General features: G+C 66.1%; 50 protein-coding genes and 1 pseudogene. 13 read left to right on the top strand and 38 right to left on the bottom strand.

Annotation, left to right across the window (positions count from 1 at the left end):
- Together VGG53_RS02390 and VGG53_RS02385 are read left to right on the top strand one after the other, a co-directional pair.
- On the top strand, positions 1 to 1,138 hold a 1,138-nt coding region (locus VGG53_RS02390), incomplete at its 5' end, for an HNH endonuclease signature motif containing protein (RefSeq protein ID WP_331516390.1).
- 169 nt (positions 1,139 to 1,307) lie between these two features.
- The gene (locus VGG53_RS02385) at positions 1,308 to 1,721 is read left to right on the top strand and encodes a hypothetical protein (RefSeq protein WP_331516389.1); all 414 of its coding nucleotides are present in this window, start codon (positions 1,308 to 1,310) and stop codon (positions 1,719 to 1,721) included.
- Between the two features lie 181 nt (positions 1,722 to 1,902).
- Here VGG53_RS02385 and VGG53_RS02380 read toward each other — a convergent pair whose 3' ends face one another.
- Genes VGG53_RS02380 through VGG53_RS02365 form a run of 4 tightly spaced genes read right to left on the bottom strand, consistent with a single transcriptional unit; the run spans position 1,903 to position 6,250 of the window.
- Complete coding sequence (locus tag VGG53_RS02380; protein ID WP_331516388.1) at positions 1,903 to 2,979, bottom strand: PDR/VanB family oxidoreductase; 1,077 nt, start codon at positions 2,977 to 2,979, stop codon at positions 1,903 to 1,905.
- 7 nt (positions 2,980 to 2,986) lie between these two features.
- Positions 2,987 to 4,768, bottom strand: coding sequence for an SDR family oxidoreductase (locus VGG53_RS02375; protein WP_414688859.1), 1,782 nt, complete (start codon positions 4,766 to 4,768; stop codon positions 2,987 to 2,989).
- 14 nt (positions 4,769 to 4,782) lie between these two features.
- Positions 4,783 to 5,688: a metal-dependent hydrolase gene (locus tag VGG53_RS02370; protein ID WP_331516387.1), complete on the bottom strand. Its 906-nt coding sequence runs from the start codon at positions 5,686 to 5,688 to the stop codon at positions 4,783 to 4,785.
- 46 nt (positions 5,689 to 5,734) lie between these two features.
- Positions 5,735 to 6,250 (bottom strand): Lrp/AsnC family transcriptional regulator, encoded by a 516-nt coding sequence (locus tag VGG53_RS02365; RefSeq protein ID WP_331516386.1) that lies wholly within the window; start codon positions 6,248 to 6,250, stop codon positions 5,735 to 5,737.
- Positions 6,251 to 6,318: 68 nt separating this feature from the next.
- On the opposite strand from VGG53_RS02365, the gene ald reads away from it, so the two are divergent.
- Positions 6,319 to 7,434 (top strand): alanine dehydrogenase, encoded by a 1,116-nt coding sequence (gene ald, locus VGG53_RS02360; protein WP_331516385.1) that lies wholly within the window; start codon positions 6,319 to 6,321, stop codon positions 7,432 to 7,434.
- 27 nt (positions 7,435 to 7,461) lie between these two features.
- Complete coding sequence (locus tag VGG53_RS02355) at positions 7,462 to 8,904, top strand: amidase (protein ID WP_331516384.1); 1,443 nt, start codon at positions 7,462 to 7,464, stop codon at positions 8,902 to 8,904.
- A gap of 1 nt (position 8,905) precedes the next feature.
- Here the strand turns inward: VGG53_RS02355 and VGG53_RS02350 are convergent, their stop codons facing one another.
- The 5 genes from VGG53_RS02350 to VGG53_RS02330 all read right to left on the bottom strand — a co-directional run bounded on the left by VGG53_RS02350 (position 8,906) and on the right by VGG53_RS02330 (position 15,279).
- Complete coding sequence (locus VGG53_RS02350; RefSeq protein WP_331516383.1) at positions 8,906 to 9,928, bottom strand: nitronate monooxygenase; 1,023 nt, start codon at positions 9,926 to 9,928, stop codon at positions 8,906 to 8,908.
- 4 nt (positions 9,929 to 9,932) lie between these two features.
- On the bottom strand, positions 9,933 to 11,285 hold the full coding sequence (locus VGG53_RS02345) for a pitrilysin family protein (RefSeq protein WP_331516382.1): 1,353 nt from the start codon (positions 11,283 to 11,285) through the stop codon (positions 9,933 to 9,935).
- Positions 11,263 to 13,605: a polyribonucleotide nucleotidyltransferase gene (locus VGG53_RS02340; protein WP_331516381.1), complete on the bottom strand. Its 2,343-nt coding sequence runs from the start codon at positions 13,603 to 13,605 to the stop codon at positions 11,263 to 11,265. Before VGG53_RS02340 ends, VGG53_RS02345 begins: the two co-directional genes overlap by 23 nt.
- Before the next feature lie 308 nt (positions 13,606 to 13,913).
- Complete coding sequence (rpsO, locus tag VGG53_RS02335) at positions 13,914 to 14,183, bottom strand: 30S ribosomal protein S15 (RefSeq protein WP_331516380.1); 270 nt, start codon at positions 14,181 to 14,183, stop codon at positions 13,914 to 13,916.
- A gap of 121 nt (positions 14,184 to 14,304) precedes the next feature.
- Entirely contained in the window at positions 14,305 to 15,279 is a 975-nt protein-coding gene (locus VGG53_RS02330; RefSeq protein ID WP_331516379.1) for a bifunctional riboflavin kinase/FAD synthetase, read from the bottom strand.
- 91 nt (positions 15,280 to 15,370) lie between these two features.
- On the opposite strand from VGG53_RS02330, the gene mntR reads away from it, so the two are divergent.
- A complete protein-coding gene (gene mntR / locus VGG53_RS02325) occupies positions 15,371 to 16,063 on the top strand; it encodes a manganese-binding transcriptional regulator MntR (RefSeq protein ID WP_331516392.1) in 693 nt (230 codons plus the stop codon).
- Here the strand turns inward: mntR and VGG53_RS02320 are convergent.
- The 13 genes from VGG53_RS02320 to VGG53_RS02260 form a co-directional block, all read right to left on the bottom strand.
- Positions 16,060 to 17,112, bottom strand: a complete 1,053-nt coding sequence (locus tag VGG53_RS02320) for an AraC family transcriptional regulator (RefSeq protein WP_331516378.1) — start codon at positions 17,110 to 17,112, stop codon at positions 16,060 to 16,062. The two genes, mntR and VGG53_RS02320, sit on opposite strands and share 4 nt — an antisense overlap.
- A gap of 312 nt (positions 17,113 to 17,424) precedes the next feature.
- Positions 17,425 to 18,297, bottom strand: coding sequence for an SDR family NAD(P)-dependent oxidoreductase (locus VGG53_RS02315; protein WP_331516377.1), 873 nt, complete (start codon positions 18,295 to 18,297; stop codon positions 17,425 to 17,427).
- A gap of 2 nt (positions 18,298 to 18,299) precedes the next feature.
- The gene (locus VGG53_RS02310; protein WP_331516376.1) at positions 18,300 to 19,784 is read right to left on the bottom strand and encodes an NAD(P)/FAD-dependent oxidoreductase; all 1,485 of its coding nucleotides are present in this window, start codon (positions 19,782 to 19,784) and stop codon (positions 18,300 to 18,302) included.
- The gene (locus tag VGG53_RS02305; RefSeq protein WP_331516375.1) at positions 19,784 to 20,608 is read right to left on the bottom strand and encodes a short-chain dehydrogenase/reductase; all 825 of its coding nucleotides are present in this window, start codon (positions 20,606 to 20,608) and stop codon (positions 19,784 to 19,786) included. The genes VGG53_RS02310 and VGG53_RS02305 overlap by 1 nt, the downstream gene beginning before the upstream one ends.
- Before the next feature lie 87 nt (positions 20,609 to 20,695).
- Positions 20,696 to 22,306 (bottom strand): acyl-CoA synthetase, encoded by a 1,611-nt coding sequence (locus VGG53_RS02300; protein ID WP_331516374.1) that lies wholly within the window; start codon positions 22,304 to 22,306, stop codon positions 20,696 to 20,698.
- A complete protein-coding gene (locus VGG53_RS02295; protein ID WP_331516373.1) occupies positions 22,303 to 23,226 on the bottom strand; it encodes an alpha/beta hydrolase in 924 nt (307 codons plus the stop codon). Before VGG53_RS02295 ends, VGG53_RS02300 begins: the two co-directional genes overlap by 4 nt.
- Before the next feature lie 35 nt (positions 23,227 to 23,261).
- Positions 23,262 to 24,500, bottom strand: a complete 1,239-nt coding sequence (locus tag VGG53_RS02290; RefSeq protein WP_331516372.1) for an acyl-CoA dehydrogenase family protein — start codon at positions 24,498 to 24,500, stop codon at positions 23,262 to 23,264.
- Between the two features lie 14 nt (positions 24,501 to 24,514).
- A complete protein-coding gene (locus VGG53_RS02285; RefSeq protein ID WP_331516371.1) occupies positions 24,515 to 25,384 on the bottom strand; it encodes an SDR family oxidoreductase in 870 nt (289 codons plus the stop codon).
- A 9-nt stretch (positions 25,385 to 25,393) separates the two neighbouring features.
- Positions 25,394 to 26,257 carry a MaoC/PaaZ C-terminal domain-containing protein gene (locus tag VGG53_RS02280; protein WP_331516370.1) on the bottom strand — a complete coding sequence of 288 codons (864 nt, stop codon included), beginning with the start codon at positions 26,255 to 26,257 and terminating at the stop codon, positions 25,394 to 25,396.
- A 10-nt stretch (positions 26,258 to 26,267) separates the two neighbouring features.
- Positions 26,268 to 26,708: a type II toxin-antitoxin system Rv0910 family toxin gene (locus tag VGG53_RS02275; RefSeq protein ID WP_331516369.1), complete on the bottom strand. Its 441-nt coding sequence runs from the start codon at positions 26,706 to 26,708 to the stop codon at positions 26,268 to 26,270.
- 26 nt (positions 26,709 to 26,734) lie between these two features.
- The gene (locus VGG53_RS02270; protein ID WP_331516368.1) at positions 26,735 to 27,925 is read right to left on the bottom strand and encodes a lipid-transfer protein; all 1,191 of its coding nucleotides are present in this window, start codon (positions 27,923 to 27,925) and stop codon (positions 26,735 to 26,737) included.
- Between the two features lie 122 nt (positions 27,926 to 28,047).
- Entirely contained in the window at positions 28,048 to 28,689 is a 642-nt protein-coding gene (locus VGG53_RS02265) for a TetR/AcrR family transcriptional regulator (protein ID WP_331516367.1), read from the bottom strand.
- A 146-nt stretch (positions 28,690 to 28,835) separates the two neighbouring features.
- Positions 28,836 to 30,146 carry a cytochrome P450 gene (locus VGG53_RS02260; RefSeq protein WP_331516365.1) on the bottom strand — a complete coding sequence of 437 codons (1,311 nt, stop codon included), beginning with the start codon at positions 30,144 to 30,146 and terminating at the stop codon, positions 28,836 to 28,838.
- A 96-nt stretch (positions 30,147 to 30,242) separates the two neighbouring features.
- On the opposite strand from VGG53_RS02260, the gene VGG53_RS02255 reads away from it, so the two are divergent.
- On the top strand, positions 30,243 to 30,980 hold the full coding sequence (locus tag VGG53_RS02255; RefSeq protein ID WP_331516363.1) for a MerR family transcriptional regulator: 738 nt from the start codon (positions 30,243 to 30,245) through the stop codon (positions 30,978 to 30,980).
- A gap of 25 nt (positions 30,981 to 31,005) precedes the next feature.
- On the opposite strand, the gene truB is transcribed toward VGG53_RS02255, so the two are convergent.
- Positions 31,006 to 31,908 (bottom strand): tRNA pseudouridine(55) synthase TruB, encoded by a 903-nt coding sequence (truB, locus tag VGG53_RS02250; RefSeq protein ID WP_331516362.1) that lies wholly within the window; start codon positions 31,906 to 31,908, stop codon positions 31,006 to 31,008.
- 49 nt (positions 31,909 to 31,957) lie between these two features.
- Positions 31,958 to 32,914, bottom strand: coding sequence for a dipeptidase (locus tag VGG53_RS02245; protein ID WP_331516391.1), 957 nt, complete (start codon positions 32,912 to 32,914; stop codon positions 31,958 to 31,960).
- A gap of 272 nt (positions 32,915 to 33,186) precedes the next feature.
- Between VGG53_RS02245 and VGG53_RS23955 the strand changes: the two genes are divergently transcribed.
- Positions 33,187 to 33,507, top strand: coding sequence for a GNAT family N-acetyltransferase (locus VGG53_RS23955; protein ID WP_414688862.1), 321 nt, complete (start codon positions 33,187 to 33,189; stop codon positions 33,505 to 33,507).
- A gap of 88 nt (positions 33,508 to 33,595) precedes the next feature.
- Here the strand turns inward: VGG53_RS23955 and VGG53_RS02235 are convergent, their stop codons facing one another.
- Complete coding sequence (locus VGG53_RS02235; RefSeq protein WP_331516360.1) at positions 33,596 to 34,270, bottom strand: 4'-phosphopantetheinyl transferase; 675 nt, start codon at positions 34,268 to 34,270, stop codon at positions 33,596 to 33,598.
- A 5-nt stretch (positions 34,271 to 34,275) separates the two neighbouring features.
- A complete protein-coding gene (locus VGG53_RS02230; RefSeq protein ID WP_331516359.1) occupies positions 34,276 to 35,244 on the bottom strand; it encodes a metallophosphoesterase in 969 nt (322 codons plus the stop codon).
- A gap of 142 nt (positions 35,245 to 35,386) precedes the next feature.
- Here VGG53_RS02230 and VGG53_RS02225 point away from each other — a divergent pair, with 142 nt between their 5' ends.
- Genes VGG53_RS02225 through VGG53_RS02215 form a run of 3 tightly spaced genes read left to right on the top strand, consistent with a single transcriptional unit; the run spans position 35,387 to position 38,639 of the window.
- Positions 35,387 to 35,968 (top strand): DUF3558 domain-containing protein, encoded by a 582-nt coding sequence (locus VGG53_RS02225; protein ID WP_331516358.1) that lies wholly within the window; start codon positions 35,387 to 35,389, stop codon positions 35,966 to 35,968.
- Between the two features lie 35 nt (positions 35,969 to 36,003).
- Positions 36,004 to 37,653 carry a CocE/NonD family hydrolase gene (locus VGG53_RS02220; protein ID WP_331516357.1) on the top strand — a complete coding sequence of 550 codons (1,650 nt, stop codon included), beginning with the start codon at positions 36,004 to 36,006 and terminating at the stop codon, positions 37,651 to 37,653.
- The gene (locus tag VGG53_RS02215; protein WP_331516355.1) at positions 37,653 to 38,639 is read left to right on the top strand and encodes an alpha/beta fold hydrolase; all 987 of its coding nucleotides are present in this window, start codon (positions 37,653 to 37,655) and stop codon (positions 38,637 to 38,639) included. Before VGG53_RS02220 ends, VGG53_RS02215 begins: the two co-directional genes overlap by 1 nt.
- A gap of 44 nt (positions 38,640 to 38,683) precedes the next feature.
- Here the strand turns inward: VGG53_RS02215 and VGG53_RS02210 are convergent, their stop codons facing one another.
- Positions 38,684 to 38,932, bottom strand: a complete 249-nt coding sequence (locus tag VGG53_RS02210) for a DUF2277 domain-containing protein (RefSeq protein ID WP_331516354.1) — start codon at positions 38,930 to 38,932, stop codon at positions 38,684 to 38,686.
- A gap of 56 nt (positions 38,933 to 38,988) precedes the next feature.
- Here VGG53_RS02210 and VGG53_RS02205 point away from each other — a divergent pair, with 56 nt between their 5' ends.
- Positions 38,989 to 39,738, top strand: a complete 750-nt coding sequence (locus VGG53_RS02205) for an enoyl-CoA hydratase (RefSeq protein WP_331516353.1) — start codon at positions 38,989 to 38,991, stop codon at positions 39,736 to 39,738.
- 60 nt (positions 39,739 to 39,798) lie between these two features.
- On the opposite strand, the gene VGG53_RS02200 is transcribed toward VGG53_RS02205, so the two are convergent.
- The 10 genes from VGG53_RS02200 to rimP form a co-directional block, all read right to left on the bottom strand.
- A complete protein-coding gene (locus VGG53_RS02200) occupies positions 39,799 to 40,005 on the bottom strand; it encodes a hypothetical protein (protein ID WP_331516352.1) in 207 nt (68 codons plus the stop codon).
- Between the two features lie 161 nt (positions 40,006 to 40,166).
- Positions 40,167 to 41,300, bottom strand: coding sequence for a BTAD domain-containing putative transcriptional regulator (locus tag VGG53_RS02195; RefSeq protein ID WP_331516351.1), 1,134 nt, complete (start codon positions 41,298 to 41,300; stop codon positions 40,167 to 40,169).
- A gap of 83 nt (positions 41,301 to 41,383) precedes the next feature.
- Positions 41,384 to 41,938 (bottom strand): sugar O-acetyltransferase, encoded by a 555-nt coding sequence (locus tag VGG53_RS02190; protein WP_414688861.1) that lies wholly within the window; start codon positions 41,936 to 41,938, stop codon positions 41,384 to 41,386.
- A 30-nt stretch (positions 41,939 to 41,968) separates the two neighbouring features.
- Positions 41,969 to 43,288: an MATE family efflux transporter gene (locus VGG53_RS02185; RefSeq protein WP_331516348.1), complete on the bottom strand. Its 1,320-nt coding sequence runs from the start codon at positions 43,286 to 43,288 to the stop codon at positions 41,969 to 41,971.
- Complete coding sequence (locus VGG53_RS02180; protein WP_331516346.1) at positions 43,285 to 44,286, bottom strand: bifunctional oligoribonuclease/PAP phosphatase NrnA; 1,002 nt, start codon at positions 44,284 to 44,286, stop codon at positions 43,285 to 43,287. Before VGG53_RS02180 ends, VGG53_RS02185 begins: the two co-directional genes overlap by 4 nt.
- A complete protein-coding gene (gene rbfA / locus VGG53_RS02175) occupies positions 44,261 to 44,884 on the bottom strand; it encodes a 30S ribosome-binding factor RbfA (protein ID WP_414688858.1) in 624 nt (207 codons plus the stop codon). Before rbfA ends, VGG53_RS02180 begins: the two co-directional genes overlap by 26 nt.
- 30 nt (positions 44,885 to 44,914) lie before the next feature.
- The gene (gene infB / locus VGG53_RS02170; RefSeq protein WP_331516345.1) at positions 44,915 to 47,593 is read right to left on the bottom strand and encodes a translation initiation factor IF-2; all 2,679 of its coding nucleotides are present in this window, start codon (positions 47,591 to 47,593) and stop codon (positions 44,915 to 44,917) included.
- 66 nt (positions 47,594 to 47,659) lie between these two features.
- Entirely contained in the window at positions 47,660 to 47,917 is a 258-nt protein-coding gene (locus VGG53_RS02165; protein WP_414688860.1) for a DUF448 domain-containing protein, read from the bottom strand.
- Positions 47,918 to 48,161: 244 nt separating this feature from the next.
- Positions 48,162 to 49,205, bottom strand: a complete 1,044-nt coding sequence (gene nusA, locus VGG53_RS02160; RefSeq protein ID WP_331516343.1) for a transcription termination factor NusA — start codon at positions 49,203 to 49,205, stop codon at positions 48,162 to 48,164.
- A gap of 46 nt (positions 49,206 to 49,251) precedes the next feature.
- Positions 49,252 to 49,791 (bottom strand): ribosome maturation factor RimP, encoded by a 540-nt coding sequence (gene rimP, locus VGG53_RS02155; RefSeq protein ID WP_331516342.1) that lies wholly within the window; start codon positions 49,789 to 49,791, stop codon positions 49,252 to 49,254.
- 182 nt (positions 49,792 to 49,973) lie between these two features.
- Between rimP and VGG53_RS02150 the strand changes: the two genes are divergently transcribed.
- Both VGG53_RS02150 and VGG53_RS02145 read left to right on the top strand, forming a co-directional pair.
- Positions 49,974 to 50,498, top strand: a complete 525-nt coding sequence (locus VGG53_RS02150; RefSeq protein WP_331516340.1) for a hypothetical protein — start codon at positions 49,974 to 49,976, stop codon at positions 50,496 to 50,498.
- Positions 50,495 to 50,953, top strand: a complete 459-nt coding sequence (locus VGG53_RS02145) for a ferritin-like domain-containing protein (protein ID WP_331516338.1) — start codon at positions 50,495 to 50,497, stop codon at positions 50,951 to 50,953. The genes VGG53_RS02150 and VGG53_RS02145 overlap by 4 nt, the downstream gene beginning before the upstream one ends.
- 65 nt (positions 50,954 to 51,018) lie before the next feature.
- Here VGG53_RS02145 and VGG53_RS02140 read toward each other — a convergent pair.
- Positions 51,019 to 51,294: pseudogene (locus VGG53_RS02140) on the bottom strand (IS30 family transposase); the annotation flags it as partial.

Genomic DNA, 51,294 nt, shown 5'->3' with positions numbered 1-51,294 from the left:
CGTCGAGCACCCGTTGATCAACCAGCTCGGCGAACAGGCCAGTGAGACCGAGCTGGGCGGGAAATTGGCCGCAGCGCTGGCCAATCGGCTGCGGATCAGCCGCGCCGACGCGTCGCGGCGCATTCACGAAGCCGCCGATCTCGGGCCGCGGCACGCCCTGAACGGCGAACCGCTGCCGCCGCGGCTGGAGGCTACCGCCGCCGCGCAGGCCAACCCCGCACCAACACCTACCACCACCCCGAAAAACTCCTACAAGACAACGACGACGACGAACTCCCTTAGCGGGCTGAGACTCGATCGCCTTCGGGTGCCGTCGAAGAATTCCGCCAGCCCCGCCCGCGACTGCGCAAGCCTGGCGGGACGCCAGCGTGGCTTCAGGTGGTCGCCGCAACGAGCCGATGGGATGAGCATCGGCAAGCTGGTCGCTTCGCCAGAGCTGCGTGCCAACCTCGATGCCTGGCTGGCCCGGTTCGCCGCACCGGGTGTGTGTAACCCGGATGATGAAATACCCTGCATCACAGGCGCACCCGACGTCGGTTTTGGCTGGCAAAGATACTCGCACTCATGCTCAGCGACAGCACGACGCGCTCAACGCGCTGGTGCGTGGCCAACTCGGCGATCCGAAACTTGGAGTGCACAACGGACTACCGGTCACGGTCATCGTCTCGACCACGCTGCAGGAGCTCAGCGCAGCCGCCGGGCAGGCGGTAACCGGTGGCGGACATTGCTTCCCATGCGTGACCTCATCCGGATGGCAAGCCACGCCCACCACTACCTGGCGGTGTTCGACGAGCATGAAAGTCGCCCATTGTATTTGGGCCGTACGCGTCGAATAGCTTCAGCAGACCAACGCGTGGTTCTCTACGCGAAGGACCGCGGATGCACCGCCCCGGGCGGTGACGTTCCGGGCTACGGGACCGAAGTCCATCACACCGACGACTGGGCCCACGGTGGCTTGACCGACATCGACAAGCTTGCGCTCGCGTGCAAACCCGACCATAAAATGATCGACAAGGGCTGGCGGACAATAAAACTCGACAACGGGAACGTCGAGTGGATTCCACCGCCGCATCTCGACCACGGCCAGCGGCGGACCAACGATTATCACCACCCGGAAAAATTCTTCGGCGACGATTGATGCCTGGGACAACCGCTTGAGGTGGAGCAACCGTCACGCGATAAACTCACCCGTTCGTCATCGTGCGTTCACCCAGCAGAATCGTCAAACACGCGCGAACTGAGAAGCTCCTGTGATACCCACCAACAGTGCCCGACGCACTGACCAGCTTGACGAAAGGAACCGGAGCATGACGATCACACACGGCTTAGCCGCCGGCGCGATGTTCGCCGGTCTCGCCCTGGTAATGACGGCTCCCGTTTCCGCGGCGGACCCGCTGAACGGCCACTACATCGAAACCGAGACCTATCCGGACGGTCATCAGGTGCACAGCGATTGGTTCATCACCCCCTGCGGTGATGGCTGCGCCTCGATCAAAGACCTGGGTCAGGCGAATCTGGTCAACGGGCAGTGGACGCTGGATGGCAAAGGCGGCGTTTCCTGCGAGGAGGGCGGCGACGTTCACGACGCGATCAACTTCCACTATTCGTGGGATCCGAACACCCTGGCCGGCACGGTGCTGATCACCAACAACGTGCAAGCCTGCGGCAACCCGCAGGGCTACCACGAGACGAACAACTTACAGCTGACGCCGGCGCCTTAGTGTCCTGAGTCATTAATTCGATAAACAGCTCGTCCATTGCGACGAAGCGCCATCGAGATTCACGTTGCCGCGCCGAGATCGGCGTCAGCGCGCAAATGACCAGCACGCTAGCGTCGATCTCGTTCACCGAACCCTCGCATTCACCGCCAACAAGCACGCCAGCACAGCTGGCGCCGGCGCCCTAGGCGTCGATCACGACGCGGCCACCAGCGGCGCGGGAGACGCACACCAGCATCTCGTCGGGAGCTTCGGCGGTGCGACCGCGACGGTCGACGTCGCCGCTGAGCACCTTGACCTTGCAGGTCCCGCAGAAACCTTGGCGGCAGGAGTGCGCCGTCGTCGAATCGCTGTCGAGCATGACGTCGAGCGCCGACCGGTTGGCGGGAACATCGAGCACGCGCTGCGAACGAGCGAGCTCGACTTCGAACGGGAAGCCGTCGACGACCGGCGGCGGGCTGAACCGCTCGTAGTGCAGTGGGGCGTTCGCGTGCTGGTCGCGGGCGGTGCGCACCGATTCCAGCATCCCGGTCGGACCGCACACGTAGACCGCCGTGGTAGCTGTTGCGCCGTCCAGCAGGTCGTCGGCGGTGGCAAACCGGCCACGTTCGTCGTCGGCCCACACGGTGACCCGGTCCGGAGCCAGCGAGGTCACCTCGTCGAGCAGCGGCATGTAATCCCGACTACGGCCGGCATAGATTGCGCGCCAATCCATTCCGCGTTGCTGTGCTGCCCGCATCATCGACAGGATCGGCGTTACTCCGATGCCGCCGATTACGAACAGCACGTCGCGCTCGTCGCCGCCCAGATAGAACGCGTTGCGCGGACCTTCGAACACCAGCGGGTCGCCCACATCGAAGGCGTCGTGCATCTCGATCGAACCGCCGCCGCCGTCGGCAATGCGGCGCACGGCGATGCGGTAGTCGGTGCGTCGCCCGGGCGGCCCACACAGCGAGTACTGACGACGACGGCCGGAGGGCAGTTGAACATCGACGTGGCTGCCGGGCGTCCACGACGGGAGCAGGCCGCCGTCGGGGTCGGCGAATGTCAGCGCGACCACGTCCGGGGTGAGCAGCTCGCGTTTGGTGACGACCGCGGTGTGCGTGCGCGCCACCGGCACCACCCGCGCGGGCTTCCACCGTGTCGCTGAGGAGAGCCCACCGAGCAGCACGCCCAGTCCCCACACCGCTGTGTAGAGCCGGTCCCGCTTACGGCGACCATAGATGTCGGCAGGCCGGCTGGCCCAAATGCTCTGCGACACAGGCGCCTTAGGGCCGGAGATCGTAGCGGGCCAACAGCCGGAGCAACGACGGGCTGATGCGGCGCATCGCGTAGCCTACCCGTGATTCGGCCGCGATCGGCAGCACCGGCGGACCACTCTTGACAGCTTTGACGATCGCCTCCGCGGTGGCTTCGGGCGTGTAGTTGCGACGCCGGTAGGCGACATCGGCCTTGTGTCGGGCACTTTCCTGTTCATCCGGCGACATGCCCGCGTAGACCGTGCTTTTGGCGATGTTCGTGTTGACGAATCCCGGGCAGACCGCAGTGACGCTGATGCCGTCGTCCGCCAGATCGGCGCGCAACGATTCACTGAACGCCAGCACGGCGGCCTTGGTCGTGCCGTAGGCGATCATCGACTTCGACGGGAGGAACGCCGCGGCCGACGACACGTTGATGATGGTACCGCCCTGGCCGCGGTCGACCATTTGCGTTGCGAATGCCCGACTTCCGTTCAGCACGCCGCGGAGGTTGACCGCCAGAATGTTGTCCCAGTGCGCCGGCGTCGTCTCCAGAAACCGTCCCGCCATCCCGATACCGGCGTTGTTCACCAGAATGTCGACCACGCCATGCTCGTCGTTGACTTGTGCGGCAAGCGCATCGATCGCTTGCTCGTCGCTGACATCGGCCTGATAGGCCGCCGCCCCGGCCCCGGCATTGCGCACCGCCGCGGCGGTGTCCTCTGCGGCGGCGAGATCACGGTCCACGATCACGACTGTGCCGGCGCCTTGACGGGCGAGTTCGACGGCAGTCGCGCGGCCGATCCCGGCACCGGCACCGGTAACCAACGCGAGCTTGCCCCGCACGTCGCGCGGACCGGTGCGCACAGCGCTCGGGTTGTTCGAAGCTGCGCCGCCGACGACCCGGTCGATCCATTCACCGGCCAGCCGGGCGATGACGTCGGGGCGCGCGGTCACCACCCAGTGCCCGCCTTCGATCGGAACAACTCTGCTGCCCAGCGGAATTGACCCGGTGAACCGCTGCAGCGCGGGCGTGACGAATATGTCCATCCGCGGCACCAGCACCTGAATTGGAACCGTGGTGTCGGGCAGCTTGGCACCGGGCGCTAAGAATGGCCCGGGCATGTTGGCGCGGTACAGGTTGAGGCCGTTGACGTAGTCGCCGGTGGATCGCACTGCTTCGATCGGTCGGGTACGGGTGCTGGAATTTCCGATACGACCAAAGGCGTCAATGACTTTCACGCCGACGCCGGACCGGATCAGCAACTCCGGCAGGCCGGGGGTCAAGAAGAACCAGATGTATCCCGACGCGAAGAACTGCCGGAGCACGTCGAGCAGACCGCGTGGACTGCGCGCCGACCGTAAGAACCTGCCCGCGTAGCTCAGGTGCGGCCCGGATATCGAGGTGAACGAGGCTACTTTGTCCATCACCGTCTCGTCGGTGACGGCCGCCCAGCCCTGAATCGAGCCCCAGTCGTGGGCCAGCAGATGCACCCGACCGGCCCTCAGGCTGTCGATCACTGCGCCGACATCGGAAATCAATTGGGGGAAGCGGTAATTCGACCGGCCCGCTGGGCGTCCCGACTCGCCGGCGCCGCGTACGTCGTAGGCGACAAAGTTGAAACGACCACCTAGGTGCTCGGCCACCCCGTCCCAGAGGTGGTGATTGTCCGGGTAACCGTGGATGGCCAACACGGTCGGCCGTTGCGGGTCGATCTCGGTATAGGCGTGCACGGCCAGTGGGACGCCGTCCGAGGCGGTCACGGTGGTGCGGGTCGGCAGGTCGGAGCTATCAGCCGAAGCGGCGGTCATCGGATCCTCTCGGCTCAGTGCGAGGCGCGCGCGGCGGGTGAGATCGCCAGGTAGTCGACTGCCTTCTCAACGCCGCCCAGCTGCGACGGGTGAAAACGTGGCAGGTAGTACGCGCCGATAACGCGGACGAATCGCAGCGGCCCGGGCACTAAACCCCGTCGCGCCGCCTGGAAGTAGTACCGCCAGCGCGGCTTGGCCCCCGGCGGCTGGTGGCGGTCAACGGAGTACATGAAGCGGACCCCGCGCACCCACATCAGCAGCATCATCGGTGTCACGACCAACTGGGTGCGCACCTGCCGCGAGTAGCCGGCTCGCAGGTGCTTCATCAGATCGAAGGCCACGGCTTTGTGCTCGACTTCTTCGGCGCCGTGCCAGCGCAGCATGTCCAGCATCACCGGGTGGGTGCCGATCGCGTCGTGCTGCGGGGTGTCGAGAATCCATTCGCCCAGGATCGCCGTGTAATGCTCGATTGCCGAGACGATCGCCACCCGCTCGAGTAGCCAGCTGTGCTGCCGCCGGGGACTCCAGCGCGGCCGGTCGCCGAGTAGCTTGCCGAACAGCCAGCTCGTCTGGTCGGTGAACGGTGTCAGGTCGACGTCATTGGCGGCGAAGTACTCCTGCACACCGGTGTGCGCGTGGGAATGCATCGCCTCCTGTCCGATGAATCCCTGCACGTCCAGCCGCAGCTGGTCGTCCTTGATCAGCGGCAACGCCTGCTTGAACAGGTCGACGAAGTACTCTTCGCCGGCGGGCAGCAGCAGGTGCAGCACGTTCAGCACGTGCGTGGTGAACGGCTCGCCGGGCACGTAGTGGAACGGCAGCTTCGCCCAGCCGAACGTGACGTCGCGCGCCTCGAGCACCAACCGCTCGTGATCAGGCCGTTCGGGGGGACCGACAGCCTCGTCGTTGACCGTGAACATTGCCAGCAGCATACCCGGTACCCGCGGTATCGGGAATCCCCCAGGCTCAGACGGGCGCGGCGCCGCGAAGGTGCTCGAAGATCAGCGACGTCTGGGTGCCCGCGACATCGGCGTCGGCGTTTAGGTTCTCCACCACGAACGAGCGCAGGTCCTCGGTGTCACGCGCTGCGACGTGCAACAGGAAATCATCGGCGCCGGCAAGGAAGTACACATCCATCACCTGGGGTTTGCGCCGGATCTGCTGGATGAATTCGCGGATCTTGCCGCGGGCACCGGACTGCAGGCTGACCGAGATCATTGCCTGCAGCGGCAATCCCACCGCGGCGGGGCGGATATCGGCATAAAAACCGCGGATCACACCGGCGTCCAGCATTCGCCGGACCCGGCCGTGACACGTCGACGCGGCGATGTCGAGTTCGGCGGCCAGCGCGCTATTGGTCATCCGGGCGTCGGCATGCAGCAGGCTCAGGATTTTCCGGTCCGCGCGGTCCAGTTCCACCGGCCGAAGATCCTTCGACGACGAGCGGTCGCCACCCGGGTAGTCCGCTATTTCTTCAGCCATATTCCCACTGTAACCCTGTGTCTTCGCCATCTTTGCGCCTGAACTGAACTTTCTTCACAATTGTGGGCATGCACGTCGGCATCCCCAGCGAGACCAAAAACAACGAATTCCGGGTGGCGATCACCCCGTCCGGCGTAGCCGAATTGATCCGCCGCGGCCACGAGGTCCTGATTCAGGCGGGCGCGGGTGAGGGCTCGGCGATCGCCGACTCCGAGTTCAAGGCCGCCGGCGCTCAGATGATCGCCGGCGCAGAGGGCGTGTGGGCCGACGCCGACCTGGTGCTCAAGGTCAAAGAACCCACCCCGGTCGAGTATTCGCGCATGCGAAACAACCAGACGCTGTTCACCTACCTGCATCTGGCCGCCTCGCGCTCATGCACCGAGGCACTGCTGGCTTCGGGCACCACATCGATCGCCTACGAAACCGTGCAGACGCTCGATGGCGCGTTGCCCCTGTTGGCCCCGATGAGTGAGGTCGCCGGACGCCTGTCGGCCCAGGTCGGGGCGTATCACTTGATGCGCACTCACGGCGGCCGCGGCGTGCTGATGGGCGGTGTGCCGGGTGTCGAACCGGCTACGGTCGTGGTCATCGGGGCAGGAACCGCCGGATACAACGCCGCCCGGGTCGCCAACGGCATGGGCGCCGCGGTCACGGTGCTCGACGTCAGCATCAACAAACTTCGCGAGCTCGACCTTCTGTTCGGCGGCCGTGTTCAGACCCGCTACTCGACGGCGCTGGAGGTGGAGGAAGCCGTCAAGCACGCAGAGCTGGTGATCGGCGCGGTGCTGCTACCGGGCGGCAAAGCTCCCACGGTGGTATCGAATTCTCTTGTCGCACAGATGAAGCCGGGCGCTGTGCTGGTGGACATCGCTATCGATCAGGGTGGCTGCTTCGAAGATTCGCACCCGACCACCCACGACGACCCGACCTTCGCCGTGCACGAGACGCTGTTCTACTGCGTGACGAACATGCCCGCTGCGGTGCCCAAAACGTCGACGTACGCGTTGACCAACGCCACCATGCGGTACGTGATCGAGATCGCTGACAACGGGTGGCGAGCCGCCTGCCGATCGAATCCTGCTCTTGCCAAGGGACTTTCGACGCATGAGGGTGCGCTGCTGTCCCAGCGGGTGGCCGCCGACCTGGCAATGCCGTTCACTGACCCGGCCGCCGTATTGGCCTGACGCGCGGTTGCGTGCTACACAAGCCGCGTGACGTCACTCGCCGATGACACCCGCTGGATGGATGCCGTCGAGCAGGCCGCCTTGGTGCGCAACGGTGAGGTGACGCCGCTCGAATTGCTCGAAGCGGCCGTCGACCGGATCGAGCGCCTCGATCCGGTGCTCAACGCGGTGGTGATCCGTTGGTTCGACCACGCACGCGACACTGCGCGAACTGCCCTGCCCGGCGGGCCCTTTCGCGGCGTGCCGTTCCTCATCAAGGACCTGTTCGCCGGCTACGCCGGTCAGCCCATCACCAACGGTAATCGCGCGCTGAAGAACGAGGCCACGATCTCGGCGGCCGACACCACGTTGGTGAGCCGATTCCGCGACGCCGGCTTGGTGATCGCTGGACGGACCAACAGTCCCGAACTCGGCAGCGTCCCGACCACCGAGCCGCTGGCCTGGGGCGCGACCCACAACCCCTGGGACACGAGCCGTTCGCCGGGTGGTTCGAGCGGTGGCGCCGCGGCCGCGGTCGCCAGCGGCATGGTCCCGTTCGCGCATGCCAGCGACGGCGGCGGTTCGATCCGCATTCCCGCGTCGTGCTGCGGACTGGTCGGCTTGAAGCCCAGTCAGGGCCGCATCTCGCTGGGTCCGATCCGGGACGAAACCGCGCTGTCGGTCGAGCTGTGCGTCAGTCGCACGGTGCGCGACACCGCGACACTTCTCGATGCGGTCCGCGGGCCCGGCATCGGCGACACGGTCATCGCGCCGGCCCCGGCACGCCGCTACGTCGACGAGCTCGGCGCGGAACCCGGCCGGCTACGGATCGGCCTGCTCGACCATCACCCGCAAGGCGGAGCCGTCGCACCCGAGTGCGCCGCCGCCGCCCGTTCGGTCGCGTCGTTGCTCGAATCGCTCGGCCACCGCGTCGAACAAGCTTGGCCGGCGGCGCTGGAGGACACATCGCTGAGATTGCACTTCGGCACGCTGTGGAGCACGAACATGGGTGTCGGGCGTCGACGCTTCGAGGAACAGCTCGGAAGACCGCTTGCCGAGGACGAATTCGAGCCGATGAACCGCGTACAGGCCGAGATCGCCGGGCATTTCACCGCCATCGACTACGCACTCGCTTTCTCGGCCGCCGCCCAGTTCCGCCGTGCGCTGCAGGCATGGTGGACCGATGGCTGGGACCTGTTGCTCACGCCGACAGTCGCCGAACTCCCATTGCCGCTCGGCACCATCATCAACGACCCGGACAATCCGTTGGGAGCCATGGAGCGCGCGTTCCGGTTCATTCCTTTCACGCCGCCGTTCAACATGAGCGGTCAGCCCGCCATCAATGTGCCGGTGGAGTGGACCGACGCCGGGATGCCGGTCGGCGTGCAGTTGGTGGCCGCCTACGGCCGCGAGGATGTTCTGCTTCAGGTGGCCGGCCAGCTGGAGACCGCCAAGCCGTGGGTGCAGCGCACTCCCGACGTCGCGCGCTGATTCAGACGTGGCCGAGGGTGCTGACGATATCCTTCGCCGGCCCGGCGCCGGCCTGCCGATACGCCGTGCCCGCCCAGAGGTTGGCGCCGTGCGGATCTTCCAATTCGACCGCGGCCTTGCGGATCGGCGAGGTCATCTGATTGACCTCGGGATAGCCCAGCGGCGCAATGTGATCCAGCATTCGGGTGAAGTCGTTCGCCAGACCGCGGGCGTACCGGCCGGAGAACGCCCGGGTGACAACGGTGGCGTCGAATTGCGGATGCTGCAGCGCCGAGCGGTGCGCGGCGTTGGTGCCGGCCTCGTCGGAGAGCAGCAGTGCGGTACCGATCTGGGCGGCCACCGCTCCCCTGCGCAACACGGCGGCAACGTCCTCGGTGCTGCCCAGGCCGCCGGCGGCGATCAGCGGAACGCTGTGGGCACTGCCGATCCGATCGAGCAGTTCGATCAGCGATTCGGTTCCGGGACTCATGTCCGGCGCAAACGTGCCGCGGTGCCCGCCGGCGTCCGGGCCCTGGACCACCAGACCGTCGGCGCCCGCGGCAAGCGCGACACCGGCCTCGTACGCCGACGTCACGGTGACGAACAGCAGCATCCCCAATGCGCCGAACCAGCGCAACACATCCGGTGACGGGGCACCGAAGGTGAACGACACCAACTCGGGCCGGAGATCGGCCACCACCTCCAGCTTCTGCTGCCAGCCGTCGTCGTCGCCGAAGTGCGGGTAGCCGACCTCGACGTCGTAGTGCGCGGCAAGCTCGTCGAGGGCCTCGGCGTAGTGGTCGAGTTGGTACATGTCGGCCACGCTGGGCTGAGGCACGAAAAGGTTGACACCGATCGGGCCGGTGCTCGCGGCACGCGCGGCCGTGATGTCGTCGGCCAACCGGTCGGCGCTCACGTAGCCGCCGGCAAGAAAGCCGAGACCGCCTGCGTTGGACACCGCCGCCGCCAGCGCAGGTGTACCGGGGCCACCCGCCATCGGCGCACCGACGATCGGCACGTCGAGATCCCAGAAGCCCAGCACCATCGCGTTACCTCGTCAAAGTTCGAAGTTGCTGCGGCAGAGACTTCTTCGACTGATGCGGCCCGAGAACGGCTGCGCCGTACGGTTTGCCGAGTAGTTGGCGCGCCACCGCGTTGACCTCGTCCAGGGTGACCTCATCGAGCTCCTGCAGCGTCCGGTCGATACTTCGGTGCTCAGCGTAGTTGAGTTCACTCCGGCCGATGCGGTTCATCCGCGAACTGGAGTCCTCCAGACCGAGCACCAGCCCGCCGCGCAGCGAACCCTTGGCGATCCGGCATTCCGACTCGGTGATGCCGTCGCGCGCCACCTCCTCGAGCACATCGGTGGTCACCCGGGTCACTTCGGCGAAACGCTCGGGCAGGCACGCCGCGTACACCGACAGCGCGCCGGTGTCGGAGAAGGTGTCCAGCGACGAATACACCGAGTAGGCCAGTCCCCGGGACTCCCGAACCTGTTGGAACAACCGGGAACTCAAGCCACCGCCAAGTGCGGAGTTCAGCACCGACAGTGCCCAGCGATGCTTCCAGTGCCGACCCGGCGTTCGCACCCCGAGGAAGACATGGGTCTGCTCGGCGTCCCGGTTGACCACCGTCAGCCGCGGGCGACCGTTGACCCGGCCCGCGCCCCTGCGCGGCGCTACCGCGTGGTGGCCCCGAACCAACCGCGGCCCGAAGTGCTGACGCACCAGGGCCACCACCTCGTCATGGTCGACGTTGCCGGCCACCGCGACGACCATCCGCTCGGGCGTGTAGCGCCGCAGGTGAAACGAATGCAACTGCGCGCGCGTCATCGCCGACACCGATTGCACGCTGCCGATCACCGGACGGCCCACCGGGTGATCACCGAACAGCGCCGCCAGGAACTGGTCGGCCAGGGCGTCCTCGGGGTCGTCGTCGCGCATCGCGATCTCTTCGAGGACGACGTCGCGTTCCAGCTCGACATCGCCGCCGGCACAGCGCCCGTTGAGCACCACGTCACCGACCAGGTCGACGGCCAGCGCGAGATCGCTGTCGAGCACGTGCGCGTAGTAGCAGGTGTGCTCCTTGCCGGTGAACGCGTTCAGCTCCCCGCCAACCGCGTCCACCGCCTGCGCGATATCCACAGCCGTGCGCGTCGGGGTGGACTTGAACAGCAGATGCTCCAGGAAGTGCGCAGCGCCGGCCACGGTGGCACCCTCGTCCCGCGACCCGACGTCCACCCACACCCCGACCGAGGCGGAGTGCACCGCGGGAAGGTATTCGGTGACCACCCGCAGCCCGCCGGGCAGCTTGGTACGGCGGAACGCGGCCGACGGTTCGGCGGTGTGCCGGCCGCGGCGCAGCGGCTGCGTCCCCGAGCTAACTGCTGGCCGTCGCGGCATCGGCTTCCGTCGGCGACGATGCGGGCCGGTCGCCGGCCCGCTGAGGAGCCGACGAATCGGCTTCCGTCGGCGACGATGCGGTCTCCGGGCTGACGGCGGGTGCGCCGTTGTCGGATGCTCCGGCTTCTTCGTCGACGAGGATCAGCGAGATCTTTCCGCGCTTGTCGATGTCGGCGATCTCGACGCGAAGCTTGTCGCCGACGTTCACGACGTCTTCGACCTTCGCGACGCGCTTGCCTTTACCGAGTTTGGAGATGTGCACCAGTCCGTCGCGGCCGGGGAGCAGCGAGACGAACGCACCGAAATCGGTGGTCTTGACCACGGTTCCGAGGAATCGCTCGCCGGTCTTGGGCAGCTGCGGGTTGGCGATCGCGTTGATCTTGTCGATCGCGGCCTGCGCCGCCTCGCCGTTGCTGGCCCCGACGAACACGGTGCCGTCATCCTCGATGGAGATTTGGGCGCCGGTCTCCTCGGTGATCGAGTTGATCATCTTGCCCTTGGGCCCGATGACCTCGCCGATCTTGTCCACCGGCACCTTGATCGTGGTGATCCGCGGTGCATAGGGGCTCATCTCGTCGGGGGCGTCGATGGCCTCGGCCATCACCTCGAGAATCGTCAGTCGCGCGTCCTTGGCCTGCGCGAGCGCACCCGCCAGCACCTGCGATGGGATCCCGTCGAGCTTGGTGTCCAGCTGCAGCGCGGTGACGAAGTCCTTGGTGCCCGCGCACTTGAAGTCCATGTCACCGAATGCGTCTTCGGCACCCAGGATGTCGGTCAAGGTGACGAAACGGCGTTCAGCGGCTCCTCCCTCGACTTCGATGTCATCGGATACGAGACCCATCGCGATTCCGGCGACCGGCGCCTTCAACGGCACACCGGCATTCAGCAGCGACAGCGTCGAGGCGCACACCGAGCCCATCGAGGTAGAACCGTTGGAGCTCAACGCTTCCGACACCTGGCGGATCGCGTAGGGGAACTCCTCGATGCTGGGCAGCACCGGCACCAGGGCCCGTTCGGCCAGCGCGCCGTGGCCGATCTCGCGGCGCTTGGGTGAACCCACACGGCCGGTTTCCCCGGTGGAGAACGGCGGGAAGTTGTAGTGGTGCATGTAGCGCTTGCTGGTTTCGGGCCCCAGCGAGTCGATCTGCTGGGCCATCTTGACCATGTCGAGGGTGGTCACACCCAGGATCTGGGTCTCGCCGCGCTCGAACAGCGCGCTGCCGTGTGCCCGCGGCACGACGGCAACCTCGGCCGACAAGGCCCGGATGTCCGTGACGCCGCGACCGTCGATGCGGAAGTGGTCGGTCAGGATACGCTGCCGCACAAGCTTTTTAGTCAGTGTGCGGAATGCCGCCCCGATCTCCTTCTCCCGGCCCTCGTAGGTGTCGGCGAGCCGCTCGAGAACTTCGGTCTTGAGCTCGTTGGTGCGCTGGTCACGCTCGGCCTTGCCGCCGATGGTGAGCGCCTTGGCCAGCTCGTCGGTGGCCACCGAGGACACCGAGTAGTAGACGTCGTCGCCGTAGTCGGGGAACACCGGGTACTCGCCGGTGGGCTTCGCCGCCTTCTCAGCCAGTTCCTGCTGCGCGGTACACACCGCCGCGATGAACGGCTTGGCGGCCTCGAGGCCTTCGGCAACAACGGCTTCCGTGGGCGCCTGCGCTCCACCCGCGATCAGCTCGATGACGTTTTCGGTGGCCTCGGCCTCGACCATCATGATCGCCACGTCATTCTCGACCTTGCGGCCCGCGACGACCATGTCGAACACGGCGCCCTCGAGCTGCTGCACGGTCGGGAAGGCGACCCAGGTGCCGTCGATCAGCGCGACGCGCACTGCGCCGACCGGCCCGGAAAACGGCAGGCCTGCCAGCTGGGTGGACGCCGACGCCGCATTGATCGCGACCACGTCGTAGAGATCCTTGGGATCCAGGCTCATCACGGTGACGACGACCTGGATCTCGTTGCGCAGCCCGTTGACGAACGACGGGCGCAGCGGCCGGTCGGTCAGCCGACAGGTCAGGATCGCGTCCGTCGAAGGACGGCCCTCACGGCGGAAGAACGAGCCGGGGATCCGGCCCGCGGCGTACATCCGCTCTTCGACGTCGATCGTCAGCGGGAAGAAGTCGAAATGGTCCTTGGGGTTCTTGCTGGCGGTGGTCGCCGACAGCAGCATGGTCTCATCGTCGAGGTAGGCGACGACGGACCCGGCGGCTTGCTTGGCGAGCCGACCGGTCTCGAAACGAATGGTGCGGGTGCCGAAGCTCCCGTTGTCGATGACGGCGGTCGACTCAAACACGCCCTCGTCAATTTCTGCTACAGACATATGCGTCCGTGCGGCCTCTCTGGATTTATTCAGCTATTTCGCGTGGGCACGCTCGACCCGGAGGATGCAGAGTCCGTATGCGGCTACGGCCGTCGATCGAAGCGGCCGAGTTGCCCCGAATCCGGGGAGCCCGGCAGCCACTACCGAAGACCGCGCGATACAGACTTGTCGTCCGTCAAAGTCCTGTTGTGCCTCGCTGGAACGGTGCGCACGGACCGCGCGCGCCGCACCTTGCTCGGGCCGACTGGCCCAAAACATTGTTAACTCTACACGCCGACCTGGCGATTCCCACTTGAGTGGGGGCGGGGTCAGCGGCGCAGGCCGAGCCGCTCGATCAGGGAGCGGTAGCGCTCGACATCGACCTGCGCGACGTACTTGAGCAGACGGCGACGCCGCCCGACCAGCAGCAGCAGCCCGCGCCGCGAGTGGTGGTCATGCTTGTGCACCTTAAGGTGTTCGGTCAGGTCAGCGATCCGCTTGGTCAGCAACGCGACCTGCGCCTCTGGGGACCCGGTGTCGGTCTTGTGCAGGCCGTATGAGCCCAGGATCTCTGTCTTCTGCTCGGCGGTAAGCGCCACGAAATATTCTCCATCAATCGGTCCGCGATCATTGCTCGAGGTGCGGCCGCCGCGAACTGCAGCACGCGCCGTGTCGCCGAGGAGTTTAGCAGCGCGCCCCGGTGCGTCCTGAATCCGCAGCTCAGTGCGCAGAAAGGAGCGTGCGGGCACGTTCGGTGTCGGTGCCCATCGCGTCGACGAGATCGCCGACCGATCCGAACTTCTCCTGCCCGCGGATACGCGCGACGAAGTCCAGCGCCACATGCTGGCCGTACAAGTCGGCGGAGGTGTCGAGCACGAACGCCTCGACCGTGCGGGTGCGTCCGGAGAAAGTCGGGTTGGTGCCCACCGAGACCGCGGCCTGGTAACGCTCGCCGGGCACGACCGTCCCGGTCACCGGTCCATGCCCCAGCACGGTGAACCAGGCGGCATAGACGCCGTCGGCCGGGATGGCCGAGTACATCGGCGGGGCCACATTGGCGGTGGGGAAACCCAACTCGGTCCCCCGCCCGTCGCCGCGTACCACCACGCCTTCGACCCGGTGTGGACGGCCCAACGCCTCGGCGGCGGCCACCACGTCACCGGCGTCCACGCAGGACCGGATGTAGGTCGACGAGAACGTCACGGTCTCGGTGTCGTGGTGCTCGGACACCAGCGACATGGCTTCCACCGCGAACCCGAGCCGCGCACCAGCGCTGCGCAACGTGTCGACCGTGCCGGCGGCTTTCTTGCCGAAGGTGAAGTTCTCCCCCACCACCACTTCCACGACATGCAGGTCCTCGACAAGCAACTCGTGGACATAGCGCTCCGGGGTGAGCTTCATGAAATTCGCCGTAAACGGCATCACCAGAAACACGTCGATGCCGAACTCTTCGGCAAGCTCGGCGCGGCGGGTCAGCGTGGTCAGCTGAGCGGGATGGCTGCCCGGGTGGACCACTTCCATCGGGTGCGGATCAAAGGTCATCAAAACCGTCGGCACCCCACGCGCACGACCCGACTTGATCGCGTGCGAAATCAGTTCGGCGTGTCCGCGGTGCAGGCCGTCGAACACCCCGATGGTGAGCACGCATCGGCCCCAGTCCGTGGGTATCTCGTCCTGCCCGCGCCACCGTTGCACAACTGCCAGCCTACGATGCCAGGTAGCGCCCGGTCGTGCGACAGCCGCAGATCAGGTGAGGATTGCTTAAACTTCCGATGTGACCCCCGACATTCCCGGCGAGGAGCCGGCTGAGCTCAGTGCGGTTGCCCAGGATTACCTCAAGGTCATCTGGAACGCCCAGGAGTGGTCGCTGGAAAAAGTCAGCACAAAGATGCTGGCCGAGAAGCTCGGGGTATCAGCCAGCACCGCCTCAGAGTCCATCCGCAAGCTCGCTGAACAGGGCCTGGTCGACCACGAGAAGTACGGAGCGGTCACCTTGACCGAGTCGGGGCGACGAGCAGCCCTGGCCATGGTCCGGCGCCACCGGCTGCTGGAGGCCTTCCTGGTCAAGGAGCTCGGTTACAGCTGGGACGAGGTGCACGACGAGGCCGAGGTACTCGAACACGCGGTGTCCGATCGGCTGGTGGCGCGCATCGACGCCAAGCTCGGGTTCCCACAGCGCGATCCGCATGGTGACCCGATCCCGGGTTCGGACGGCCAGGTGCCGACCCCACCCGCGCGCCAGCTGTGGTCATGCGCCGACGGTGACGCCGGCACTGTGGCGCGGATATCCGACAAAGACCCCGAGATGCTGCGCTACTTCGACAGTATCGGCATCAACCTCGACTCGCGGCTTCGAGTGCTCACCCGCCGCGAATTCGCCGGGATGATTTCCGTCGCAGTCGAGTCAGCAGATGGCGCGCCCACCACGGTCGATCTGGGAAGCCCTGCTGCCCAGGCGATTTGGATGGTGGCGGGCTAGCGACCCCGTCGACGACGTTTGCTCGGCGGCTCACCGCTCCAGCGAATGAAGGCGCGTGTGAACGCCGCGGTCTCTGAGTAACCGAGTTGGCGCGCGGTCTCTTCGACCGTGAGGCCGGACTCGAGTAACGCCGACGCCAAGGTGACGCCGACCTCGTCGACGAGTGCACGATAACTGGTGTGTTCGGCCGCGAGCCGACGGTGCATGGTGCGCTCGGTGATGCAGAATTCCCCGGCAATCACCGCCATGGATGGCAGTTGGCCGGGATCACGGATGAGGCGGGTGCGCACCAGCGCGGCCATCCCCCGGCGCTGGCGGCGAGCTTGCAACAGGTCCTCGCACTGCTGCACACACTCCTGCGCGGTCGCGGCATCGGCCGCCGGCATCGCCAGTCGCAGCACCCCCGTTGGGATCACGACGGCGGTGCGCGTCGCTGACGTGTCGATCTCGATTGTCAGCCGCGGGAATTCGAGCCGTTCTTGCGGCAGCTCGATGCCCGGCACTTCGACGGTGAGCACGACGTCGGACTCGAGCTGTCCGATCAACAGCGGCGCCAAGTTGGTGATGGCGTACATGTCGCGTTCGAGCATGAATTCCTGCACATCGGCCGGAACGTGGCTGTTGTCGAACTCGATGACCGCGCCGGCGGCGGTGTCGTGCCGCGTCAGCCGAAGAAAGGTCGAGGACAGCGTCGCGTACCGGCACGCAACGTTGACCGCATCGCCGATCGTCGGGCTGGCCAGCAATGCGTAACCCAGTATCCCAGTATTGGCGAAGTTGTATTGCAATCCGACGTCGCGAGCGAACTCGTGCGAATCAGCAACGCGGGCAAGAATATTGCGGATCATTCGCAATTCCTGGCCGGCTTGCACCTCTGTCGCGTTGTTTTCGATATCGGCGACCGTCAAGTCGGTGTCGGCGAGGCAGACTGCCGCGGCGATGTCATGCAGCCGCGCAGCCCCCAGCAGGTGCCGGCACGTCGCAGCCGGGCGCGGCACGTCCCAGTCGGCAAGCTCACGGTCCTCGCTGGACACCGGCGGGTCCTGCATGTGTCCGAAGGTATCAAATCGACGTCCGTACGGATCATTCCAGCGCGCACTGCCGGCTCGTAGCGTCGCAGTATGCCGCTAGGGTGCGAACACCCATCACCCGCAACGGCAGAGTCAGAGTCGATCCACTCCGAGATCCCGATCTCGAGGAGTTTCATCGCAATTTCGCGGCGCTGGCCATGACATCGCCGGACAAAGCCGCCGAGGTCATTCATCGGGGCGTCGCGGCCGGGCGCTCCCGGATCATGGTCGGACTCGACGCCCGGATGACCTATGCGGGCGCAACACTGATGCCTACCAGCTACGCCGAGCTCATGCGCCTGGTGGCCCCGCTGACCCGCGCGGCTCTGCACTGGCGGCAGCCCGCGCGCGATAGGCATCGCGGGCAACCTGATCCATCGCCAGGAAGGCCTGCTCGGTGCGGGTAAGTCTGCCGAGGAATCTGCGCGGCCGTTCCGGCATGAAAAGCGCAGTCCGCAAGACGAATTGAAGGCGACGCGGCACATACGACAACGCGCGGTGATTGCGAGCGGCCGCGACGACGGCCACGGCGATGTCTTCGGGCTCGACGGACACGAAGTTCTCCACCCCACGGGGGAGCTGGATGCCGGCCGAGAGTTCGGTATGCACCACGCCCGGAAGAATTGCGCAGACATGGATTCCGTGCGGGCGCAATTCCTCACGCAACGCGTACGTCAGACCCACCACACCGAATTTGGTGGCGCAGTAGGTAGCCACTCCCGGGAAGCCGGCGACGCCGGCCATCGACGCGACGTTGATGATGGTTCCGCCGCCGCTGGAGATGAAGCGTTCCGCAGCGAGCTTGCATCCCACAATCACGCCTCGCAGGTTGATATCGATCATGGTGTCCTGTGCGGCCGACGATTCGCCGACGAACCCGCCGGTGAGCATCACGCCTGCGTTGTTCACCACGACGTCCAGCGGTCCGAGAACACGTTCGGCATCGTCAAGGAACTCGGAAAACGATTGCGGGGCAGCGACATCGAGCGGCAGCGCCACAACATCGCCGCGGATTTCGGCAGCGACGTCCTTGGCCAGATCAGCATCGAGATCTCCGATCGCCACCTTGGCTCCGGCGGCCGCAAAGGCCTTCGCCGTGGCCAACCCGATTCCGCGTGCGCCGCCGGTGATCGCCACGAACCGCCCGTCCAATGTTGTTCTCATGCTTACGACTTTCCTCCCGCCCGCAGCGCGGTTGCCGATACATCTGTCTCGTAGTCACGCATGTCGGGTGCCGAGCCGAGGCGGCGCCGATATGCGTTCGGCGTCCACGGCCACAGCTCGGGCAGACCGTCGGCGCCCAAATACCAACTGGTGCAACCCGATGCCCACACCGTGCCCGGCATGGCACGGCGCATGCTCGCGTTGAACTCGCACGTGGCGCGCCTGGTGGGTGCGACGTCGTCGAATTCATTGACGCGCCAACGCTGTATCCAGCCCAGGATGTGTGTGGCCTGCGCTTCGGCGATCGCGGTCAGCGAGTAGTTGCCGACCGGGCTGTGCGGCCCCATCAGCATGAAGAAATTCGGGAATCCGGGCAACGCCACACCAAGATGCGCCTGGGGCCCGTCTTCCCACAGCTGCTGGACGGTCAGGCCGTCCCGGCCGACCAACGACATCGGCCGCATGAAAGCGTGCGCATCGAAGCCGGTGGCCAGCACGATCGCGTCCAGCTCGTGCACACTGCCGTCGGCGGTGACGATGCCGCGTGGTTCGACGTGGTCGATTCCGGAGTCGACCAAGCGCACATTGGGGCGCTGCATGGCCCGATAGAAGCCCGCAGAAACGACCAGCCGCCGGCACATCGGCTGATAATCCGGGGTGAGGCGGCGGCGCAGCTCCGGGTCACGAACCATGCGCAAATTGGCCCGGCACAGGCTGCTCATGAATCGGCGGCGCCATCCCGGTTTCACCAGCGCGCCAGCCAACCACTCGAAAGCGAGATGGTAAACGTAATAGGCGACCGAACTCAGCGTTGGCACCCTGCGATGCAGCGGGCCCGACCAGCGGCGGTAGCGCGGATTGGGCAGCGGCAGAACCCATTGCGCGCTGCGCTGAAACAGTTCGAGGCGATCGACGGAATCGGCCAGACCACACACGATCTGCACGCCGGTGGACCCTGTTCCGACGACGGCGACGCGCTTTCCGGTCAAATCGACCGCGTGGTTCCATCGCGCGGAATGCATGACGGGACCGCGAAAATCAGCCAGGCCATCGATGGTCGGTGGGCGTGGCTCGCGCAGTACACCGGTTGCCGCGATGAGGAAGTCGTGCGAAACCTCCTCTCCGGCAGCGGTAGTCAGTTGCCAGCGGCTTCCCGCGAATCGGGCGTCGACAACCTCGACGCCGAAGCGGATGACATCGGCCAGTGCGTACTCATCTGTCAGCCGGCGGAAGTACGCGAAGATCTCGGGTCCTGGTGAGAAGAACTTCGTCCAACCCGGATTCATCGCAAACGTGAACTGATAGAACCGCGATGGCACATCACAGGACAAGCCCGGATAGCTGTTGTCGCGCCACGTTCCGCCGACGTCGTGGGACTTCTCGTAAATGGTGACGTCGGTGATGCCGGCTCGCCGCAGCAGGATGGCCTGGCACAGCCCGGACATACCGGCCCCGACGATTCCCACCGACGGTTGTCGCGGCGTCATCAGCTCACCCCCGGACGGTCACCCGCGCTGATCGCGCGGCGCATGCTCGGCAGTACCGCCAGTAGCCGGTCTGCGAGGAACAGCAGGGGCCGCAGGTCGAGCATCGGTCGGACCCACCAGGGCTTGTACACCCGCCGAGCACGGCGCGCGATACCGGCGGTGATGGCCGCTCCGGCCGCCTCGACCGGCGCGGGCCTGCCCATTGGTCCTGGCAATACGGCACCCAGCCCGGACCGGGTCAGCATTCGGTCGGCGAGCCCGGTGTCGATCAAGCCGAAGTACGCGATACCGACACCGACTCCGTCGCCGGCAACCTCGATGCGCACCGAGCGCACCAATGATTCGACGCCGGCCTTCGACGCCATGTACCCACTCACCAACGGTCCCGATATCACCGCCCCTATCGAGGCCACCACCATGACGTAGCCGCCGCCTGCCTTGAGATACGGCAGCGCGGCCCGGATCGTGTGGAAAACGCCCACCAGGTTGACGTCGATGACGCGCCGCCACTCACCGGGATCGACCGCCGCGACCGTCGATCCAGGCCCGCCGATGCCCGCATTGGCGACCACGACGTCCACGGCTCCGAAATGCCGTTCGGCGGCGCCACACGCCGCTGCCACCGATTCCGCGGAGGTGACGTCGGCGTCGAATGCTGCTGCGGCGGCGCCGAGTTCGGAAACCAGCTGGCGCGCGGCATCCACATCGCAGTCCAGCACCGCGACACGCGCGCCGGCATCGACGAGGTTGCGGGCCACCTGCGCGCCGATACCGCGAGCCGCACCGGTGATTATCACGACCTTCCCACTCAGACTGCGGCTCATGGTCACAATGCTAGGACCGTTTCACTTCAGTGATAATGAGAAAACCAGACACCGGTTTGACCTCTTCGGACACGGGATTGAACCTTCTTACTTTCCGGTCAGCTGCGTTCGCAGTACCTTGCCGGTTTCGTTGCGCGGCAACTCCTCTACGAAGACCACGTCGCGGGGAATCTTGTGCCGCGCCAGGTGTGCGCGTACATGCGACTTGACGTCGTCGGCGTCCAGGCTTGATTCCGGCCGGCTGACGACGAAGGCGGCGAGTAGTTTGCCGAATTCGGGGTCGTCGACGCCGACTACGGCAGCTTCTACGATGCCGGGATGCTCGCAGAGCAGATTCTCGACTTCGAGTGGAAATACGTTCTCACCGCCGGAGACGATCATGTCGTCGTCGCGGCCATCGACGAACCACAGGCCGGTTTCGTCGAAATGCCCGGTGTCCCCGGTGGACAGCAGGCCATCGACGATCTCCTTGTTGGCACCGTCGGTGTATCCGGAAAAGCTCAGGCCGCTGGACACGAACAAGGTTCCGACCCGACCGGGTTCGGTCACCCTGCGGCGGTTCTCGTCGTAGACAGCCACCGTGCAACCCAGCGGTGGGCGGCCCACAGTACCTGGCGCTGAGCGCAATTCGTGTGGTGTAGCGACGGCGGCAACCGCTACCTCGGTGGATCCATAGAGGTTGTAGAGCACCGGACCGAACGCGTCGTCGGTGCGACGGCAAAGGTCAGGGGACAGCGAAGATCCCGCGGCGAACAGCACTTTCAGCGATGAGGTGTCATACTTTGCCAGCACGTCAGGACCCAGATCGAGGAGGCGTTGCAGCATCGTCGGCACCAGAATCAACGTTGTCGCCCGATGCTCGGCAATGGACTTCAACGTCGACTCCGGGTCGAAGCGGCGCGCCAGCACGACGCGGTTGCCGAGCGTCAGGCCGAGCGCACACGTCGCCAATCCTGTTGCGTGGAACAGCGGCGCCGCGACGCAATACGTGCCACCGCGTGGCCACGGAATCCGGTCGAGCAACTGGGCCGACTGCAGCGGATCAATCTTGTTGCGGGGCGCGCCCTTTGGTGTTCCAGTGGTACCGCTGGTGAGCAGCACCATCCCACCGGGGCGCGGCGGGGCAGCAACAGGGCGCCCGGCATGGCCCGCCATGAGTTCGTCGACGGTCGGCAGATCGGCCGGCCCCTCACCCCACGCCAGCACCCTCGCGACCTCCGCCGGCAATGCCTCGAGGAGGGCCAGGAATTCGTCGTCGGCCAGCACGACGTCGACATGCTCTCGTGCACAGACATCGGCGAGTTGCGGCCCGGCGAAGCCGGTGTTCAGCAGAACCAGCCGCGCTCCGTTCTTATTGGTCGCGCTGATTGCCATCATGACCCCGCGATGGTTACGGGTGAGAGCGGCGATCACGCTGCCGGGCCCGAAACCCTTGGCCCGCAAGCCGCGGGCCAAGGCGTTCGACTGACTTTCGAACTCTCGGAAACTCAGCGTGCCGCGTTCGTCAGTGATGGCCGGGGCGTCGCCGTAACGGATTGCCGCGTGGCCGGCGAGTCCGCCGAACGCACCGTAGCGGCGGATGGCCAGAAACGCCCGCACCGCCTCGTCGGGCCGGAGCAGGTCGACCATTCCGCGATGCGCCAGCAGTCGTGCCGCGGCCAGCCGGTCGCGTACCTGTGCGAAGTCAGGCAGCTTCACGATGCGGTGTTGGCTTGGGCGACCGCGGTGCGCAGGAAGTGTCCTGCCACCTGCAAGCTGGCGAGTCCCCCGTCGCGCGGCCAGAGCCAATAGCCGTGCATCAGACCGGGCCACATCTGCTCGTCACAGCGGCCGCCGGATTGGACAACCAGCGCGGCGAAGGCCTCAGCGTCAGCTCGCATGACTTCCCGTGAGCCATAATGGATTTGGATCGGCGGTAAGTCGACCAATTCAGCGTTCAGCAGACAAAGCCGGGGGTCCGCAGGGTCATGGTCGCCGACATACAGCGCAACCGCCCGGGCGGCGGCGCGCGGATCCAGCGGCTGCCGCCGGGTACGCACGTCGGCGATGCAAGCCCGGTAGGACGGATCGATCAGCGGGCCGAACAGCGCCAGCGCTGCCGGTGCCGGCAATCCCTCACTGCGCAACCGCAAGGCCAGCCCGACGGCGAGGTGCCCACCGGCCGAATCCCCGGCAACGACGATCTTCGCCGGATCGTGTCCCTGCCCCAACAACCAGCGATACGCCGCCAACGCATCGTCCTCCGCCGCCGGGAACGGATGCTCCGGCGCAAGTCGGTAGTCAATGGCAAAGGTTGGCATGCCGGAGTATTCGGAGAGATGCGACGCGAAGCCGCGATGGGTACGCGCCGAGCAAATCAGGTAGCCGCTGCCGTGCAACACAAGCACCACACCCGAGCGGTCGTCGGCCTCCGGAGCCCACACCCACTCCCCTCGCACCGGTGCAGCGACGGGTTTGACCCGAACGCCGGGAACTACCGGGGCGGTGCGACAAATCACGTAGTCTGCCGCCGGGCGCAGCGCTGCGAACAGCCACTGTTGTGACACCAGCACGTTGAGCATCACGTTGAAGCCCAGCCGCGAGATCGGAACATAGCTCAGCCGCTCGACGGCAGCCATCGCGCCGCGTCGCAAGCCTGTTGCCGCCCGGGGGTTCATTCGGCGAGCAAGCCCTTGGCGATGTGGGTCACCTGGACCTCGTTACTGCCGGCGTAGATCATCAACGACTTGGCGTCGCGGGCCAGTTGTTCGACCCGATATTCAGCCATGTAGCCGTTGCCGCCGAACAGCTGCACCGCATCCATCGCCACGTCGGTGGCGGCTTCCGACGAGTACAACTTGATCGCCGATGCCTCGGGCAGCGACGGCACCTTGCCGGCTCGTGCTTTCTCCAGCGTCTGAAACACCATGTTCTGCACGTTGATCCGGGCCACTTCCATCTTGGCCAACTTGAGCTGGATGAGCTGGAACTGGCCGATGTTCTTGCCCCACAGGGTGCGGGTCTTGGCGTAGTCGACGCAGAGCCGGTGGCATTCGTTGATGATCCCCAACGACATCAACGCGACGCCGATTCGTTCGGCGGAGAAGTTGGCCCGCGCGCTGTCCCGACCGTCCCCATCGGTGTGCTGCTCGGTCTCGCCGAGCAGCCGGTCGGGTGAGAGCCGGACGTTGTCGAAGAACAATTCACCGGTCGGCGAGGACATCATGCCCATCTTCTTGAACGGCTTACCCTGAGCCAGCCCCGGCATTCCGACGTCGAGCACGAACGTCAACACCGGCCGGTTGCGCCGGTCGGCGGAGCCGTCATCGAGCTTGGCGTAGACGACCATCACATCGGCGTACGGCCCATTGGTGATGAACGTCTTCTGCCCGTTCAGGATGTAGTGGTCGCCGTCGCGCTTGACGGTTGTCTTCATGCCACCGAACGCATCCGAACCGGAATCGGGCTCGGTGATCGCCCATGCCGCGATCTTCTCCAGCGTCATCAATTCCGGTAGCCAGCGCTCTTTCTGGGCCAGGGTGCCGCGGCTCATGATGGTCGCCGCGCCAAGACCGAGGCTCACACCGATGGCGCTGAGCAATCCGAGGCTCACCCCGGCGAGTTCGGACACCAGCACGGCGGCCATCGACGCCTGTGCGCCCAGGCCGCCCAACCCGCCGGATGACCTCTTCTCGCTCTCCGTCTCCTGCTTCGCCCGCTCTTTGTCCAGCATCGTCTTGACCGCCTCGGCCGCAAGCACATCGAGGCCGAACTCACTGAACAGCTTGCGTGCGATCGGGTACGGCGAAATCTCGCCGGTCTCCAGCGCGTCGAGATGCGGCCGGATCTCCTTGTTGATGAAGCCCCGAATCGTGTCCCGCATGAGCAGGTCGGTGTCAGACCATTCGAACATCATCTGCTCCTTGATTACTGCGGCAGCCGGGCGGCGATGTCGTCGATCAGCCACAGGCCGTCGGTCTCGATGGTGTCGACGTCGTGCCAACCGGAGAGGGCCGAAATCGCGCCGCCCTGAACGGCATACACCTTGCCGGTGACCGGACACTTGTCCGTGGCCAAGTAGGCGACCAACGGGGAGATGTTCGCCGGGCTGAACAGGTCGAGCGCGCCATCTTCGGGTTCGGCCATCAGCGTGCCCATGCCCGGCGTGGCAAGCGTGAGCCGGGTGCGCGCGATCGGCGCGATCGCGTTGACCCGCACGCCGTAGCGCTCCAATTCCTCGGCAGCGATCAACGTCAGGGCCGCGATACCCGCTTTGGCCGAGCCGTAGTTGGCCTGTCCCGCATTGGCTATCGTCACGCCGGAACCCGATGCGGTGTTGATCACCGCGGCGTTGGGTTGGTCCCCGGCCTTCGACTGGGCCTTCCAGTACGCGGCCGCGTGATGCAGCATCGCGAAGTGGCCCTTCAGGTGGACGGCGATCACCGCATCCCACTGCGCTTCTTCCATGCCCGCTATGAACGAATCCCGCAGGATGCCTGCGTTGTTGACCAGCACGTCGAGCCGCCCGAACTCGTCGATCGCCTGCTGCACAATGCTTTCCGCGCCACTCCAAGTGGACACGTTTTCGGTGTTGACGACGGCGGTGCCGCCGGCTGCCGTGATCTCTTCGGCCACCTCGTGCGCCGGGCCCGTGTCGGCGCCCTCGCCGGCGTTACTGCCGCCCAGGTCGTTGACAACCACCTTGGCCCCTTCTTTGGCAAACAGCAGCGCGTGTTCGCGTCCGATGCCCCGGCCCGCGCCGGTGATGACCGCAACCCGGCCTTCCAGTGCACCCACCTGGGTCTCCTATCTGTCGCTGACCTCGGCCAAGCCGTCGGTAATAACGAAATCGTCACCACGCGCGGTTTCGAATGCGTAACTGGTGGATCCGTCGGCGCTGCCGACGCTCCAAATTCGCGTTTCCAGGTCGTCGCCGGGCAGCACCGGCTTGGAGAACCGCACCGCGAACCTCTTGAGCCGGTTGACATCCGAACCGGCAAGCTCGGTGAGCACCGCCCACGAGGTGAACGCCATCGTGCACAGCCCGTGCGCGATGATCCCGGGCAGACCGGCGTCCCGGGCCACCTCTTCGTCGAGGTGGATCGGCATCGGGTCACCGGCCGCCGGCGCATAACGGAACGTCTGGTCGCTGTCGATGTGCTGCACGACCTTGGCGACCGGCGCCTGTTCGCGCAGCTTGTCGTCGAACTTGTGCTCTGGGCTCAGTTCGCCGACGGTCTTGCCGACGGACAGGCCCCGCACGAACGTCGTGACGTACTGCTCGTTGACCAGCTCACCGTCCTCGGTGCGGCATTCGAGCATGATCGCGGCGCGCGTGCCCTTCTCCAAGCCTTGGTATCCGATCATCTTGCCGCGCGAGATCAGCTTGTCCCCGGGGCGGATCGGGCGGTGGAAGTGAAAGTCCTGCTCGCCGTGGACGATTCGCGGGATCGCCTCCACCGGCATCACGTCGACTGCCGGGGTGAGCAAAGCCTCGAAGACGGGGACGATCGCGAAAACCGGCGGGGCAACGTTCCCGCTGCGGTGCGCCTGGATCGGGTCGTTGGTGGCCGCCGCGTACTCCGCCAGCCGCTGCTGGGTCACCTCGAACCGCTCGTCGTCGGTCCAGCGGCCCAGGCCGGTGTCGTCGAACTCCAGCGTCTCGGTCATCGAAGCGTCTTCACGCGGCCGCTGAGGCCAGTGTGTCGAGTTGGTCGAGCGTCTTGTCGAGCTGCTTGACTCCGTCCTTCTCCACCGCCTTACCCAGCGCGCCCTTGATCAGGGCACCCTCGAAGTCCCCGAAAACGGTGAATTTCGAGCCCTTTTCGACTGGTTCGATGGTGAACGTGAACCGGGCCTTGACGCCGGCCATCCCGGTGCCGCAGAGCACCAGAGTCCGCGGTGCTTCCACGGATTCGATCGTCCACTCGATCTTGTTGGCCATCCCCAGCATGACGATCTTGGCCGTCAGCTTGGCGCCTTCGGTCAGCGTGCCGGGCGGTCCCTCGAGCCACTTCTCGTGCACGGTGAACCACTTATCCCAGTTGGCGAGGTCGCTGACGGTCCCCCACAACGCTTGCGGGCTGGCCGACAGTTCTCGGGTTGCTTCGATGTGTCCCATGGTTGTTCCTCTTTCTGCGTTGGGGATTAGCGTTCGGCTCGCTGGTACGCGGTGACGACGGCCGCGCCGCCGAGCCCGATGTTGTGCTGCAGCGCGGCGGTGACGTTGTCGACTTGCCGCTTGTCTGCGGCGCCGCGCAGTTGCCAGGTCAGCTCGGCGCACTGCGCCAGGCCGGTAGCCCCCAGCGGATGCCCCTTGGAGATCAAACCGCCGGACGGGTTGACCACCCAACGCCCGCCATAGGTGACGTCGCCGTTGTCGATCAGTTTGGCCGCCTCGCCCTCGGCGCACAGGCCCAGCGCCTCGTAGAGCAGCAACTCGTTGGCCGAGAAGCAGTCGTGTAGCTCGATCACCTGGAACTCCTCGGGCCCCAGACCCGACTGGTGGTAAACCCATTGAGCGGCTTGCTCATTCATGTGGTAGCCGATCAGTCCCTTGCAGGTGCCGTCGAAGCTGTTGGCGAAGTCGGTCGTCATGGCCTGCCCGACGATCTCCACCGCCTGCCCGGCCAGGTCGTGCTTGTCGACGAACGCCTCGGATGCCAGGATCGCCGCGCCCGACCCGTCAGACGTCGGCGAACACTGCAGCTTGGTCAGCGGGTCGTAAATCATCCGCGACGCCAGGATGTCGTCGAGGGTGTAGGACTCCTGGAATTGCGCGTACGGGTTGTTCACCGAATGCAGGTGGTTCTTGTAGCCGATCTTGGCGAAATGCTCTGCGGTGCTGCCGTATTGCTGCATGTGCTCGCGGCCGGCCGCGCCGAACATCCAGGGCGCCGGCGGAAATAGCACCTCGGAGATCTCGGCCAACGCCAAGATGTGCTTGTCCATCGGGTTCGTGCGGTCGTCGTAGGTCGATTCCAGCGAGCCGGGTTTCATCTTCTCGAAGCCGAGCGCGATCGTGCAGTCGGCGAGGCCGCCCCGAATCGCCTGGGCGGCAAGGTACAGCGCGGTCGACCCGGTCGAGCAGTTGTTGTTCACGTTGACGATGGGGATGCCACTCAGGCCCAGTTCGTACAGCGCCCGCTGGCCCGAGGTGGACTCGCCGTAGACGTAGCCGACGTAGCCCTGCTCGATCGCGGCGTAGTCGATCCCGGCGTCTTCGAGCGCCTTGGTCCCGGATTCTCGGGCCATGTCCGGGTAATCCCAGTTCTCCCGGCGGCCCGGCTTTTCGAACTTCGTCATCCCGACACCGATGACATAGACCTTGTTCGACATCGAACACCCTCCATCTCGCTCGTCAAAAAGATACACACCTGATTGTAACTTTGCAACGGTTGTCCGGCCCGATTGAGTTCGGTGACCGATAGCCGGTGGGCCGGCCCCGCCAAGCTCGGTGGTCAGTCCACCGAACCGGCCGTCAGCAGGCCGGCAACGATCATCCGCAGGTGCTCGCAGGCGCGGTCCCACCGTCTGCGCGCGCGATCGGAATCGCGGTCGACGAAACTCGCCAGCAGGATCCCCCGCAGGGCGTCCATGGCGGTGTAGACGAAGTTGCGCAGCTCTTTCTGCATGGCGTGATCGGGCACCAGCTGCGCGATCGCCGCGACGAGGGTGCTGTTGACCAACGGCTCGACCCGTTCGATGTGACCCGCCAGGACGGAGTCGGTGCGCGCTGCGACCCAAAGTTCAACGGTGGCAACGAACATCGGGCCCTGATGCGCCTCCCAGAGAAACTCCAGCACTGTTGAGACCGGATCACCACTGGCTTGCATGCGTCCGAACTCGCGCATCGCAGCCTGGACACGTTGTTGAGCGAGATGCTCGATCGCCGCGACCACCAGATCTTCTTTGGAGCGGAAGTGGTGAATCTGCGCTCCACGGGTCACGCCGGCCAGCTGTGCGACTCGCGGCGTGGTGGTCCCTGCATACCCGTACGTCACCAGGCACTCGATGGTGGCGTCGAGCAACCGCGTCCGCATGGCGGCAGTCCGCTGCGCCTGGGTGCGCCGAACACGCTGTCCGCTGACTTCCGCCGCCATTCCGAGCGCACGCACCTTTCCGGCCAACTCGACTTGCGGACGCAGCGTACCTTTAATCCCTCGTAAAGAGAAGATACATTCTATTCGGAACGTAATGTTGTCGGGTATCCCGGCGCTGATAAGGACGATCCGCGGCACGCGGTGCTTCAGGCCGTCGCCCGCACCCGCGGTGTCAGCGCCACCTGCATCTGGGCCAGGCCGCGCAGCGAGCTGTTGGTGGTCCACTCCGGCGTGCCGACGACATCGATGCGTTGCACACGCTCGGCGAGTTCGCGCAACACCGCCCTGCCTTCCATCCGCGCCAGACTCGCGCCGAGGCACAGGTGAATCCCCGAGCCGAACGCGACGTGGGAGGGATTGCGCGCTGCAACGAATGCGTCCGGATTGTCGAACTGCCGCGGGTCACGGTTGGCCGCACCCCACAGCAGCGCCACCCGTGCACCGGCCGGAATGGTCGCGTCGCCTACTCGGTACGCCTTCTTCGCCGTGCGGTAGAAGCCCTGAATCGGCGACGAGAAGCGCAGCTGTTCTTCGATCGCGCTGCCCACCAGCGCGTCAGGATCCTGCCGGATCAGCTCGAACTGATCGGGGTTCTGCGACAACGTCACGAACATCGTGCTCAGCAGGTTGGTGGTGGTCTCGTTGCCGGCCAGCAGGAGCAGCAACGCGAAGTAGAACAATTCGTCACGGCTGATCTCGCCGTCGCCCGCGGTGGCCACCAGACGGCCCAGCAGAGTGTCGCGTGCCAACAGTTCGCCGCTTGCGAACCGATCGCAGAAGTACGAATGCAGGTGGCGCACGCCGTTGAGGCTGGGCACCATCTGCCACAAACCTTTTGGCGTCAGCTGGATGTTCGCCACGCGGACGGCCTGGTTGGACCAGTAGCGGAAAAACTCTTCGTCCTTCGGCGGAATGCCGAGGATGTGCGCGATCATCCGCATCGGCAACGGCACCGCTAGCCGCTGCACAACGTCGGAACCCGGGTCGGCCAGCAGCTCCGAAACCAGTTCGCGCGCCAGCAGATCCACGGTCTCCTGCCACCCGGACAGCGCTCCCCGCGCGAACACGGGCTGCACCTTGCGCCGTAACTCGGTATGCCGCGGTGGATCCAGGTTGAGCAGGACCGGGATTTCCAACCGAGCCCGCGTCACGCCTTCGGCGTTGGTCAGCATTGCATCGTTGCGGGCCGCAGCGCGCACAACGTCGTAGCGGCTGAGGATAAAGATGTTGCGTTTGCGGTTGTAACGGACCTGCGAGCCGGCCAGCAGCTCGGCGTATCCCGGGTAGGGGTTGGCGGCGGTCACCGGATCGAACGGGTCGAACGACGTTTCGTCGATGCCGGGATAGTCGCGGCGCTTGAGCATGGCACCCAGATCGGTGGTGATGTTCGTATACAGGCTGTCCGCGACCGGCCTCGCCACCGACGTTGCCAATCGGATGTCGTATTTGAGGGTCACGGATCCTCCATCCGTCCGCCGGATTCGATCAATCGATGCAAGCATGACCGTAACAATTATTTCTGTAACAGACAATGGGGCTAAGATAATCGTCATATGGAGATCACCATCGACGAACTTGCCCAGCGTGTTTCCATGTCCTCACGCAACATCCGGGAATGGCAGCGTCAAGGTTTGCTGCCACCGCCCGCCCGCCGCGGACGCATCGGCATCTACTCCGACGAGCACGTCGCGCGGATCAGGCGGGTGCAGCAGCTGCACTCCGAAGGCTTCCCGCTCGACCTGATCCGGCGCATGATCGACACCGGCATCGGCGACGAAAGCGAGATCCGGCACTTGGCGGCCGAAGTACTCGCCCCGTTCAGCACCGGTGGCCCCACCACGGTCAGCCGGGCAGAACTCGATGACCGGCTCGGCGCCGGCGCCCCAGCGCAGCTGGCCAAGCTCGGCCTGATCGCCGACGCCGACGGCGACCCGGTATCGGTGCGCGACGCCGAGGCGCTGGACCTGATCGAAGGCCTCACCGGTGTGGGTGTTTCGCTGGAACGGCTGGTCGCCACCTTGGTCGACGTCCGCGGTCACCAACGCTCGATCGCGGACGTGATCCTGCGCGCCTATGCCGAGGATGTGTGGGAGCCGTTCGTGTCGTCGAAATTCGCTGCGCCCGACTGGGGTTCGCTGGCCGACCATGCGGGGCGAGGCCGCGGGCTGGTGAGCGCGCTGCTCACCCATCTGCAGCAGGCCGCGTTCGACGACGCCGCGGCATCGGTGATGTTGAGCGAAGTCGATCAGGCCGAGCGAGCGCTGGATGGCATCGAGCCGACGCAATCCTGACGCCCCGTTGCACGCGCGAGCGCAATTACAGGGTGGCCGGCCGGATTACGACCACTGACTTGGTTTTCGGGCCGTCGTCACGTAGCAGCGCGATAACCCGCCCGTCGGCGGCCTGTGCCGCGTAGACGCCGTCGATGCCGGCCGGTGTGAGGGCGCGGCCGTTGGCCGCCGCGTCGGCGTCCTCGGCGGTCAGGTCGCGGTGCGGAAAGATCTGCAGACAAGCCTCGTCGAGGGTGAAGCTCAGACCGGGCAGCTCCGCCAGATCGTCGAGTGAACGCGCCTGGTCCACACCGAACCGGCCGACCCGGGTGCGTCGCAGCGCCGTCAGGTGACCGCCGACCGCCAGCGCGTCGCCGAGATCGCGGGCCAGCGCGCGAATATAGGTTCCGGACGAACAGTCCACCTCTACGTCAACATCGATGAAGCCGTCGATTCCGCGTCCGCGACGCACCGCGAGCACCTCGAATCGATCGATGCGCACCGGGCGGGCGGCCAGTTCGACGGTGTGGCCCTCGCGGGCCAGGCGATAGGCGCGCTGGCCGTCGACCTTGATCGCACTGACCGCCGACGGGACCTGCGCGATATTGCCACGCATGCGGGCGATCGCCACCTCGATAGCGTCATCGGTTACGCTCCGCGCCGAAACTTGTTGCAGCAAAGCACCTTCCGCGTCCTCAGTGGACGTGGACTGACCCAGCCGGACAGTGGCCGCATAGGACTTCGACGTCTCCGTCACCAGCCCCAAAATCTTGGTGGCCCGTTCGACGCCGATCACCAAGACACCGGTGGCCATCGGGTCCAGCGTCCCGGCGTGGCCAACCCGCCGCGTGCCGAAGATGCGCCGGCAACGCCCGACCACGTCGTGGCTCGTCATACCGGCCGGCTTGTCGACGATGACAAGGCCCGCGTCGGCCGGTCCGCCCGTCATCCGAACTCCTTAGGCGGCTCACCTGGCCGGTTACCCAGTCGTGCCCGCATCAAGTGCGCCAAGCATTTTGGGCGACACGGTAGAAGTTGCCACCAGTGACGGCCCTGATATCGGCGCTGCTCCACCCGCGCCGGCGGAGGTGATCGTCAAGCCTCAGGAACGTTTCGGGCGGCATCCACTGAATCGGCCCCCAGCGGGTGTAGCTGTCGTCGAACAAGTGAGCGTTGCGGGTGAATTCCTCAACGATGTCGACGTAGTCGAAGGAGAAGTCGGTGCTGACGCCAACGTGATGGATGCCGACCAGATCGACGGCATACTCAAGATGCCGCGTCATTGCAGTGAGGGTGGGAGTGTTGGGGCCGAGGAAGATTCCGACACCAGTGATTCCAATGACGCCGCCGGTGGCGGCACAGGCGCGCGCCTGATCGTCAGTGATGTTGCGAGGGTGATCCCAAACCGCTCGCATGCAGGAGTGGCTGTAAATCACTGGACCCGTTGATATCTCACAAATATCGAGCCCGGTACGGGCGCTGCAGTGCGAACCATCCGGCACCATACCGACCCTGTTCATCTCGGCGACGATCGAACGACCCCACCCGGTCAGACCGCAATCGTGGGTGTCGAGGCATCCACTGCCAGCGCGGTTAGCGTGGTTGTAGGTGGGCAGCAGAGTACGCACACCATGGTTGACCAGGGTGGACAGGTTGTCGAGGTTGTCGTCAAGCGGTCGGGAGTCTTCGAGGTCGAATACCACCGCGACGCGGCCAGCACCAGTAGTCGCTGCGACATCGTCGACACTGGCCGCCAGCTCCAGGTCTGGGTGGGCCGAGACCGCAGCGCGGTAATGCCCCAGCAGCGCCATTGTGTCGGCAAAGCTGTGGGGGGAATAACCAGCGTTGACCGAGACGAATGCACCCCCGCGCCGCTGGTAACGGGTTAGCGGGTGGACATCGGTGTCCGTCTTTAAGGGCAGGCACGAGTGCTGATCCCACAGGAGCGAAGTCATGGGCACCCATACTGTATCGCGCCGAGAGGCCTGCTTCTCGATCCGTGTGCCAACCGCTTCATCCCCCAACGACTTCGCTCAAGCGAATGTCGACGCCATAACGCGGAGCCAGGCCGCCGCAGTGTCGAGCATGTCGGTGCTGACAAACTGCCACCGTGACGACCACCATCAGACCCGCCGAAACGAGGGACGCGTCCGAGATCGCAACCTTGCTCAGCGAGCTTGGTTACCCGGCAGGTCCGGGCGAAGTGACAGTGCGACTCGGATATTGGATGCAAGATTCAGAGAGCAGGCTGCTTGTAGCCGAGGTGTACGGCCATGTTTCAGGTGTCGCAGCTATGCACGCCATCCCACTGGTGGAGTACACCGGCCGACGTGCTCGGCTTGTGGCGCTTGTAGTAGCGCAGTCGGTTCGCGCCCAGGGGGTCGGGCGCGCGCTCATGAAAGCCGCGGAAGAAGCCGCCCGGGATCTGGGCTGCCGCGATATGGAAATCACCAGTGCGCGGAATCGGATAGTCGCGCAACGTTTGTACACGGACCTCGGGTACGAGGACGTGTCAGACCGCGCAGCCAGATTCGTGAAGTTGCTCTAGTGTGGCCGCTGGTGCCGCTGCGGGACGCGTTGTACACGTTGTCTGGAGTGGGTCGTCTGCGAGGGACAACTTCGGTACGCGGAGGACGTCATAGCGTGATCGCCGTCAGCACCAAATCCCGGTCTACCGACCACCGTCCGGCCAGGGAGCTCAACGGCGGACCCGAAAGCGCGGCCCCGTCAATCAGAATCGTCGACTCGAAGGACCCGGCCGAGCCGGAGCCGTCGACGGTGAAGGTGATGTGCGCGTCTTCGAACCCGAGCCAGCGCTTGGTCAGCGGGAACCACGCCTTGTACGTTGCCTCCTTGGCGCAGAACAGGATCCGATCCCAATGCACGCCGGTAGGCAGGGCCGACAGCTCGGTACGTTCGGCCGGCAGGCTGATCGCATCGAGCACACCGTCGGGCAACACGTCGTGCGGTTCGGCATCCACCCCCACCGAGCGCACAGCACCGTCACGACCGACCACCGCGCCGCGAAAGCCCGCGCAGTGCGTCAGGCTGCCCACCACGCCGTCGGGCCAGCAGGGTTCGCCCTTCTCCCCCTTGAGAATCGGCGCTGGCGGAAAACCCAGCTCGCCCAACGCGATACGGGCGCAGTACCGCACCGTGATGAATTCGTTGCGCCGCTTTACCACCGACCGTGCGATCAGCGGCTCTTCTTCGGCCAACGGCGCCAAACCCGGTGGATCGGAATACAACTCGGCACAGGCCAGGTCTCCGATGCCGGGCAGCACCGCAGACATCAGCGTGGTCAACGCCATCGCGGCTACCGTTGCCGCAGGCGCTCGCGGAACTGCTGTGCCTGCGCCTTCATCTCCGGCGTGATGACGAAATGACCGCCGAAGTCGTTGAGATAACCGGGTGCATACTGCGGGTCGGGCAACACTTGGCGCAGCCAGCTGTACGGTTTGCGCCGGCGCCACTCCCGCGGGTAGCCCACCGATACCTCTTCGAAGCGGACCTCGTCGTACCAGGTGGTGCGTGGAATATGCAGGTGACCGTACACCGAGCAGACCGCGTTGTAGCGGGTGTGCCAGTCCGCGGTCTCGGTCGTTCCACACCACAGCGAGAACTCCGGAAGGAACAGCGCGTCACAGGGCTGGCGCACCATCGGGAAATGGTTGACCAACACGGTCGGTGTCATCCAGTCCAGATCGTCCAATCGCTTTCGGGCGGCGGCGACGCGCTCGTGACACCACGCCTCGCGGGTCGGATACGGCTTCGGTGACAGCAGAAACTCGTCGGTGCACACAACGTTGCGCTCCCGGGCGATCGCCAGCCCCTCGGCTTTCGTGGTCGCGCCGCGTGGCAGAAACGAGTAGTCGTAGAGCAGGAACAGCGGCACGATCGTCGCCGGGCCGCCCCGCTCGGTCCACACCGGAAACGGGTGCTCGGGAGTCACGACGCCCAACTCGTCGCAGATGTTGACCAGGTAGTCGTAGCGATCCCGCCCGAAGATCTGCATCGGGTCTTTGTTGGTGGTCCACAGCTCGTGGTTGCCGGGCACCCAGATCACCTTGGCGAACCGTCGGCGCAGCAGGTCCAGCGCCCAGCGGATCTCGTCGGTGCGTTCGGCGACGTCGCCGCAGACGATCAGCCAGTCATCCGGAGACGACGGATACAGCGATTCGGCGACGGGCTTGTTGCCCAGGTGGCCGGTGTGCAAATCCGATACCGCCCACAGCGTCGGCCGCCGCGCGGTCGGGGGCTGCTGCCCGTGTTCCTGCCAAGCCACGACTCCCCAGCCTAATGGCTGGTCGGTGGGCACTGCGCTGCGTGTCAGTTCGGCGGACTAGAACATGTTCTCGTTTACCCTGTGGCGGCGTGCTCGCGACTTGTAAGCTCCCCGGAGTAGTCGAGTCATCTGAGGGGGTGTCATGGTCACCAAGCTGCGCCTGCTTGCAGCACTCGGTGCCTTGGTGACAGCAGTGGTGATGGTGTGCCAGAGCGCACCGCCCGCCACGGTCGGCGCCCCCACGGTGCAATTACGGTCGACCGCCGCTCCGATGGACCCGCCCACCACGATGAAAAGCCCGATCGTGGCGACCACCGATCCGAGTCCGTTCGACCCGTGTCGGGACATCCCGTTCGACGTGGTCCAGCGGTTGGGCCTGGCCTTCACGCCGCCGGAGGCCGAAGAGGGGCTGCGCTGCCACTACGACGCGGGCAACTACCAGCTGGCCGTCGAACCGATCATATGGCGCCAATACGACCAGTCGCTGCCGGCCGACGCCGTCGAGACGACCATCAACGGCCATCGCGCCGCCCAATGGTGGAACCTCAAGCCGACGTACCACAACAGCTACTTCTACTTCTCCTGCATGGTGGCCTTCAAGACCAGCTACGGGGTCATCCAGCAGTCGCTGTTCTACTCGACGATCTACTCCTCGCCAGAGGTCGACTGCCCGGCCACCAACCTGCAGCGCGCCAACGAGCTTTCGCCGTACTACAAGTTCTGAGCCCGCGGCCGCCGGTGCGGCCATAACCTGATGCCGTGACGACCACCTCCCACCGACCCGCAGGGTCGACACTGCGCGCCCTTCCCCGACGATTTGCCGGCCGCGCCCTCGCCCGCACGTTGCGGCTGCCGGCGCCGACCACGGGCTACACCGTCAGCAGCGTCAAGATCCCGATGCGCGATGGTGTCGAACTGATCGCCGATCGCTACGAACCCGTCGGAGAAATCGTCGGCACGCTGCTGGCCCGCGGACCCTACGGACGTGGTTTTCCGTTCTCGCTGGTGTTCGCCGATCTCCATGCCGCCCGCGGCTACCGGGTGATCCTGCAGAGTGTGCGAGGCACATTCGGGTCGGGCGGAGACTTCGCGCCGATGGTTCACGAAGCGGACGACGGCGCCAACACGGTCGAGTGGATGCGGCGGCAGCCGTGGTTCACCGGTCGCTTCGCCACCATCGGGATCTCGTATCTGGGTTTCACGCAGTGGGCGCTGCTGCAGGATCCGCCGCCGGAACTGGTGACGGCCGTCATCACCGCCGGTCCCCACGACCTCAGCGCATCGGCGTGGGGTACCGGCTCGTTCACCGTCAACGACTTCCTGGGCTGGAGCAACCTGGTGGCTCATCAGGAAGATCCTGGGCGAATCCGGGCCGGGATCCGCCAGTTGCGCGCGCAGAAGAGCGTGGTGCAGGCGGCCGGCGAGGCGCCGCTGGGCCGCGCCGGGCGAACGCTGCTGGGTGAGGGGGCTCCGTGGTGGGAGTCCTGGCTGACGCCGCCCGCGGAGGACAACCCGTTCTGGAGGCCGCTGAACGTTTGCTCCGCCCTAGACCAGGTCCGGGTACCGGTACTGCTGCTCAGCGGCTGGCAAGACCTGTTCCTGGGCCAGACGCTGCATCAGTACCGGCATCTTCGCGACCGGGGCGTCGACGTCGCGCTGACCATGGGGCCCTGGACCCACACCCAGCTGCTCCTCGCGGGCCTGGCCACCATCGCCCGGGAGACGCAAGAATGGTTGGACACCCATCTCGCCGATCGCCCCGCCACGGCGCGCTCCGGCCGGGTCCGGTTTCACGTCTCCGGCGAGGGCTGGCGCGAGCTGCCCGACTGGCCACCGACCACCACCGAGCGCGAGCTCTACCTGCAGCCCGGTGGCGGCCTGGCCGACACGGCGCCGACGGTGGGGTCCTCGGCGAGCTTTCGCTACGATCCGGCCGAACCGACACCCACCATCGGGGGTCGCCTGCTGTCCCCCGACAGCGGCTACCGCGACGACACCGCACTGGCTGCCCGCCGTGATGTGCTCAGCTTCACCAGCGACGTGCTCACCACCGATCTGTGCGTGCACGGCAACCCGGTCGCCGAGTTGGCCCACAGCTCCGACAACCCGCACGTCGACGTGTTGGTCCGGATCAGCGAGGTCGACACCAAGGGTCGCTCCCGAAATGTCAGCGACGGCTACCGGCGGCTGGCCGAAGCCACCGACCACGTCTGCCTCGAACTGGACGCGATCTCACACCGGTTTCGTGCCGGAACTCGCATCCGGGTCCTGATCGCCGGCGGCAGCCACCCGCGCTTCGCCCGTAACCTCGGCACCGGCGAGGCGACATCGACGGGCAGCCAGCTCACGCCGTCCGTCCACGAGGTGCACTTCGGTAGGTCGCGCCTTGTGCTCCCAGTGGGCTCGTGATGAACATCTTTGACGAATGGCGAAGCGGCGGAACAGAAATCCACTGGAGGTCGACAACGGCCGCGAACGCCGGCGCGGACGTCACTGTCTTCAGCCGCCGGTGCGGCACACCCGGCGCACCGGCATTGGTCTGCGTGCACGGCTTCCCCACGGCAAGCATCGACTACTTCGCGCTGACGCGTGAACTGGGCGCCGAGTTCGACATTCATCTGCTCGACTTTCCCGGCTACGGTCTTTCCGACAAGCCGGCTGCGCCTTATGTGTATTCGCTCTACGACGATGCGCGCCTGTTGATCCACGCGATCACGGAGGTCTGGCAGCTCGAGGAGTACACGATGCTGACCCATGACCGGGGCACCAGCATCGGCATGATCGCACTGTCTTTGTTCGCCACATACGACGACGCGAGGCCGCCGGCCCAGGTCATCTTGACGAACGCGAACATCTATCTCCCGCTGGCTAATCTGACCGGATTCCAGAAAGCTCTCCTCGAGCCCGCGGTGGCGCGGAGCACCGCGCGCGCGACCACGCCGGAGATGCTGGCCGCGGGCATGGGCGCGACAACCTTCATGCCGCGGCGAGGACCTACGGACCCTGAGATCCTCGCGCTGACACAATGCTTCGCGCACAACGACGGAATCGCGGTGCTGCCCGATACGATTCAGTACCTCAACGAGCGCGCCGCCGACGAAACCAATTGGCTACAAGCGCTTTCCGCCAGCAAGGTCAACACCAGCCTGGTGTGGGGATTGCACGACAACGTCTCCCCCGTCCGAGTCGCAAACTATGTGTGGCAGGAATTCCTCAGGAACAAAGCCGGATTGAACCGCTATTGGATACTGCCCACCGCCGATCACTATCTGCAGTGCGACGCACCGGCGCAGCTGGCCGAGGTTGTGCGACTCACAGTGTCCGCAGAAACGACCTCACTGCGGACGCTCGGCGACCGGCCCGGCGGTGCGGTTCTGGTCGACCAGACGCCATGAATATTGTTGGTGTGTAACGTTATTCGATGGCGTCGCGGCACGCGTCAGCTCATCGCGAGTCGGCGCAACGGCGGGTCGGTCTTCGGCGGCTGGCGGCGTGGCGGCAGGGTATCCAGCAACCGTGCCGTCGTCGCGGCGACTTCGGCCACGGCAGCTTCGAAAGCCTCGGCGTTGGCCGACGATGGGCGGGTGAAGCCGCTGACCTTACGCACATATTGCCGTGCCGCCGCCGCGACCTCCTCGCTCGTCGCCGGCGGCTCGAGCCCGCGCAATTCGGTGATGTTTCTGCACATCCCTCAACGATAGATGCGGTCGCGTTGCGGCGAACCGGACTGACTACGGTGGCGCTATGACTGACGACAGCCTGCTGATCGACACCAGCGAGCGGGTGCGAACGCTGACCCTGAACCGGCCGGAATCGCGCAACGCGCTTTCGGCCGCGCTGCGGGACAAGTTTTTCGCCGCCCTGGCCGAAGCCGAAGCCGACGACTCCGTCGACGTCGTCATCCTCACCGGCAGCGATCCGGTGTTCTGCGCCGGGCTCGACCTCAAAGAACTGGGTGGCCAGTCGGCGCTGCCGGATATCTCGCCGCGCTGGCCACCGATGAGCAAGCCCGTCATCGGCGCCATCAACGGCGCGGCGGTGACCGGTGGGCTGGAGCTGACGCTGTACTGCGACATCTTGATCGCCTCCGAGCAGGCACGCTTCGCCGACACCCATGCCCGAGTGGGTCTGCTGCCGACGTGGGGGCTCAGCGTGCGGCTCCCCCAGAAGGTGGGCATCGGACTGGCCCGTCGGATGAGCTTGACCGGTGACTATCTGTCCGCCCACGACGCGCTGCGCGCCGGCCTGGTTACTGACGTGGTGCCCCACGACCAGTTGCTGACTGCCGCGCGAGGAGTTGCCGCGTCAATCGTCGGCAACAACCAAAGTGCGGTGCGGGCATTGCTGAGCTCCTACCACCGCATCGACGAGTCGCACACCAGCGAAGGGCTGTGGCTGGAAGCGACCGCGGCACGGGAATTCCGGACCTCCGGCGACGACATCGCCGCCAACCGAGACGCCGTTCTGCAGCGCGGTCGCGCGCAGGTGCGCTAGCCGCATTCAGCCCCGTTTCAGCAGGACGAAACGGGGCTAAATGTCGGCCGATTCGCTAGATCACGGCATAGCGGCGCGCACGGGGTGCGTGATGGCCCACACGGGGTGCAGCACGTCCGCGGCGTAGTGGCGCATGGGGTGCAGGGGGCCGCTGTACGGCACCCACGGGTCGGCGGACGCGACCGGGGCCGCGAGCGATCCGAGGAGCGAGAAACCGACGGCGGTCAAAATGCCAGCTACTGCGACACGCAGCTTGGAAACGTTCATGTTCTGATTCCTTACCGGGCAGGTGACCCAGGTCCGGATGAGGATCCTTCGCTGGGGTCGGTTACGTCGCCGACAGAACTAGCGTGCAACAGCTGCCTTGCTGGATCCTGGCGAGATTCTTGCGAAATTCTTGCGCTTGCTTCTCGCCGCGTTTCGGCAGCTCAGGCCGGTCGAATTTCGAAGGTGAACTCGTGGTTGCCGATGCGGATATGGTCGCCGTTCGCCAGGGTGGCGCTGCCCCGAATACGCCGGCCACCGATGTCGACACCGTTGGTCGACCGCAGATCGCTGATGACGAAGCCGCTTCCGGTGTCGATGACGACGGCGTGGTAGCGGCTGACGTCGTCATCGTCGAGAACGATGTCGTTGTCGGGGCGGCGGCCAATCCGGTTCGAAGCCTCCAGTCGGTAGCGCTTTCCGTCGCTGCCCCGCAGTTCGGCGCTGGCAGACAGGACCGCCTGGGTGGCGGTGTGCTGGCCGAGATCGACGACGGCGTGCGTCGCGGTCGTCTGCGCCGTTTGCGTGGTGTCCAAGGGCTCTTGACGAAGGATCCGCTCGTGCAGGCTGCGCACAGTGGGACCCGGATCGATGCCGAGATTCTCGGCCAGGTTGGCTTTCAGCCGCCGATACGCGTTGAGGGCATCGGACTGCCGCTCGGCAACGTAGTAGGCGGTGATCAGCTGGGCCCAAAGCCGTTCGCGGAAGGGATGTTCGGCGCTGAGCACCTCCAGCCGCGGGATCATGGCGTCGGCGCGTCCGCAGGCGATCTCGGCTTCAGCCAGCGCGGTTTGCACCGCCACTCTGACCTCGGACAGCGCGGTGGCGAACATGTCGACGAAGGCGAATTCGCGTAGGTCATCGAGGAATGGACCGCGCCATTCGGTCAGCGCCGCTGACAGGAAGGTGCTGGCATCTTCGAATCGTCCTGCGGCGGCGGCGTGCACGCCTGCATTCTTCTCCGTGACGAAGCGGCCAAGGTCGCAGTCGGCATCGGCGACGTTGAGCTGATATCCGGGTGGAGCGCTCGCCAGCACCCGGTTCGGGTCGCGCGATGCGCTGCCGAGCAGTCGGCGCAGGTTGGACACGTAGGAGTGGATGCTGGTCCGGGCAGCCGGCACCGGGGACTGGTCCCAGACCGCGTCGATCAACGCCTCGACCGACACTGCGCGGTTGCGGTTCATCACCAGCATGGCCAGCACCGCGCGCTGCTTGGGGGCGCCCAACGGCACCAAGGCGCCACCAGCCCTCATCTGCAACGGCCCCAGAACACCGAACTGCAGACCTGCGTTCGACATCGCGCGGCAGCCTTTCGGGTCGACGTGGGCATTCGCTCATATTGTGACCTCGATTGGCCGCCGCGCGAGGCTTCGGCGCGGACTTATTTGTCAGGAGCCGAACAGTTGAGGTCTCTGATGACTCCGCACGGGTTACCGGCCGCCAACACGCGCGCCGGTACATCCTTCAGCACAACGCTGCCCGCCCCGATGACGGAGTTGGCGCCAATTGTTACTCCCGGACCGACGATGACTCCGGCCGCCAGCCATACGTTGTCGCCGAGCACGATCGGGGCCGCGGATTCCCAGCCCGTCCGTCGAGCCTCGTGATCGTCGACGGGGTGAAGTGCCGTAACAAGCTGTGCGCGCGGACCGATCGACACGTTGTCGCCGATCGTGATCGTCGCGCAGTCGAGCAAGATCGCGTCGTAGTTGACGAAGCAATTCACGCCGATGCTAATTTGCGCGCCGTAGTCACACTGGAATCGGGGCAGTATCACCGAGCCTTCGCCCAACGATCCGATCAACTCATGCAGCACTTGTCGGCGTGGGTCGTCGTCTGTCTGGCTCGCATTGAATGCCTCGAGAAGGCGCTGACATGCCGTGCGGCCGGCCACCAATTCGGGATCGTTTGCCTTGTACGGTTCGCCGCTGAGCATCCGCTCACGTTGACTCTGCACGCAACGTCCTCACTTTCCGGTCACTACCCAGCGACCCGATAGGGCGCGCCAACCGACGAAAATCAGTCGCAGCACGATGAACATGCTCAGCCCCGACCAGATGCCGGCCAGGCCCCAGTCGAAGACCAGCGACAGCCAGATCGGTGGCAGAAAACCGATCAACGCGCTGACCACCGTGGCGGTCCGCATGAACGCAGCGTCGCCTGCTCCGAGCAACACCCCGTCGACAGCGAAAACTACTCCTGCTAAAGGTAATTGGGCAACCAGAAACCACCATGGGATGGCGACTGCGGCCAGCACCGAACTGTCATCGGTGAACAGTTCGGGGAGCACGGACGCACCGCCGGCGAACACGGCGGCCAACGCGGTGGCCGCGATCGCCGATGACAGCGTCACGCGCCGAGCCGTCGCGGTCGCGCGCGGCACGTCACCGGCGCCCAGCGCCGCACCGACCAACGCCTGCGCCGCGATGGCCAGCGAATCAAGAACCAGCGCAAGGAATTCCCACAACTGCAGCACCACCTGGTGGGCTGCCAGCGCCGCAGCACCGAACCGTGCGGCCACCGCGGCCGCCGACACGAAACAGGCCTGAAAAGCCAGCGTGCGCACCACCAAGTCGCGCCCCAGCACGACCTGGGCCCGCAGCACGGCAGGGTCTGGACGCAGCCGAACTCGTTCGGCCAGCAGCGCACGCCCGAACAGCAGCGCAGCCAGCCATTGGCCCGCCACGTTGGCCACCGCCGACCCGGCCAACTCCAGGCGAGGCAACCCCAGCCAGCCGTACACCAACAGCGGGCACAGCAACGCCGACAGCCCGAACCCCGTGGCCACGTAGCGCAGCGGGCGCACGGTGTCCTGGACGCCGCGCAGCCAGCCGTTGCCTGCAAGCGACACCAGAATCGCAGGAGCACCCAGGATCGCGATGCGCAGCCAGCGCAACGCTGCATCGGCGATGTCGTGCGAACCGGCGATGACCGACACCAGCGGCACCGCCGCCGCCTGCACCGCGACGACGACCAGGATGCCCAGGCCCAGGCCCAACCAGGTCGCCTGCACGCCCTCCGCCACCGCCGAGTCCCGATCGTCGGCGCCGAAGTAGCGAGCCGAACGCGCGGTGGTGCCGTAGGACAAAAAGGTCAGATCGGAACCGACCATGCCGAGGATCAGTCCCCCGATCGCCAGCCCGGCCAGGCTCAGCGCACCCAGCCTGCCGACGACCGCGGTGTCGAGCAACAGGTAGAGCGGCTCGGCGGCCAGCACACCCAGCGCCGGCAGAGCCAACTGCGCGATCTGACGGCCACCCGGCTGCGGCTGGCCCGGCTCGCTCACCCCAGAGCGGCGCGCAGCGTCGCCACGACCTCGTCGACCGAACCGTTGGTCGAATAACCCGCGGCCAGCTTGTGTCCACCACCACCGAAGGTCGAGGCGACAGCGGCGAGATCGATTGCGTCCTTTGCCCGCATCGACACCGACCAGTGCTGCGGCTCGATCTCCTTGAACACCGCGGCCACCTCGGCCTGTTGCGTCGTGCGGACGATGTCGACGATGCTTTCGACTTCTTCCGGGCGTGCGCCCACCCACTCCTGGTTCCCCACAACGACATACACCAGACCGCGGCCGCCGGCGGCGTCAGGCAACAGCTGCGCCGAACCCAGTACCCGGGACAACATCGAAAGCCAGGCAAAGGGATGGGTGTCCATCAGCGACCGGGTGATTGCCGCATTGTCGATGCCGAGCTCGACAAACCGTGCCGCCAATCGGTAGGCGCGCGCACTGGCCCACCGGAACGACCCGGTGTCAGTGGTCAGCCCCGCGTACAGGCAATACGCCACGTCGGCGTCGATCGGCTTGTCCCATGCGTCGAGCAACTCGGCAACCATCATCGTGGTCGAGTCCGCCGACGGCTCAACAAAATTCGCGGTACCGAACATCTGGTTCGATGCGTGATGGTCGATCACCAGCACGTCCTGCCCGTCGTCCGCCATGTCGCGCAGGTCCCCGAGCCGATTGATGCTCGGAATATCCACGGTCACAACCAGATCAACATCGCGGCGCATGACTTCGGGACCGACCAGAAGATGGCCGCCGGGCAGCGACTGCAACGACTCTGGTAGCGCGGCCGGAGCCGCGAAGCTGACCTGGACGGCTTTGCCGCAGCGGTCCAGCACCAGCGCCAGCGCCAGCCCCGCGCCGATCGTGTCGGCATCGGGATGCACGTGACAGACAACGCCAACTGTGGCCGCAGCGTGAAGTACCTTGGCGGCGCCGACGGCGTCGACGCGTTGCGCGTCTGTGGTTGATTCAGTCTTCGCGTTCGTCGTTGTCACCGGCGTCTTTCCCGTTAGCCGTTGGTGCCCCCAGGTCCGATTGCCCGGATCCTCCTCGGGCCGCTCCGCGGCCCGCATCGTCACCAGGCGTGTCCGATTGCCCGGATCCTCCTCGGGCCGCTCCGCGGCCCGCATCGTCACCAGGCGTGTCCTCGTCACCCTGCTCCTCGCCGCCCACGCGATACGGATCGGGGTCGCCGGCCGGTGTGGCTCCCTCGCGAACGCGCGCCACATCGGCATCGGCGGCGCGCGCGCGGGCCAGCAATTCCTCCATCCGCTGCACAGAATCGGACACCGTGTCACGGGTGAAAGTCAGTGTGGGCGTGAAGCGCACACCGGTGCCGGCCCCAACTTTGCTGCGCAGCACGCCCTTTGCGCGCTCCAACGCCGCGGCGGCCCCCTCGTAATCGGGTTCATCGTCCAGCGTCGCGCCCAGCACGGTGTAGTAGAGCGTCGCGTCGTGCAAATCCCCGGTCATCTTGGCGTCGATGATGGTGACACCGGTCAGTCCCGGGTCCTTGATCTCGTACTCGATCGCCGATGCGACGATCTCGGAGATCCGCTTGGCCAGTCGGCGCGCCCGCGCCTGGTCAACCATGCCGCCGGTTCAGCGTGTCGCAGCTCATGTTCAGGCGCGCTCCTTCTCCACCAGTTCATAGGTTTCGATGACGTCGCCCTCTTTGAGGTCGGAGTAGGTCAGCGTCAGACCGCATTCGTAACCGTCGCGGACCTCGGTGACATCGTCCTTCTCCCGTCGCAACGACGACACCGTGAGGTTTTCGGCCACCACGATATTGTCCCGCAGCAGGCGGGCCTTGGCGTTGCGGCGCATGATCCCGCTGGTGACGAGGCAGCCGGCAATGATGCCGACCTTCGACGACCGGAACAGCGCGCGGATCTCGGCACGGCCCAGCTGATTCTCTTCGTAAATTGGCTTGAGCATGCCCTTGAGTGCGCTCTGGATCTCGTCGATGGCCTGGTAGATCACCGAGTAGTAGCGGATGTCGACGCCCTCACGGTTGGCCAGCTCGGTGGCTTTGCCCTCGGCACGGACGTTGAAGCCGATGATGATCGCATCCGAGGCCGACGCCAGGTTGACGTTGGTCTCGGTGACACCACCGACGCCGCGGTCGATGACGCGCAGTTCCACCTCGTCGTCGATCTCGATGCCCAGCAGGGCTTCCTCCAACGCCTCGACGGTGCCGGAGTTGTCGCCCTTGAGGATCAGGTTCAGCTGGCTGGTTTCCTTCAGCGCGGCATCCAGGTCGTCCAGGCTGATCCGCTTACGCGAGCGTGCCGCCAGCGCGTTGCGCTTGCGGGCACTGCGACGGTCGGCGATCTGGCGGGCGATCCGGTCCTCGTCGACAACCAGAAGGTTGTCGCCGGCGCCGGGCACCGACGTGAAGCCGACGACCTGGACCGGCCGCGACGGCAGCGCCTCGTGGACATCCTCGCCGTGCTCGTCGACCATGCGCCGGACGCGACCGTAGGCGTCGCCTGCGACGATCGAGTCGCCGACCCGCAGGGTGCCGCGCTGGATCAGCACGGTGGCCACCGGCCCGCGACCGCGATCCAGGTGCGCTTCGATCGCCACGCCCTGAGCTTCCATGTCGGGGTTGGCCCGCAGGTCCAGGGCGGCGTCGGCGGTCAGCAGCACGGCCTCCTCCAGCGCCTCGATATTGGTGCCGGCCTTCGCGGAGATGTCGACGAACATCGTGTCCCCACCGAAATCTTCTGCCACCAAACCGTATTCGGTGAGCTGAGACCGGATCTTGGCCGGATCTGCGCCTTCCTTGTCGATCTTGTTGACGGCCACCACGATCGGCACATCAGCCGCCTGCGCGTGGTTGATGGCCTCCACCGTCTGGGGCATCACGCCGTCGTCGGCAGCGACCACCAGGATCGCGATGTCGGTGGCCTTGGCGCCGCGGGCACGCATGGCGGTGAACGCCTCGTGACCCGGGGTGTCGATGAAGGTGATCGGCCGCTCGGTGCCGTCGAGGTCGACGGTCACTTGGTAGGCACCGATGTGCTGGGTGATACCGCCGGCCTCCCCCTCGCGCACGGTGGCGTTTCGGATGGTGTCCAGCAGTCGGGTTTTACCGTGGTCGACGTGACCCATCACGGTCACCACCGGCGGCCGGGTCTGCAGGTCTTCCTCGGTGCCCTCGTCTTCTCCGTAGGAGAGGTCAAATGACTCCAGCAGCTCGCGGTCCTCGTCCTCGGGGCTCACGACCTGGACGACGTAGTTCATCTCACTGCCCAGCAGCTCGAGCGTCTCGTCGCCCACCGACTGGGTGGCCGTGACCATCTCGCCGAGGTTGAACAGCGCCTGCACCAGCGAGGCCGGGTTGGCGTCGATCTTCTCGGCGAAGTCGCTCAGCGACGCGCCACGGGCCAGGCGGATCGTCTCGCCGTTGCCGTGCGGCAACCGCACACCACCGACGACCGGTGCCTGCATGTTCTCGTATTCGGCGCGTTTCGCCCGCTTCGACTTGCGGCCACGTCGCGGCGCACCGCCGGGACGCCCGAATGCGCCGGCAGCTCCGCCGCGCTGGCCGGGGCGTCCACCGCCGCCACCACCGGGACGGCCACGGTAGCCGCCGCCACCGCCCGCGGGTGGGGCGCCGACGCCGCCGCCACCCCCGCCGCGGTAGTTACCGCCACCGCCACCGCCGGGACGGCCACCTGCGGGTGCGCCCGGCCGTCCGCCGGGGCCGGGCCGCGGACCACCAGGACGCGCCGGGCGAGCTGGCCCACCGGCGCCGGCGGGACGCGGCGGCATGTTGCCGGGCGAGGCACCACCAGGACGCGGGGCGCCCGGCCGTGGCGCGCCCGGTCGTGGCGCCGGCGGACGCGGTATCGGCCGGTCCACCGGTTGTGCTGAGGAGAACGGGTTGTTGCCGACTCGCGGCGTGCGTGCCGCGGGCCTGGGGGCCGCTGGACGCGGACCGGGTGTCGGTCCGGGGTGCGTCGGGCCCGCCTGCGGTTGCTCGGGAGCCGGTTCCGGCGGCGCGGGCGGCGCGGGAACCGGGGGCGCCGCCGGCTTGGGCGCGGCCGGTTTTGTCGGCGCCGGGGCGGCATCTTTGACGGCGGCTTTCACAGCGCCTGCGCCGTTGCCGGCGGTCTTTTCCGGCGCCGGCTTCGCGCCGCCGAACGACTCGCGCAGTCGACGCGCGACGGGCGCTTCGACCGTCGATGATGCTGATTTAACGAACTCGCCCTGTTCGCTCAGCCGGGCGAGTACTTCCTTGCTGGTAACACCGAGTTCCTTCGCCAACTCGTGTACGCGGGCCTTGCCTGCCACTACATCTCCTGTCTATGAGGCGACAGCGGTGGTAGGCCGCGCCTCGGGTTTAGCTATGACGCATGGTCATCGGGACTTCACGGTGTGCTCATGTTCTTTGCTGCCTGTTCTGTTGGCGGGATGTTCGGGCGCATCGACAAGCTCGATGTACTCGACCACCGCTGACGTATCCGGTGCGCCGGCGATGCGCAGCGCTCGAGCAAAAGCTCGCCGCCGGATTGCTTCTTTGGCGCACTGTGGAACGGGATGCAGCCATGCACCCCGCCCCGGCAGACTACCCGCTGGGTCAACGGTCACGGCGTATTTACCGTTCCCGACCGACACAGCAACCACTCGGAGCAGTTCGGCGGCCAACTCTCGCTTTCGGCAACCGACGCATGTCCGCACCGGTCCTTCGGTACGTCGATGCGCAGAGGCCGAAGTCTCGCGCTGGATCACGGCTTAGTTTACCTGCACCCGACCCATGGTCAGAACCACCCGCACAGCTGCCCCCACTGCATCGTCGTCGGGCTGGGCTCGACTGCCCAACTCCTCCTCATCGCGCTACGCGCTCTGCATCGTCGTCGGGCTAAAGGTCGTGCGCCATCCCGTGGGCAGCGCCGCGCTCGGGATGGTCGTCCTCCTGGTCGGGCGAATCGCCCCGAATGTCGATCCGCCATCCGGTGAGCCGGGCGGCCAGCCGCGCATTCTGGCCCTCCTTGCCGATGGCCAGCGACAGCTGGAAGTCGGGCACCACCACCCGCGCGGCCCGGGCGCTCTGGTCGATCACCGTCACCGAGACGACCTTGGCCGGCGATAACGCGTTGGCGACGAAGCGCGCCGGGTCGTCGTCGAAGTCGATGATGTCGATCTTCTCCCCGGAAAGCTCACTCATCACATTGCGCACGCGCTGGCCCATCGGGCCGATGCAGGCCCCCTTGGCATTCAGTCCCGGTACCCGCGACGCGACCGCGATCTTCGAGCGGTGACCGGCTTCGCGTGCCACCGCTACGATCTCCACCGAGCCTTCGGCGATCTCGGGGACTTCCAGTGAGAACAGCTTGCGCACCAGGTTGGGGTGGGTGCGCGACAACGTGATTACCGGCTCGCGGGCACCGCGGCTGACCCCGACCACGTAGCAGCGCACCCGGTCACCGTGCTCATATGGCTCACCCGGGACCTGCTCAGCGGCGGGGATCACACCTTCGGACCCTTTGGTCTCGCTGCCCATCCGCACGACGATCAGACCACGCGAATTGGCCCGGCTGTCGCGTTGGATGACACCGGCGACGATCTCACCCTCGTGGGTGGAGAACTCGCCGTAGGTGCGCTCATTCTCGGCATCGCGCAGCCGCTGCAGCATCACTTGCCGCGCGGTCGTTGCCGCGATCCGACCGAAACCCTCCGGCGTGTCCTCCCATTCGCTGAGCACGTTGCCGTCTTCGTCGAGTTCGCGAGCCAGCACCTGGACCGAACCCGATTTCCGGTCGATGTCGATGTGCGCGTCGGGCTGATGACCCTCGGTGTGTCGGTATGCACTCAGCACCGCGGCTTTGACATCCTCGAGCAAGTCGTCGAACGAGATCCCGCGTTCCAGGACTATCGCGTGCAGAGCGGCCATGTCGATGTTCATGCGCCGCTCCTCCTCATCGCTGCGCTCTGCATTGTCGCCGGCGGGTTCATGTTCTGGCCTCCGGCTCCGCGCTGCGATCGACAGTCGCCAGCTCCAGCTCCCGTTGAGACGGCGGCGAAAATTCAACTTGGACAACAGCTTTCGATATCTCACTGAGCGATATCGGCTGCACCGTCCAGTCGCGGGCCCGGTCTTGGCGAACCACCAGATTCAGTGTGCCGTCGCGCATCTCGCCGACTCGACCGGTGATCTGTGTCCCGTCCGTCAAAGCCACTTCGACCTTGCGGCCCCGCGCGCGCCGAAAGTGCTTGTCGCTGGTCAGCGGGCGGTCCACACCGGGAGAGGTGACCTCCAGAACATAGTGGCCATCGACGTTCTGGGCCGCATCCAACAAGCCCGACGCCGAGCGGGACAGCACCGCGATGGTGTCCAAGTCCAGTGCGGAGTCGCCATCGGCGATCACGGTGATCCGCGGCGGCCGCGCCCGCGTATCGATGACGACATCCTCGATTTCGTAACCCGCGCGCGCGAACTCGTCATCGAGCAGCTCGATCACCTGCGTCTGCGACGGTAGCCCGGTGGTCACGGCGAGCTCCTCATCTTGAGTTGTTCGGTCGGGCAGTCCCCCGGATGCGAGAAATCAACGCGTCCGAGGAGCAGCCTTCAACGATACGCCAGGAATCTGTTGTAAGACGTGATCGCGGCCGGGTCACCTGGCGTTACAGCAGGCATCCAGATCCGCTGCGGCGGCAATGGCAGGATGTTGCTGTGCTGCGCCCAGGCCCTGGTTTCGAGCCGCTCGTCAACCGGCGACGTGTGTTGGTGGGCGGCGCCGCCCTGGCCGTACTCGCCATGTCGGTGCCCGCGTGTAGCTCACCGCCGGCGCCGCCGGCCGTCGACGAACTCGAAGCGCAGTTGACCCTGGCCCGGCAGGACAGCGAACTGGCCACCGCAGCGGCCGTGGGGGCGGCGCAGCCGGTCGGCGCGGCGCTGACACAGGTCGCCACCGAACGCGCCAAACATGCCCAGGCGCTGACCGCTGAGATCACCCGCCTCGCCGTCGACCCCACGTCGACGTCGCATGAGACGACGACTCCGACCACCACCTCGGCCGCCGCGGCTCCTCCGCCGCCGCTGGCCGACGTGGTCCGGTCGTTGCGGACGTCGGCGGACAGCGCCCGCCGGCTGGCGGGCACTTCGTCGGGTTATCGCGCCGGGCTGCTGGGCTCCATCGCCGCCGCATGCACCGCTTCCTACAGCGTTGCGCTGGTGTTCGGAGCGACGGCATCGTGACCTCTGCGGAACCGTCACCGGCCAGCACGCCGTACGACACCGCGCTGGCCGCCGCACTGAGCAACGAGCACGCAGTCATCTACGGCTACGGCATCGTGTCGGCGCACTGCGCACCCGAGGTCAACACCCTGGTGTCGTCCGCGCTGAGTCAGCACCGTCAGCGTCGGGACCAAGTCATCGCATCGCTGACCGGTCGCTCGGTGACAGCTCCGGTGGCCGCCGCGGGTTACCAGCTGCCGATGCCGGTCGACAGTCCCACCGACGCGGTTCGGCTGGCGGTGCGGATGGAGAAGGACACCGAAGCGACCTGGCGCGCGGTCATCGAGCAGGCTGAGAGCGATCAGGACCGCGTGTTCGGGGTCACGGCGCTGACCCAGAGCGCGGTGCTGGCCGCCAAGTGGAGGCAGGCACAGGGCGACTGGCCGATCACCACGGCCTTCCCCGGCGCCGACTGACCGCGAACAGACGCAAAAGCCCCCGACACACGGCGGTTTCTAGGAGTCGTTGCAACACTGCCTGGTTATTGGGTGGTTAGTAGATCACGTAAACGCTCGGCTGGGGTATCCCAGCCGAGCGTTTTGCGTGGGCGCCCGTTGAGTTGCTGGGCGACGTGTTCGAGGTCTGCGGGTGCGAACATGCTGAGGTCGGTGCCTTAGGGGAAGTACTGGCGGAGTAGTCCGTTGGTGTTCTCGTTGGTACCGCGCTGCCAGGGGCTGGCCGGATCGCAGAAGTAGACGGCCATGTCGGTGGCCATCGCGAACTGTTTGTGGCGCGCCATCTCGGCGCCCTGGTCCCA

The organism is Mycobacterium sp. (genome assembly GCF_036490025.1).
Lineage (GTDB): Bacteria > Actinomycetota > Actinomycetes > Mycobacteriales > Mycobacteriaceae > Mycobacterium.
The sequence above is the reverse complement of the archived record's forward strand: the minus strand, read 5'-3'. Positions and strand labels throughout refer to the sequence as shown.

Coding starts and splice junctions, on each gene's coding strand:
- VGG53_RS02275 (WP_331516369.1), bottom strand. CDS start 26,708: ATGGGACACATCGAAGCAACCCGAGAACTGTCGGCCAGCCCGCAAGCG.
- VGG53_RS02350 (WP_331516383.1), bottom strand. CDS start 9,928: ATGGTGCTGGGCTTCTGGGATCTCGACGTGCCGATCGTCGGTGCGCCG.
- VGG53_RS02345 (WP_331516382.1), bottom strand. CDS start 11,285: ATGCCGCGACGGCCAGCAGTTAGCTCGGGGACGCAGCCGCTGCGCCGC.
- VGG53_RS02290 (WP_331516372.1), bottom strand. CDS start 24,500: ATGTTCGAATGGTCTGACACCGACCTGCTCATGCGGGACACGATTCGG.
- VGG53_RS02255 (WP_331516363.1), top strand. CDS start 30,243: ATGGAGATCACCATCGACGAACTTGCCCAGCGTGTTTCCATGTCCTCA.
- VGG53_RS02385 (WP_331516389.1), top strand. CDS start 1,308: ATGACGATCACACACGGCTTAGCCGCCGGCGCGATGTTCGCCGGTCTC.
- VGG53_RS02270 (WP_331516368.1), bottom strand. CDS start 27,925: ATGTCGAACAAGGTCTATGTCATCGGTGTCGGGATGACGAAGTTCGAA.
- VGG53_RS02295 (WP_331516373.1), bottom strand. CDS start 23,226: ATGGCTGCCGTCGAGCGGCTGAGCTATGTTCCGATCTCGCGGCTGGGC.
- VGG53_RS02210 (WP_331516354.1), bottom strand. CDS start 38,932: ATGTGCAGAAACATCACCGAATTGCGCGGGCTCGAGCCGCCGGCGACG.
- VGG53_RS02305 (WP_331516375.1), bottom strand. CDS start 20,608: ATGAGCCGCAGTCTGAGTGGGAAGGTCGTGATAATCACCGGTGCGGCT.
- VGG53_RS02205 (WP_331516353.1), top strand. CDS start 38,989: ATGACTGACGACAGCCTGCTGATCGACACCAGCGAGCGGGTGCGAACG.
- VGG53_RS02225 (WP_331516358.1), top strand. CDS start 35,387: ATGGTCACCAAGCTGCGCCTGCTTGCAGCACTCGGTGCCTTGGTGACA.
- VGG53_RS02340 (WP_331516381.1), bottom strand. CDS start 13,605: ATGTCTGTAGCAGAAATTGACGAGGGCGTGTTTGAGTCGACCGCCGTC.
- VGG53_RS02200 (WP_331516352.1), bottom strand. CDS start 40,005: ATGAACGTTTCCAAGCTGCGTGTCGCAGTAGCTGGCATTTTGACCGCC.
- ald (WP_331516385.1), top strand. CDS start 6,319: ATGCACGTCGGCATCCCCAGCGAGACCAAAAACAACGAATTCCGGGTG.
- VGG53_RS02235 (WP_331516360.1), bottom strand. CDS start 34,270: ATGGCGTTGACCACGCTGATGTCTGCGGTGCTGCCCGGCATCGGAGAC.
- VGG53_RS02190 (WP_414688861.1), bottom strand. CDS start 41,938: ATGCTCAGCGGCGAACCGTACAAGGCAAACGATCCCGAATTGGTGGCC.
- truB (WP_331516362.1), bottom strand. CDS start 31,908: ATGACGGGCGGACCGGCCGACGCGGGCCTTGTCATCGTCGACAAGCCG.
- VGG53_RS02215 (WP_331516355.1), top strand. CDS start 37,653: ATGAACATCTTTGACGAATGGCGAAGCGGCGGAACAGAAATCCACTGG.
- VGG53_RS02280 (WP_331516370.1), bottom strand. CDS start 26,257: ATGACCGAGACGCTGGAGTTCGACGACACCGGCCTGGGCCGCTGGACC.
- nusA (WP_331516343.1), bottom strand. CDS start 49,205: ATGAACATCGACATGGCCGCTCTGCACGCGATAGTCCTGGAACGCGGG.
- VGG53_RS02315 (WP_331516377.1), bottom strand. CDS start 18,297: ATGAGAACAACATTGGACGGGCGGTTCGTGGCGATCACCGGCGGCGCA.
- VGG53_RS02310 (WP_331516376.1), bottom strand. CDS start 19,784: ATGACGCCGCGACAACCGTCGGTGGGAATCGTCGGGGCCGGTATGTCC.
- VGG53_RS02265 (WP_331516367.1), bottom strand. CDS start 28,689: ATGGCGGCGGAAGTCAGCGGACAGCGTGTTCGGCGCACCCAGGCGCAG.
- rbfA (WP_414688858.1), bottom strand. CDS start 44,884: ATGGTTGACCAGGCGCGGGCGCGCCGACTGGCCAAGCGGATCTCCGAG.
- VGG53_RS02375 (WP_414688859.1), bottom strand. CDS start 4,768: ATGACCGCCGCTTCGGCTGATAGCTCCGACCTGCCGACCCGCACCACC.
- VGG53_RS02245 (WP_331516391.1), bottom strand. CDS start 32,914: ATGACTTCGCTCCTGTGGGATCAGCACTCGTGCCTGCCCTTAAAGACG.
- VGG53_RS23955 (WP_414688862.1), top strand. CDS start 33,187: ATGCAAGATTCAGAGAGCAGGCTGCTTGTAGCCGAGGTGTACGGCCAT.
- VGG53_RS02365 (WP_331516386.1), bottom strand. CDS start 6,250: ATGGCTGAAGAAATAGCGGACTACCCGGGTGGCGACCGCTCGTCGTCG.
- VGG53_RS02320 (WP_331516378.1), bottom strand. CDS start 17,112: ATGCAGGACCCGCCGGTGTCCAGCGAGGACCGTGAGCTTGCCGACTGG.
- VGG53_RS02195 (WP_331516351.1), bottom strand. CDS start 41,300: ATGTCGAACGCAGGTCTGCAGTTCGGTGTTCTGGGGCCGTTGCAGATG.
- VGG53_RS02370 (WP_331516387.1), bottom strand. CDS start 5,688: ATGTTCACGGTCAACGACGAGGCTGTCGGTCCCCCCGAACGGCCTGAT.